This is a genomic window from Amycolatopsis anabasis, assembly GCF_009765355.1.
GTDB classification, from domain to species: domain Bacteria; phylum Actinomycetota; class Actinomycetes; order Mycobacteriales; family Pseudonocardiaceae; genus Amycolatopsis; species Amycolatopsis anabasis.
The window spans coordinates 163,761-217,887 of record NZ_VTHK01000013.1 but is presented as its reverse complement, the minus strand read 5'-3'; the positions used below and the strand labels follow the sequence as shown (position 1 = coordinate 217,887).

General features: G+C 71.3%; 57 protein-coding genes (2 of these 57 only partly in view). 24 read left to right on the top strand and 33 right to left on the bottom strand.

Annotated features, from left to right (window positions below):
• Positions 1-3,139, top strand: the 3' portion of a protein-coding gene (locus tag FXO23_RS19560; RefSeq protein ID WP_343034494.1) for an AfsR/SARP family transcriptional regulator. 194 nt of this gene lie to the left of the window's left edge; 3,139 of the gene's 3,333 nt are visible here — the last part of the coding sequence; its start codon lies off the left edge, out of view; the stop codon is at positions 3,137-3,139.
• 30 nt (positions 3,140-3,169) lie between these two features.
• The gene (locus FXO23_RS19555; protein ID WP_158886775.1) at positions 3,170-4,393 is read left to right on the top strand and encodes a cytochrome P450 family protein; all 1,224 of its coding nucleotides are present in this window, start codon (positions 3,170-3,172) and stop codon (positions 4,391-4,393) included.
• Between the two features lie 42 nt (positions 4,394-4,435).
• Here the strand turns inward: FXO23_RS19555 and FXO23_RS19550 are convergent, their stop codons facing one another.
• From FXO23_RS19550 to FXO23_RS19480, 16 genes are read right to left on the bottom strand one after another with little or no spacing between them, the layout of a single operon-like run.
• Positions 4,436-5,410 (bottom strand): glutathione S-transferase family protein, encoded by a 975-nt coding sequence (locus FXO23_RS19550; RefSeq protein ID WP_158886774.1) that lies wholly within the window; start codon positions 5,408-5,410, stop codon positions 4,436-4,438.
• Positions 5,407-7,029 (bottom strand): dipeptide ABC transporter ATP-binding protein, encoded by a 1,623-nt coding sequence (locus FXO23_RS19545; protein WP_158886773.1) that lies wholly within the window; start codon positions 7,027-7,029, stop codon positions 5,407-5,409. The genes FXO23_RS19550 and FXO23_RS19545 overlap by 4 nt, the downstream gene beginning before the upstream one ends.
• The gene (locus FXO23_RS19540) at positions 7,026-7,898 is read right to left on the bottom strand and encodes an ABC transporter permease (RefSeq protein WP_218952093.1); all 873 of its coding nucleotides are present in this window, start codon (positions 7,896-7,898) and stop codon (positions 7,026-7,028) included. The genes FXO23_RS19545 and FXO23_RS19540 overlap by 4 nt, the downstream gene beginning before the upstream one ends.
• Positions 7,899-8,858: an ABC transporter permease gene (locus FXO23_RS19535; RefSeq protein ID WP_246257554.1), complete on the bottom strand. Its 960-nt coding sequence runs from the start codon at positions 8,856-8,858 to the stop codon at positions 7,899-7,901.
• Positions 8,859-8,860: 2 nt separating this feature from the next.
• Positions 8,861-10,444, bottom strand: coding sequence for an ABC transporter substrate-binding protein (locus tag FXO23_RS19530; RefSeq protein WP_158886772.1), 1,584 nt, complete (start codon positions 10,442-10,444; stop codon positions 8,861-8,863).
• Positions 10,437-11,873, bottom strand: a complete 1,437-nt coding sequence (locus tag FXO23_RS19525; protein ID WP_158886771.1) for an NAD(P)/FAD-dependent oxidoreductase — start codon at positions 11,871-11,873, stop codon at positions 10,437-10,439. The genes FXO23_RS19530 and FXO23_RS19525 overlap by 8 nt, the downstream gene beginning before the upstream one ends.
• Positions 11,858-12,553 carry a transmembrane-type terpene cyclase gene (locus FXO23_RS19520; RefSeq protein WP_158886770.1) on the bottom strand — a complete coding sequence of 232 codons (696 nt, stop codon included), beginning with the start codon at positions 12,551-12,553 and terminating at the stop codon, positions 11,858-11,860. Before FXO23_RS19520 ends, FXO23_RS19525 begins: the two co-directional genes overlap by 16 nt.
• The gene (locus FXO23_RS19515; RefSeq protein ID WP_158886769.1) at positions 12,550-13,578 is read right to left on the bottom strand and encodes a prenyltransferase; all 1,029 of its coding nucleotides are present in this window, start codon (positions 13,576-13,578) and stop codon (positions 12,550-12,552) included. The genes FXO23_RS19520 and FXO23_RS19515 overlap by 4 nt, the downstream gene beginning before the upstream one ends.
• A gap of 8 nt (positions 13,579-13,586) precedes the next feature.
• Positions 13,587-14,129, bottom strand: coding sequence for a VOC family protein (locus tag FXO23_RS19510; RefSeq protein ID WP_158886768.1), 543 nt, complete (start codon positions 14,127-14,129; stop codon positions 13,587-13,589).
• Positions 14,126-14,905, bottom strand: a complete 780-nt coding sequence (locus FXO23_RS19505; RefSeq protein WP_158886767.1) for an SDR family oxidoreductase — start codon at positions 14,903-14,905, stop codon at positions 14,126-14,128. Before FXO23_RS19505 ends, FXO23_RS19510 begins: the two co-directional genes overlap by 4 nt.
• Positions 14,902-15,552 carry a cupin domain-containing protein gene (locus tag FXO23_RS19500; RefSeq protein WP_158886766.1) on the bottom strand — a complete coding sequence of 217 codons (651 nt, stop codon included), beginning with the start codon at positions 15,550-15,552 and terminating at the stop codon, positions 14,902-14,904. The genes FXO23_RS19505 and FXO23_RS19500 overlap by 4 nt, the downstream gene beginning before the upstream one ends.
• Positions 15,549-16,583: a zinc-dependent alcohol dehydrogenase gene (locus FXO23_RS19495; protein WP_218952092.1), complete on the bottom strand. Its 1,035-nt coding sequence runs from the start codon at positions 16,581-16,583 to the stop codon at positions 15,549-15,551. The genes FXO23_RS19500 and FXO23_RS19495 overlap by 4 nt, the downstream gene beginning before the upstream one ends.
• Complete coding sequence (locus FXO23_RS19490) at positions 16,580-16,945, bottom strand: cupin domain-containing protein (RefSeq protein ID WP_158886765.1); 366 nt, start codon at positions 16,943-16,945, stop codon at positions 16,580-16,582. Before FXO23_RS19490 ends, FXO23_RS19495 begins: the two co-directional genes overlap by 4 nt.
• On the bottom strand, positions 16,942-17,247 hold the full coding sequence (locus FXO23_RS51065) for a hypothetical protein (protein ID WP_218952091.1): 306 nt from the start codon (positions 17,245-17,247) through the stop codon (positions 16,942-16,944). The genes FXO23_RS19490 and FXO23_RS51065 overlap by 4 nt, the downstream gene beginning before the upstream one ends.
• Complete coding sequence (locus FXO23_RS51060) at positions 17,244-17,636, bottom strand: cupin domain-containing protein (protein ID WP_218952090.1); 393 nt, start codon at positions 17,634-17,636, stop codon at positions 17,244-17,246. The genes FXO23_RS51065 and FXO23_RS51060 overlap by 4 nt, the downstream gene beginning before the upstream one ends.
• Positions 17,611-18,963 carry a sedoheptulose 7-phosphate cyclase gene (locus tag FXO23_RS19480; protein ID WP_158886804.1) on the bottom strand — a complete coding sequence of 451 codons (1,353 nt, stop codon included), beginning with the start codon at positions 18,961-18,963 and terminating at the stop codon, positions 17,611-17,613. Before FXO23_RS19480 ends, FXO23_RS51060 begins: the two co-directional genes overlap by 26 nt.
• A 153-nt stretch (positions 18,964-19,116) precedes the next feature.
• On the opposite strand from FXO23_RS19480, the gene FXO23_RS19475 reads away from it, so the two are divergent.
• From FXO23_RS19475 to FXO23_RS19460, 4 genes are all read left to right on the top strand, one after another.
• On the top strand, positions 19,117-19,863 hold the full coding sequence (locus tag FXO23_RS19475) for a GGDEF domain-containing protein (RefSeq protein WP_158886764.1): 747 nt from the start codon (positions 19,117-19,119) through the stop codon (positions 19,861-19,863).
• Positions 19,864-20,087: 224 nt separating this feature from the next.
• Positions 20,088-21,182 (top strand): aminotransferase class V-fold PLP-dependent enzyme, encoded by a 1,095-nt coding sequence (locus tag FXO23_RS19470; protein WP_246257547.1) that lies wholly within the window; start codon positions 20,088-20,090, stop codon positions 21,180-21,182.
• Positions 21,183-21,303: 121 nt separating this feature from the next.
• A complete protein-coding gene (locus tag FXO23_RS19465; RefSeq protein WP_158886763.1) occupies positions 21,304-22,485 on the top strand; it encodes an AAA family ATPase in 1,182 nt (393 codons plus the stop codon).
• 15 nt (positions 22,486-22,500) lie between these two features.
• Positions 22,501-23,082 (top strand): D-alanyl-D-alanine carboxypeptidase family protein, encoded by a 582-nt coding sequence (locus FXO23_RS19460; RefSeq protein ID WP_158886762.1) that lies wholly within the window; start codon positions 22,501-22,503, stop codon positions 23,080-23,082.
• A 94-nt stretch (positions 23,083-23,176) separates the two neighbouring features.
• Here FXO23_RS19460 and FXO23_RS19455 read toward each other — a convergent pair whose 3' ends face one another.
• On the bottom strand, positions 23,177-24,037 hold the full coding sequence (locus tag FXO23_RS19455; protein ID WP_158886761.1) for an esterase/lipase family protein: 861 nt from the start codon (positions 24,035-24,037) through the stop codon (positions 23,177-23,179).
• Positions 24,038-24,262: 225 nt separating this feature from the next.
• Here FXO23_RS19455 and FXO23_RS19450 point away from each other — a divergent pair, with 225 nt between their 5' ends.
• Positions 24,263-24,898, top strand: a complete 636-nt coding sequence (locus tag FXO23_RS19450; protein ID WP_158886760.1) for a TetR/AcrR family transcriptional regulator — start codon at positions 24,263-24,265, stop codon at positions 24,896-24,898.
• Here FXO23_RS19450 and FXO23_RS19445 read toward each other — a convergent pair.
• Both FXO23_RS19445 and FXO23_RS19440 read right to left on the bottom strand, forming a co-directional pair.
• A complete protein-coding gene (locus tag FXO23_RS19445) occupies positions 24,895-25,404 on the bottom strand; it encodes an STAS domain-containing protein (protein ID WP_158886759.1) in 510 nt (169 codons plus the stop codon). The two genes, FXO23_RS19450 and FXO23_RS19445, sit on opposite strands and share 4 nt — an antisense overlap.
• 74 nt (positions 25,405-25,478) lie before the next feature.
• Entirely contained in the window at positions 25,479-26,288 is an 810-nt protein-coding gene (locus FXO23_RS19440; RefSeq protein ID WP_158886758.1) for an SDR family NAD(P)-dependent oxidoreductase, read from the bottom strand.
• A gap of 74 nt (positions 26,289-26,362) precedes the next feature.
• Here FXO23_RS19440 and FXO23_RS19435 point away from each other — a divergent pair, with 74 nt between their 5' ends.
• Genes FXO23_RS19435 through FXO23_RS19420 form a run of 3 tightly spaced genes read left to right on the top strand, consistent with a single transcriptional unit; the run spans position 26,363 to position 29,808 of the window.
• Positions 26,363-26,953, top strand: coding sequence for a TetR/AcrR family transcriptional regulator (locus tag FXO23_RS19435; RefSeq protein ID WP_158886757.1), 591 nt, complete (start codon positions 26,363-26,365; stop codon positions 26,951-26,953).
• Entirely contained in the window at positions 26,950-28,539 is a 1,590-nt protein-coding gene (locus FXO23_RS19430; RefSeq protein WP_158886756.1) for an AMP-binding protein, read from the top strand. Before FXO23_RS19435 ends, FXO23_RS19430 begins: the two co-directional genes overlap by 4 nt.
• Positions 28,540-28,599: 60 nt before the next feature.
• Entirely contained in the window at positions 28,600-29,808 is a 1,209-nt protein-coding gene (locus tag FXO23_RS19420) for a YDG/SRA domain-containing protein (protein WP_218952089.1), read from the top strand.
• Here the strand turns inward: FXO23_RS19420 and FXO23_RS19415 are convergent.
• From FXO23_RS19415 to FXO23_RS19405, 3 genes are read right to left on the bottom strand one after another with little or no spacing between them, the layout of a single operon-like run.
• Entirely contained in the window at positions 29,798-30,967 is a 1,170-nt protein-coding gene (locus FXO23_RS19415; RefSeq protein WP_158886755.1) for an FAD-dependent oxidoreductase, read from the bottom strand. The genes FXO23_RS19420 and FXO23_RS19415 overlap by 11 nt on opposite strands.
• Positions 30,964-32,094, bottom strand: a complete 1,131-nt coding sequence (locus FXO23_RS19410; RefSeq protein WP_158886754.1) for an MAB_1171c family putative transporter — start codon at positions 32,092-32,094, stop codon at positions 30,964-30,966. The genes FXO23_RS19415 and FXO23_RS19410 overlap by 4 nt, the downstream gene beginning before the upstream one ends.
• Positions 32,091-32,603, bottom strand: a complete 513-nt coding sequence (locus tag FXO23_RS19405; protein ID WP_158886753.1) for a hypothetical protein — start codon at positions 32,601-32,603, stop codon at positions 32,091-32,093. The genes FXO23_RS19410 and FXO23_RS19405 overlap by 4 nt, the downstream gene beginning before the upstream one ends.
• Positions 32,604-32,888: 285 nt before the next feature.
• Between FXO23_RS19405 and FXO23_RS19400 the strand changes: the two genes are divergently transcribed.
• Positions 32,889-33,479: a GGDEF domain-containing protein gene (locus FXO23_RS19400; RefSeq protein ID WP_158886752.1), complete on the top strand. Its 591-nt coding sequence runs from the start codon at positions 32,889-32,891 to the stop codon at positions 33,477-33,479.
• 1 nt (position 33,480) lies between these two features.
• Here the strand turns inward: FXO23_RS19400 and FXO23_RS19395 are convergent, their stop codons facing one another.
• The gene (locus tag FXO23_RS19395) at positions 33,481-34,185 is read right to left on the bottom strand and encodes a GntR family transcriptional regulator (protein WP_246257543.1); all 705 of its coding nucleotides are present in this window, start codon (positions 34,183-34,185) and stop codon (positions 33,481-33,483) included.
• Between the two features lie 138 nt (positions 34,186-34,323).
• Here FXO23_RS19395 and FXO23_RS19390 point away from each other — a divergent pair, with 138 nt between their 5' ends.
• From FXO23_RS19390 to FXO23_RS19370, 5 genes are all read left to right on the top strand, one after another.
• Complete coding sequence (locus FXO23_RS19390; RefSeq protein ID WP_158886751.1) at positions 34,324-35,580, top strand: MFS transporter; 1,257 nt, start codon at positions 34,324-34,326, stop codon at positions 35,578-35,580.
• 12 nt (positions 35,581-35,592) lie between these two features.
• Complete coding sequence (locus FXO23_RS19385) at positions 35,593-36,390, top strand: putative hydro-lyase (RefSeq protein ID WP_158886750.1); 798 nt, start codon at positions 35,593-35,595, stop codon at positions 36,388-36,390.
• Positions 36,390-36,998, top strand: coding sequence for a 5-oxoprolinase subunit PxpB (gene pxpB / locus FXO23_RS19380; protein WP_158886749.1), 609 nt, complete (start codon positions 36,390-36,392; stop codon positions 36,996-36,998). Before FXO23_RS19385 ends, pxpB begins: the two co-directional genes overlap by 1 nt.
• The gene (locus tag FXO23_RS19375; RefSeq protein WP_158886748.1) at positions 36,995-37,849 is read left to right on the top strand and encodes a 5-oxoprolinase subunit C family protein; all 855 of its coding nucleotides are present in this window, start codon (positions 36,995-36,997) and stop codon (positions 37,847-37,849) included. Before pxpB ends, FXO23_RS19375 begins: the two co-directional genes overlap by 4 nt.
• A gap of 61 nt (positions 37,850-37,910) precedes the next feature.
• The gene (locus FXO23_RS19370) at positions 37,911-39,266 is read left to right on the top strand and encodes an esterase-like activity of phytase family protein (protein ID WP_158886747.1); all 1,356 of its coding nucleotides are present in this window, start codon (positions 37,911-37,913) and stop codon (positions 39,264-39,266) included.
• Between the two features lie 6 nt (positions 39,267-39,272).
• On the opposite strand, the gene FXO23_RS19365 is transcribed toward FXO23_RS19370, so the two are convergent.
• Positions 39,273-40,298 carry a Fe(II)-2OG oxygenase family protein gene (locus FXO23_RS19365; RefSeq protein WP_246257542.1) on the bottom strand — a complete coding sequence of 342 codons (1,026 nt, stop codon included), beginning with the start codon at positions 40,296-40,298 and terminating at the stop codon, positions 39,273-39,275.
• A 509-nt stretch (positions 40,299-40,807) separates the two neighbouring features.
• Here FXO23_RS19365 and FXO23_RS19360 point away from each other — a divergent pair.
• Positions 40,808-41,221, top strand: coding sequence for a BON domain-containing protein (locus FXO23_RS19360; RefSeq protein ID WP_158886746.1), 414 nt, complete (start codon positions 40,808-40,810; stop codon positions 41,219-41,221).
• Between the two features lie 108 nt (positions 41,222-41,329).
• Positions 41,330-42,253 (top strand): nitroreductase family protein, encoded by a 924-nt coding sequence (locus FXO23_RS19355; RefSeq protein WP_158886745.1) that lies wholly within the window; start codon positions 41,330-41,332, stop codon positions 42,251-42,253.
• Here FXO23_RS19355 and FXO23_RS19350 read toward each other — a convergent pair.
• Together FXO23_RS19350 and FXO23_RS19345 are read right to left on the bottom strand one after the other, a co-directional pair.
• The gene (locus FXO23_RS19350; RefSeq protein ID WP_158886744.1) at positions 42,250-42,834 is read right to left on the bottom strand and encodes a TetR/AcrR family transcriptional regulator; all 585 of its coding nucleotides are present in this window, start codon (positions 42,832-42,834) and stop codon (positions 42,250-42,252) included. The genes FXO23_RS19355 and FXO23_RS19350 overlap by 4 nt on opposite strands.
• A gap of 48 nt (positions 42,835-42,882) precedes the next feature.
• Positions 42,883-43,314, bottom strand: a complete 432-nt coding sequence (locus FXO23_RS19345) for a type II toxin-antitoxin system Rv0910 family toxin (RefSeq protein WP_158886743.1) — start codon at positions 43,312-43,314, stop codon at positions 42,883-42,885.
• Positions 43,315-43,482: 168 nt separating this feature from the next.
• Between FXO23_RS19345 and FXO23_RS19340 the strand changes: the two genes are divergently transcribed.
• The 3 genes from FXO23_RS19340 to FXO23_RS19330 all read left to right on the top strand — a co-directional run bounded on the left by FXO23_RS19340 (position 43,483) and on the right by FXO23_RS19330 (position 46,241).
• Positions 43,483-43,863, top strand: a complete 381-nt coding sequence (locus FXO23_RS19340) for a hypothetical protein (protein ID WP_158886742.1) — start codon at positions 43,483-43,485, stop codon at positions 43,861-43,863.
• A 75-nt stretch (positions 43,864-43,938) separates the two neighbouring features.
• Positions 43,939-45,003 carry a PLP-dependent cysteine synthase family protein gene (locus FXO23_RS19335; RefSeq protein ID WP_158886741.1) on the top strand — a complete coding sequence of 355 codons (1,065 nt, stop codon included), beginning with the start codon at positions 43,939-43,941 and terminating at the stop codon, positions 45,001-45,003.
• On the top strand, positions 45,000-46,241 hold the full coding sequence (locus FXO23_RS19330) for an MFS transporter (RefSeq protein WP_158886740.1): 1,242 nt from the start codon (positions 45,000-45,002) through the stop codon (positions 46,239-46,241). The genes FXO23_RS19335 and FXO23_RS19330 overlap by 4 nt, the downstream gene beginning before the upstream one ends.
• Positions 46,242-46,328: 87 nt before the next feature.
• On the opposite strand, the gene FXO23_RS19325 is transcribed toward FXO23_RS19330, so the two are convergent.
• Positions 46,329-47,279, bottom strand: coding sequence for a helix-turn-helix transcriptional regulator (locus FXO23_RS19325; RefSeq protein WP_158886739.1), 951 nt, complete (start codon positions 47,277-47,279; stop codon positions 46,329-46,331).
• A gap of 62 nt (positions 47,280-47,341) precedes the next feature.
• On the opposite strand from FXO23_RS19325, the gene FXO23_RS19320 reads away from it, so the two are divergent.
• Positions 47,342-48,073, top strand: coding sequence for an SDR family oxidoreductase (locus FXO23_RS19320; RefSeq protein WP_158886738.1), 732 nt, complete (start codon positions 47,342-47,344; stop codon positions 48,071-48,073).
• Positions 48,074-48,497: 424 nt separating this feature from the next.
• On the opposite strand, the gene FXO23_RS19315 is transcribed toward FXO23_RS19320, so the two are convergent.
• Positions 48,498-48,842 carry a hypothetical protein gene (locus tag FXO23_RS19315; protein ID WP_158886737.1) on the bottom strand — a complete coding sequence of 115 codons (345 nt, stop codon included), beginning with the start codon at positions 48,840-48,842 and terminating at the stop codon, positions 48,498-48,500.
• Between the two features lie 76 nt (positions 48,843-48,918).
• Here FXO23_RS19315 and FXO23_RS19310 point away from each other — a divergent pair, with 76 nt between their 5' ends.
• The gene (locus tag FXO23_RS19310; RefSeq protein ID WP_158886736.1) at positions 48,919-50,010 is read left to right on the top strand and encodes an MBL fold metallo-hydrolase; all 1,092 of its coding nucleotides are present in this window, start codon (positions 48,919-48,921) and stop codon (positions 50,008-50,010) included.
• 11 nt (positions 50,011-50,021) lie between these two features.
• Complete coding sequence (locus tag FXO23_RS19305) at positions 50,022-51,098, top strand: ADP-ribosylglycohydrolase family protein (RefSeq protein WP_158886735.1); 1,077 nt, start codon at positions 50,022-50,024, stop codon at positions 51,096-51,098.
• On the opposite strand, the gene FXO23_RS19300 is transcribed toward FXO23_RS19305, so the two are convergent.
• The 5 genes in view from FXO23_RS19300 to FXO23_RS19280 are tightly spaced (at most 35 nt apart) and all read right to left on the bottom strand, a layout consistent with a single transcriptional unit that may run on beyond the window.
• On the bottom strand, positions 51,095-51,352 hold the full coding sequence (locus FXO23_RS19300) for a DoxX family protein (protein ID WP_158886734.1): 258 nt from the start codon (positions 51,350-51,352) through the stop codon (positions 51,095-51,097). The genes FXO23_RS19305 and FXO23_RS19300 overlap by 4 nt on opposite strands.
• A 35-nt stretch (positions 51,353-51,387) precedes the next feature.
• Complete coding sequence (locus tag FXO23_RS19295; protein WP_158886733.1) at positions 51,388-52,140, bottom strand: class I SAM-dependent methyltransferase; 753 nt, start codon at positions 52,138-52,140, stop codon at positions 51,388-51,390.
• A gap of 9 nt (positions 52,141-52,149) precedes the next feature.
• Positions 52,150-52,845: a hypothetical protein gene (locus tag FXO23_RS19290; protein ID WP_158886732.1), complete on the bottom strand. Its 696-nt coding sequence runs from the start codon at positions 52,843-52,845 to the stop codon at positions 52,150-52,152.
• Entirely contained in the window at positions 52,845-54,050 is a 1,206-nt protein-coding gene (locus FXO23_RS19285; protein ID WP_158886731.1) for an MlaD family protein, read from the bottom strand. The genes FXO23_RS19290 and FXO23_RS19285 overlap by 1 nt, the downstream gene beginning before the upstream one ends.
• A protein-coding gene (locus tag FXO23_RS19280) for an MCE family protein (protein ID WP_158886730.1) crosses the window boundary here: on the bottom strand, positions 54,047-54,127 show its end. The gene runs 993 nt beyond the window's last position; the window shows 81 of its 1,074 coding nt (coding positions 994-1,074); its start codon lies beyond the right edge, outside the window; it ends in the stop codon at positions 54,047-54,049. Before FXO23_RS19280 ends, FXO23_RS19285 begins: the two co-directional genes overlap by 4 nt.

The window sequence follows — 54,127 nt, the reverse complement described above, 5'->3', positions numbered from 1 at the left end:
CCAGGCCGGGCCCGCCACGATCCACACCTACGTGTCGCGGATCCGCCGCGCCCTGAACGAGGTCGAACCCGGGGGTGGCGAGCGGATCGTCACCCGGCCCACCGGCTACCTGCTCCGCATCGAGCCCGGTGAACTGGACCTCGAAGTGTTCCGCGCGCACGTCGAGCGCGGGCGCCGGGACGCCGCGGCCGGGCGCTGGGAGCAGGCGTCCGAGGAGTACGAGAAGGGCCTCAAGCTGTGGCGGGACTCCGCCCTGGTCGACGTCTCGTCGGTGTCGCTGCACCGCAACGAGGTCCCCCGGCTCACCGAGGAACGCCTGACCGCGGTCGAGCGGCGGATCGGCGTCGACCTCGAGCTCGGCCGCCACGAGGACCTGATCGGCGAGCTGCGCGTGCTCACCGCGGACAACCCCTTCCGGGAGCAGTACTGGGCGCAGCTCATGCTCGCGCTCTACCGCAGCGGGCGCGCGGCCGAGGCGCTGGACGTCTACCAGCAAGTGCGCACCCTGCGCGTCGACGAGCTCGGAATCGATCCAGGTCCGGAACTGCAGCGCCTGCACCAGGCGATCCTGGCCAACGACCCCGCGCTCGACGCGCCCGCGGCGGCGACCCCGGCCGCCGCGCCGGTGACCGCGCCCCCCGTGCAGCCGCTGCCCGCACCGGCCCAGCTCCCGCCGGACCTCGTCGGTTTCGTCGGCCGGGAAAGCATCATCGACCGGGTCACCGAACTGCTCTCCGCCGAACCGCGCGAGGCGCCGCCAGTGGTCGTGTTCGCCGGGCTCCCGGGCATCGGCAAGACCACGCTCGCCCAGCGGGTGGCGCACAAACTCCGCGACCGGTTCCCGGACGGCCAGTTGTACGTCAACCTGCGCGGCTACTCGCGCGCCGCCCCGGTCACCCCGACCGAGGTGCTCACCCGGTTCCTCCGGGCGCTCGGCGTCTCCTCCGACTTCATCCCGCTCGACCTGGACGAGCAGGCCGCGTTGTACCGGTCGATCCTCGCGGACAAGCGGATGCTGGTCGTGCTGGACAACGCCAACTCCGCCGACCACGTCCGCCCGCTGATCCCCGCGGGCGCCCACTGCGCGGTGCTGGTCACCAGCCGGGACGATCTGCGCGGGCTCACCGCGTTGCAGGGTGCCAGCCGGATCAACCTCGACGTCCTCGAGCCCGACGCTGCCGTTTCGCTGCTGGCCACGGTGGTCGGCGACGAACGCGTCCCGGCCGATCCCGAGGCCGCCGCCGAACTCGCCCGGCTGTGCGGCCACCTGCCGCTGGCCCTGCGGATCGCCGCGGCGAACCTGTCCAGCCGCCCGTACCTGGAAATCCGGGCCTACGTGGCCGAGTTGCGCGACGCCAACCACCGGCTCGCCAAACTCGCCATCCAGGGCGACGAGCAGGCCGCCGTCCGGGTCGCGTTCGACCTCTCCTACGCGGCGCTCAAACCGGACGAGGCCACCCTGTTCCGCTACCTGGGGCTCGTCCCCGGCCCCGATTTCACCGTGTACACTGCGGCCGCGCTGTTCGACACGTCCGTCGAGTTCGTCCAGCCGCTGCTCGGGCACCTCCGGGTCGCCAACCTGGTGCAGGACTGCGGGCCCGGCCGGTTCCAGTTCCACGACCTGTTGCGGCACTACGCCATCCAGCAGGGCGAGGCGATGGACAGCGAGGAGATCCGCGAGGCCGCGATACGGCGGCTGTACTCCCTCTACCTCGGCGCGGCGGTCACCGCGACGAAGCTCATCGAACCCAACCGCGACCAGCCCGAACCGCCGCCGGACATGGTCCAGGTCGAGCTGCCCGAACTCGCCAACGCGGCCGATTCCAAGGCCTGGGTCGACGCCGAGTACGTCGACCTGAAGGCGGCCCTCACACACGCCGCCGAGCACGGGCCGTACGGCTACGGCTGGCGCATGGCCTACGCAATGGCCGCCCCGCTCGTGGTCAGCACCCGGTTCACCGAATGGGTGCTGACCACCCAGATCGGGCTCAAGGCCGCGCTGCGCTCGGACGAACCGCAAGCCGAACCGGTCATGCACACCGCGCTCGGGTTCGCGTACCTCACCTCGGGCCGCCAGGGACTGGCCATCGAACAGCTCAACCAGGCGCTGCGCGGCGGCGCGGAGTTCGGGAACCCGGAGTACGAAGAAGGCTGCCGCTACACGCTCGGCCTGGCCAACCTGTGGACCGGCCGGTTGACCGAGGCCGCGGAAAGCCTGAACGCGGCGCTGGAGCTCTGCCGCCGCCACGGGCTCGAAGACCAGGAGGCGGACGCCATCCACGGGGTCGGGATCACGCACCGCTACCTCGGCGAGCTCGACACCGCGCTGCGGTGGCTGAGCGAATCCGTCGAGGTCGGGCGCGATCGCGGCGGCCCGTACACCCAGGGGGTGCGCCTGTTCGGGCTCGGTATGGCGTACCGGGACCTCGGCCGGTTTTCCGACGCGCTCGACACGCTGACCGAGACCTCGCGGATCTTCCAGCGGCTCGGCAACGCCTTCGGCGAAAGCCGCGGCCTCAACGGACTGTCCAGTGTGTACCGCGAACTCGGCCGCCTGGAGACCGCGCACGACACCGCGCGGCGGGCGCTGGCGCTGTCCCGGGAGATCAAGCACCAGCGAACCGAGACCGACGCGTTGAACGCGCTCGCGGCGGTGCTCGAACGCCTCGACCGGCTCGAGGAATCGCTGGACTGCTACCGGCAGGCGTTCGCCGTCGCCGAGGACATGGGGCCCTACGCGTACGGGATGTTGGAAGCCCGGATCGGGCTGTCGAACGTGCTGCGCCGCCTCGGCCAGGCGGACGAGGCGCGCGAACACGCCGAGGCCGCGGTGAAGTCCATCCGCACCAGCCGGTTCCGGCTGCACGAGGGATCGGCGTGGCTGGCCCTGGCCCGGCTCGAACTGGAGCTGGGTGATTCCGCCACCGCGGCCAAGCGCGCCCGGGCCGCGCTCGCCGCTTACCAGGAAACCGGGCAGCGGCTCGGCGAGGCGCGGGCCCGGCAGTTGCTCGCCCGCATCGACTCCGGCGCCGACGCCGCGGCGGAGCACCTCCGGCGGGCGCGGTCGTTGCTCGCCGACCTCGGCGTGCCCGAGGACGACGAACTCCGCACCGCACTCGGCGGTTCGGCCGCGCAGTGAGACTTCGCATCCCGACAGCAGAGGAAGAAGATGGCTGACGCCTCGCCCGTGGTTCTCGGGGAAGACTTCATCCAGGACCGGCACGCCCTGTACCGGCGGTTGCGGCGGGAAACCCCGGTGCGCCAGGCGCTCATGCCGGACGGGCTGCGGGTGTGGCTGGTCACGCGGTACGAGGACGCCCGGACGGCGCTGGCCAGCCCGGCGCTGAGCAAGGATTCGCGCCGGGCCGCCCCGATCCACGAACAGCGGCGGGAAGAAGAGGGCGGCGGAACGCCGTCCTTCCTGAGCAAAGTGCTCGAATCGCACATGCTGAACCGGGATCCGCCGGATCACACGCGGCTGCGCAAGCTCGTCGCCAAGGCCTTCACGCTGCGCCGGATCGAGCAGTTGCGGCCGCGGATCGAGCAGCTCGCGCGGAGCCTGCTCGACGGCCTGGCGGGGCGGGACGAGGTCAACCTGCTCGTGGACTACGCGCACCCGTTGTCGGTCGGCGTCGCCGGTGAGCTGTTCGGGGTGCCCGAGCAGGAGCGCGCCCACTTCCGGAAGATCATGAACCAGATCGCGTTCGGGACGTTCGAGGAGCGGGGCGCGGGGGCGGCCGCGATGGCCGACTACCTGCGGGAGCTGGTGGCCCGCAAGCGCGAGGAGCCGGCCGACGACCTGGTCACCGGGCTGGTGCAGGCGCGCGACGAGGACGACCGGCTCGACGAGCTCGAGCTCGTGGCGATGGTGTTCCTGATCCTGTCCGCCGGGTTCGAGTCGACCGGGAACCAGATCGGCAACAGCGTGTTCGCGCTGCTCACCAATCCCGATCAGCTCGCCGCCCTGCGGGCCGAACCCGAACTGGTGGGCGGGGCGGTCGAGGAACTCCTCCGCTACGACGGCGCCACCGGCACGACCACGCTGCGGTTCACCACCGAACCGCTCAAGCTGGGGGACGTGGAGATCCCCGCGGGCGAGTTCGTGGTGATCCCGATCGGCGCGCCGAACCGCGACGAGGCGCGCTTCCCGGAACCCGACCGGCTGGACATCCGCCGGGACGCCAGCGGGCATCTGGCGTTCGGGCACGGGGTACACCACTGCCTCGGCGCACCCCTGGCCCGGCTGGAAACCCGCATCGCGCTCGAGTCGCTGCTGGCGCGGTTCCCCGAGTTGTCGCTCGCGGTCCCGGCGGCGGAGATCCGTTACCGCGACGACATTCTGTTCCGCAGCCTGGAACGGCTTCCGCTGAAGCTGGGGCCGGAGCGCGGGTGACGAACTCGCGTGCCCGGGTGCGGAACCCGGGCACGCGAGCGGTCACTTGGTTTCGCGTCCGTGCGGGGCTTCCCAGTCGAGGTCGGGGCCCACGGGGACGATCCGCGACGGGTTGATCCAGGTGTGGGTGCCGAAGTAGTGGCGCTTGATGTGGTCGAAGTTCGTGGTGTCGCGGAACGCGTCGATCTGGTAGAGGTCGCGGGCGTACGGCCAGAGGTTCGGGTAGTCGGCGATGCGCCGCAGGTTCGCCTTGAAATGGGTGACGTAGACCGCGTCGAAGCGGACCAGGGTCACCCAGAGCCGGATGTCGGACAAGGTGATCCGGTCGCCGAACAGGTAGCGGCGATCGGCCAGGCGGGCGTCCAGTTCGTCCAGGGCGGCGAACAGCGAACGGACCTCGGTGTCGTAGAACTCCTGGGTCGGCGCGAAACCGCATTTGTAGGGTCCGTTGTGGACTTTCTCGTAGAGGAACTCGTTGAGTTCGTCGATCTCGCCGCGCAGGTTCTCCGGGTAGAGGTCGATCTCGCGGGTGGCCCATGCGTCGAACGCGGTGGCCACGTCGGTGTCGAGGTGCTGGAAGTCGTTGCTGGCGATGCGGTTCGCCGTGCGGTCCCAGAACACCGGGGTCGAGTAGTGGCCCTCGAAGCCCGAAGCCCGGTACGCCTCGCTCAGGAACGCGAAACCGTTCACCTCGTCCAGGCCGTGCCCCTCGCCTTCGCGCAGCGCCCAGCCGCGGCTGTCCCGCATCGGGTCCAAAATGGACACCGAGAGCACTTCTTCGAGCCCCTTCAGCGCGCGGACGATCATCACGCGCTGGGAGAACGGGCACGGGTGGCCCGCGTAGAGGTGGTAGCGGCCCGGTTCCGCCGGGTACTCCGAAGTGCCGATCCGGTTGGGAAAGGCCGGCCCCGGCCGGGTCTGCTTCCGGGCTTCCGCGGGCGGTTTGCTCGGCGGCCGGCCGTACGGCCCGTACTTGTCGATGTCCACCGGTTCGGCGGCCCGCGGGGTGATGCTCATCTGCTTTCCTCCCGTGATCGAATGCGAGGCACTGCGGACATGAGTTCCCGGGTGCAGGGATCGGCCGGGGCGACGAGCACCTCGTCCGCCGGCCCCAGCTCGACGATACGTCCGGCGCGCAGCACGGCCACCCGGTCGGCGATCTGGCGCACCACCGCGAGGTCGTGCGCGATGAAGACGTAGCTCAACCCCAGTTCCGCCTGCAGGCGCACGAGCAGCCGCAGCAGCTGCGCCTGCACCGAAACGTCCAAAGAGGACGCTGGTTCGTCGCACACCAGCAGGTCCGGGCGCACCGCGATGGCTCGCGCGATGGCGACCCGCTGGCACTGGCCGCCGGAGAGCTCGCCGGGCCGGCGGCCGAGCAGCGCCGGGGACAGCGCGACCTGTTCGGCGACCTCGCGCACGCGCGCACGCCGGGTGGCCCGGTCGCCGAGACCGAAGCCGCGCAACGGTTCGTCGAGCAGTTCGGCGACGGTGAACCGCGGGTCCAGGCAGGCGAACGGGTCCTGGAAGACCAGTTGCACCCGCCGATGGAACCGGCGCAGGCCCGCGCCCCGCAACGCGGTGACCTCGGCGCCGTCGAAGGTGATCCGCCCGGCGGTGGGTTCCTCCAGCCGCACCAGCAGCCGGGCCACGGTCGATTTGCCCGCCCCGGATTCGCCCACCAGGGCCAGGGTTTCGCCGCGGTCCACGGTGAAGTCGACACCGTCCACGGCGGTCGTGCGGTGGCGGTGCGCCCGCCAGCCGGACCCGGGGAACGTCTTGGTCAGGCCGTGGACCGCCAGCAGCGGTTGCCCCGGCGTGGCGACCGGTGGCACGTCGGCCGTCAGCCGAGCCGAGTTCAGGCTCGGCGCGGCTTCGACCAGCAGGCGGGTGTGCGAATGCCGCGGGTGCGCCAGCAGGCGCTCGGCCGAACCGGATTCCACGGTCCGGCCCCGGTACATCACCACCACGTGTTCGGCGCGTTCGGCCGCGATGCCGAGGTCGTGCGTGATCAGCACGACCGCGGTGCCCGCTTCCGCGGCGAGTTCGCCGAGGTGGTCCAGGATCTGCGCTTGCACGGTGACGTCCAGCGCGCTGGTCGGCTCGTCGGCCACGATCACCTTCGGCCGCCCGGCCAGCGCGATCGCGATCAGCACGCGCTGGCGCATCCCGCCGGACAGTTCGTGCGGGTAGCTCTTCGCCCGCGCGGCGGGCAGGCCCGCGGTGGTCAGCAGTTCGGCCGCGGCCGCACGCGCGCCGGCGCGGTCGGCGAGCCCGTGGATGCGCAGCGTTTCGGCCACCTGCACACCGATCGGGACCACCGGGTTCAGCGAAACCCCGGGGTCCTGCGGGATGAACGCGATCTCCCGGCCGCGGATCGCGCGCATCGCCTGATCACCGAGGACGAGCAGGTCCCGGCCCTTGAGCCGGATCTCGCCGCCGAGCGTGCGCGCCGCCGGGGGCAGCAGACCGAGCAGGGAAAGCGCGAGGGTGCTCTTCCCGGAGCCGGACTCGCCGACGATCGCCACCGTCTGCCCACTGTGGACGGTCAGCTCGGCGCCGTCGAGCGCGGCCACCGGCGCGGCCGGGCCGTAGTAGGAAACCCGCAGATCGCGGACCGACAGCAGCGGTGTCACCGGCCTTCCCCTTGCTGCTGCTGGAAAACCCGGCCGAACGTGGTCGCCGCGAGCACGGTCGCGACCACCACCAGGCTGGGGAACGTGGTCAGCCACCACGCCGAGCCGAGGTAGTCCCGCCCGGCCGCGGCCAGCGTTCCCCAGTCGGTTTCCGGTGGCCTGGGGCCGAAGCCGAGGAAACTGAGCGACGAGGACGCGAGCATCGCCACGCCGAGCCCGAGCAGGCCGAGCAGCACCACCGGGCCCGCCGCGTTCGGGATCACGTGCCGCAGCACCACCAGCGGCGCCCGCACCCCGGACAGCCTCGCCGCGGCCACGTACGGCCGGGTCCGGACGTGCAGCACCTGCGCGCGCACCACCCGGGAGAACGTGGCCAGGTTGGACACCCCGACCGCGATCGCCACGTTCACCGCCGAACTGCCCAGCACCGCCACCACGGCCAGCGCCAGCAGCAACGCGGGGAACGCGAGCAGGACGTCGACCACCCGCATCAGCACCGCGTCCACCCAGCCGCCGAGGAACCCGGCGAGCAGGCCGATCAGCGAACCGGCGAGCACCGCGAACCCGGTCGCGGCGAGCGCGACCAGCAGCGCGGGCCGCGCGCTGTGCACCACCCGGCTGAACAGGTCCCGGCCGAGCTGATCGGTGCCGAACAGGTGCTCCCAGCTCGGCGGCCGCAGCAGGCTCGCCGGGCTGACCGCCTCCGGGTCCTGGCCCGCCACCAGATCCGGGACCAGCATGAACGCCAGCATCACCAGCAGGGTGAGCGTCGCGACGATCGCCGCCGGGCTGCGCGCGAGGCGCCGCAGCGCGTGCCGGGTCCGGGTGGACGGGGGCGGTGCGAGCTGTTCGGACGTCTCGAAGACCATCTACGCCCTCCGCCCGGCGGTCACCCGCGGATCGACGTACGCGTACAGCACGTCCACCACGAGGTTGACCACGACGTAGAGCACCCCGAGCAGTGCCACCATGCCCTGCAGCACCGGAAAGTCGTGGGTGGTGATCGCGGTGACCGTCAGCCGCCCGAGCCCTTGCCGCCCGAAGACCGTCTCGGACACCACCGCGGCCGCGAGCAGGTTCCCGACCGTCGTGCCGACCACGGTGATCGTCGGCAGGCTCGCGTTGCGCAGGGTGTGCCGGAACTGCACGCGCCACGGCCCCGCGCCCTTCGCCCGCGCGGTGAGCACGTAGGCTTCCGCGCCCGCCGCCCGCAATCCGGTGCCGAGCACCTGCGCGATCACCCCGGCCGCGGGCAGCGCCATGGTGGCCGCGGGCAGCACCAGCGAGGCGAACCCGTCCTGCCCGGTCGCCGGGAACCAGCCCAGCTGGAACGAGAAGATCTGGATCATCAGGATCGCCACCCAGTAGGCGGGCATCGACATCCCCAGCACCGGCAGCGCGTTCAGCACTGTCCGAAGTGGACGCCAGCGGGTGATCCCGGCGAGCATCGCGCCGCCCGCGCCGAGCAGCAGGCCCAGCGCGAGCGCGGTGACCGCGAGCGCGGTGCTGCCCGGCGCGGCCTCGCCGATCAGGTCCGCGACCGGCGCGCCGGTGTTGACCGAGCGGCCGAAGTCGCCGCGCACCGCGTCCGCGAGGAAACCGAAGTACTGGGTCAGGATCGGCTGGTCCAGGCCGAGTTCGTGGCGCAGCGCCCGTTCCTGCTCCGGCGTCGGCGGCCCGCCCGCGCTCAGCATGGTCTGGACCGGATCGCCGGGCACCAGGTGGAGCATGAGGAACGACAGCGTGAGCGCCGCCAGCAGCACCGGGAGGACGGCGACGAGCCGCCGCAGGATGAACCCGCCCAGCTCGCCGCGCCCCCGTCCGGTCACCGTCAGCGAGCCACCCACGCGTCGTAGAAGGCAGGCAGCCCTTGCGGGTCGAACGCCAGATCGTGCGCGGCCTTGCCCGCGCCGAGCAGGTAGGTCGGGTTGTACACCGGGATCGCGGTGGCCTGGTCGACGATCCGGCGCTGCGCCTGCTCGTAGGTCGCCGCGCGCCGGGCGGGATCGGTCGTGGTGGTCGCGGTGGCCAGCAGGCCGGGCATCTCCGGATCGGCGGACGCGGTGACGCCGCCCTGCGTCGAGTACAACGTGGTGCGCAGCACGTCGCCGTCCGCGCGGATGAAGCTGATGTCGCTGAGCTCGTTCTCGCCCTTCGCCTGCCTGCCGACGACGTCCCCGATCGGCAGCGGGTTCAGCCTGACTCCGACGCCGACCTCCTTGAGCTGCTGCTGCACGAGCTGGGCGAGCACGTCCCGCTGCTCGCGCGCGGGCGAGATGTAGGTCCACTCCACGGTCAGCGGTTTGCCGTCCTTGACCCGCACCCCGTCCGGGCCCTTCACCCAGCCCGCCTGCTCGAACAACCGCTCCGCCGCCGCGCGGTCGGCCTGGCTCTTCCCCAGGATGTCGACGAACCCGGGCGTCGACGGGGTGAGCACGCTGTGCGCCCGGGGGTACTTGCCCTGGTACACCGTGGAAACGATCTGCTCGGTGTCGACCGACTTCGCGAACGCCTGCCGCATCGGCGCCTCGGTCCACGGCGCCTTGCGGGCGTTGAGCACCAGCAGGTACGCGAGTCCGGGCTGTTCCTTGGTGAGCAACTGGAAATCGCCGGTGAGCGAATCCGCCTCCCGCGGCGGGACGTTCGCCACCGCGTCGACCTGGCCGGTGCGCAGGCTGCCCAGCCGCACGCCGTTCTCCGGGACGACCGTGATGGCCACCTTGTCCAGGTAGGCGGCGCCGGAGTGCTTGTGCGTCGCGGGGGCCCAGGCGTAGTCCGGGCGTTTGGCCAGTTCGATCTTCTGCTGGCGCACGTACTCGCCGACCGTGAACGGCCCGCTGCCCACCACCTTCTGGCACAGCGCCTGCTGGCCCGAGACGAAGGTCGCGGGCGACTCCATGCCCAGGAACGCGGTGCTCGCCGCCTGCAGGAACGCGGCGTTCGGCTGCTTGAACGCGACTGTCACCGTGCGCGGATCCACCACGGTCGTGCCCGCGTAACCGGTGAGGAAACTGGCCGCCAGCAAGGATTTCGTCGCCGGGTCGACGATCCGGTCGAAGTTCGCCCTGACCGCCGCCGCGTCGAACTTGGCGCCGTCGCTGAAGGTCACGCCGTCGCGGAGCCGGAAGGTGAAGCTGGTGGCGTCCGGGGAGACCGTCCACGACTCGGCCAGCCACGGTTTGATCTCCAGCGACTTCGGGTCCTGTGCGACCAGTGAGTCCACCACGCCCCGGGTGATCAGCTGCGAGGCCGCGGTCGGCGACTGGTGCGGGTCGATGCAGGACGGATCGGCGTCGGTGGCGAACGTGAGCACCCCGCCCGGCCGCGGCTGGTCGCCGCCGCCCGAGGTCGTGCCCCCGCCGCAGGCCGTGGCGACCAGTGCGAGGGCCAGCAGACCGCCGATCGCTCTACGCATCGGGCTTCCTCCCAGGGTCGGCGCCGCGGGCCCGCGGTGAAGCCAGCCGCAGCGAAGCCACCTCCGGCCGGGTGAGCGGAGGCGTGCTGTCCGGCCGGCGCCGCGGGCGGAGCATGACGGCGAACGCGGTCTTCGGCCGGAGCAGGCTCGACAGTGGCGCGTTCAGGGTGTAGGCGTCAAGTAGCGCGGCGGTCACCGCGGGCCGGACCGCGGCCGCCTTGCCGACCTGTTCGGCGTACCGGGAGTTGATCTTGTCCAGCAGGCTCGGTTTGGGGCCGGTGGTCTGCTCGAAGCGGCTGTCCTGCCCGGAAGCCAGGGTCCACGCGTCCTCGACCGCGCGGGCCGCCGCGCGTTGGACCTTGCGGGCGAGTCCGGCGCGGAAGCCGTGCGCGCGCAGGGTGTCCCGCAGCGCGAGCGCCTGCAGGGCGGCGATCGACATTCCGTGCCCGTAGAGCGGGTTGAACGTGCAGACCGCGTCGCCGAGCACGACGAACCCCTCGGGCCAGTGGTGCGGCCGTTCGAAATGCCGGCGGCGGTTCGGCGGGGTGCGGAAACCGCGCACGCCGCCCAGCGGTTCGGCCGACGCGATGAGCTCGCCGATCAGCGGATGCCGGAGTTTTCCGGCGAATTCCACGTAACCGGCCTCGTCGGTCGGTGGATGCCCGCCCCGCATACCGGCGATGCTGACGATCCACCGGTCGCCCTCGATCGGCAGCAGCACCCCGGCGCGCCCGTCGCCGTCCGGGTCCGGCTGGATGCAGATCGCGGGAAAGTCCCGCCGCAGCGACGGATGCGGTCGGTAGAGCCGGGTGGCGTAACCGACTCCGCCGTCCACGACGTCCTCGTCGACGCTCGCCAGGCCGAGCCCGGCCAGCCACCGCGGCGCGTTCGAACTCGCGCCGGTCGCGTCCACCACGAACTCCGCCTCGAGCACCGCGGAATCCCCGGTCGCCCGGTCGCGCACGAGCGCGCCGCGGACCTGGGACGCCTCGCCGGCCAGCCCGGTGGCGTCGACGCCGCCGACCAGCGTGATCCGCTCGTCGCGCAGCACCCGTTCGCGCAGGGTGCTCTCCAGGAACGGCCGGCTGCAGCCGATCAGGAACTGGACCTGCGCGAACCGCGGCATCCAGCCCTGCGGGGTCAAGGTGAGGATCTGCTCGGGCATGCCGATGTTGTGCGCGCCGCCGGTGGTCAGCGTGTCAAGTGTGCCCGGCAGCAGTTCCTCGACCGCCCGCGCGCCGCTGCCGAGCAGCAGGTGCGCATGCCGCGCCTGCGGGGTTCCCTTGCGGGGCGCGGAATCCTCGTCGAACCGGTCGCGCTCGACGAGGGTCACCGGGCCGAGGTTCTCGGCGAGCACCGCGGCGGCGAGCAGGCCCGCGATCCCCGCGCCGAGGACGACCGCGCGTCCGCGCTTCAGATCTTCCGCCATGGCGACCTGCCTTCCGCCTTGAACGTCCGGTACAGCGCGACGAGGTAGACCGCGTCCAGGATCAGTTCGGCGGCGATCATCTGGTGCAGCAGCCACCGGTCCGGGTGCCACGCGATCAGCGCGACCGCGCCCGAGGTGTCGACCACCGTCTTGCCCAGCGCGATGTACATCGTCTGGCCCTCGGTGTTCCGGCGGACCCACAGGGTCACCAGGAACAGCGATTCCATCAGCACCACGACGAAGACCGTGGTGTACACCCCGGCGCGGTCGTCGAACTCGCGGGTCGCGGCGATCATGAAGGTGAAGGCGAACAGGAAGAACCCCGCCACCATCCAGCCGTACAGCGGCGCGGACATCCGGCCGAAGTCCTTGCGGCCGTAGCGCACCCCCTGGAACAGCAGCACCAGGTTCAGCGGGATCCAGAAGTACAGGATGGTCCGCATCATCGGCTCGGTCGGGTAGATGAACGCGTAGGTCACTTCCCAGGACACGTTCGCGCAGACGGCGAACACCGGCAGCGGCGCGCGTTTGTCCAGGAACCCGCGCCGGATCGCGGCGAGGTAGACGGCGAACGTGCAGATCCCGACGATCCCGAACGCCACCTTGGGCAGCGCGTCCGGGACCGCGCGCTGCGGGGTCACCACCGGCGGAGCCGACAGGAACGCGTCCAACAGCGTCACGAGACCACCGCGTTCCGGTTCTGGCCGTTCAACTGGACCGCGGTGAACAGCAGCGCGTAGACGGCGAAGATGCCCACGCACACCAGCACCGAGGAGCTCCAGCCGTCGTCGGACCACCAGATCGTGGCCAGCAGCATCCCGATGATCGCGGTGAACCCGGTGGCCGCCGCGTGCGTGGTGGCCAGCCGGGCGACCGCCGCGGCGCCGGCCGGGTCCTCTTCGGACGGTGGGTCGCGCAGCAGGCGGCGGCAGAGCGGGTAGGCGAGCGGCGCGGTGAGCAGCAGGCCGATCCCGGCGGGCGGGGGCAGGATCCCCGCCAGGGTCACCCCGGCGACCAGGCCGTAGGCCGCGATCTGCAGGGCGGTGAACAGCCAGGCCGCGCGGCGCGGGCCCAGGGTGTTGGGCAGCGTGTGCTTACCGGCCAGCAGATCGGAGTCCCGGTCGCAGAAGTTCATCACCATCATCCGGGCCGCCATCACCAGGAACAGCGGGCCGGACAGCGCGAACAGCACCGGCGGGACGGTCTTCATCTGCGCGTACACCGCGAGCAGCGGGCACAGGATGGTCAGCACGCCGGACGTCGTGATCTCGCCCAGCGCGTGGTAGTTCAACCGGATCGGCGGCGCGGTGTAGAACCAGGCGAGCGTGACCATGGCCAGGCCGAGCAGCCGTTCGACCGGCGAGGGCAGGAAGACCACGAGCGCCAGCACCCCGAACAGCAGGGTGAAGGACGCGGCCAGGCTCACCACCGGTTTCAGCTCGCCGGACACCAGCACCCGGCTGCCGCCGGTCCAGCTGTTCGGCCCGGTGTGCGCGCTGTCCGCCTCCAGATCGAAGTACTCGTTGCAGTACTGGGTCATCAGGTGCGTTCCGCTGACGACCGCCTGCGCCATCAGCCACGCGCCGAACTGGAACGACTGTCCGGAGTAGACGGACACGGTGAGGCCGAGGGTGACCGTGAGGAAGCTTTCCAGCAGGAACTTCGGCTGTCCCAGCCGGATGAAAGCGTCGATCTGCTTGCGCATCGGGTCGCCTATCCGGAGTTCCGCCACGGCCCGGCCGGGGTGTACACCCGCGCGGCGGTCTCGCGCTCGTACGGCACGCCGAGCGGCAGGTTGATCAGTTCCATGCTCATCCCCCACGGCGTGGTGAAGTAGACCCACCGGTCGCCCGCGATCGGACCGTCCACAATGGTCTCCGGCTCGTCGAGGACGGTCACGCCGGGCTGTTCGCGCAGGTACTCGACGGCCTTGTCCACGTCGTCGACGTGAATCGCGAGGTGGTGCCCGCCCCAGTCGCTGTTGCGCGGCAACGACCGGTTCTGGTCCGGCGCGGCGTACTCGAACAGCTCCACGTTCGTCACCGGGCCCAGGCGCACCATCGCGATGTGCGCGGAGGCGTCGGCCGCGACCCCGAGTTTGCGGGTCATCCAGTCGCCGCCGGGGTCCTCGACCGGCCCCAGCCGGTACACCAGTTCCCCGCCGAGCACGTTCACGAAGAACTCGACCGCCTGGTCGAGGTCCGGGACGGTGTAGGCGACGTGGTGCACCGCCCGGGCCCCGGGAATGCCGGTCATTGCAAACCGCCTCCGTCCTTCTGGTTGGGGATGGCGCCCATCAGCATCAGGCCGCCGTCGATGGTCAGCGACTGGCCGGTGAGGTAGGCCGCGTCCGGTTCGAGCAGGTAGGCGATCAGCGCCGCGACCTCCCGGGCCCGGGCGGGCCGCCCGACCGGGATCGACGGCCGGGGCAGGTCGCCCGCGTCGGTGCCGACCGGCACGCCGTTCATCGGGGTCGCCGTCTCGCCCGGGCTCACCGCGTTCACGGTGATCCCGTGCCGCGCGAGTTCCAGGGCCATCACCTTGGTGAGCATGGTGAACCCGCCCTTGGCGGCGCAATACGCGGAGCCGCCCCAGATCGGGATCTCGTCGTGCACCGAGCTGACGTTGACGATCCGCCCGCCGCGGCCCCGGGCGACCATGCGCCGCGCGGCGGCCTGCGCGCAGGCGAACGGGCCGGTCAGGTCCACGTCCAGCATGCGCCGCCAGTCGTCGAGGGTTTCGTCCAGGAATTCCGCGCGGTGGTTGATGCCCGCGTTGTTCACGAACGCGTCCACCCCGCCCAGGTTCTCGGCGGCCTCGTCCACCGCGGCCGCGGCCGCGGCCGGATCGGCGTGGTCGAGCCGGAACAGCACGGCCCGCCGCCCGGCGGCTTCGACCTCGGCCGCCACCCGTTTCGCGCCGTCGGCGTCCGAGCGGTAGCCCAGCCCCAGGTCGAATCCGCGCCGCGCGAGCAGGAGCGCGGTTGCTTCGCCGATGCCCGAACTGGCACCGGTCACCAGGGCCGCTTTCACCCGGTCACCCCTTCCGTCCGGAGTTCGTAACCCGCCTCGGCGAGGCTGCCCGCGCCGAGGTAGCCGTAGATCGCGCGGGTGCGGACGCCCGGGTCGGTCCGGTAACCGTGCCAGCGCCCGGCGGGGATGTACACCAGATCGCCGGGGGCCATCCGGATTTCCCCGTCCGGGTCGAGGTGCGTGCCGCCGCCCTCGGCGACCAGGAAGAACTCGGCCGCGTGCGGATGCCGGTGCGGTTCGTGGTGCCCGCCCGGGGTGAACGTGGACGTGGCCACCACCAGCGCGGCGCTGCCCGCGGTTTCGGTGGTGATCAGCCAGCGGACGTTCATGTCGGTGATCCCGCCGAGCCCGGCGAGCGTTCCGGCCCCGGCCGGGGTGTACCGCCAGCGGGCGGCCGCGGCGTCGTGGTTCGGCTTATCGCCGTGGATCAGCAGGAGCCCGGCCGCGTCCGGCAGGTCACCGCCGTCCGGGGAGTACACGCCGTCCCCGGGGCCCAGGGTTTCCCCGCGCCAGCGCGGCGATCCGGCGAGCACGACGGCCGCGGACTCCACGCCCGGCGCCGCTGCGGGGCGGCCCGCCGCCAGCTCGCCCTCGACCAGCCAGCGGTGTTCGCCGATCCGGTCCGCGCCGGGGAAGAACCGGATCATGCGCCACCCATTTCGAGGATCACCTTGGGCCGCCCGGAACGACCGTGTTCGAGGAGTTTGAACGCCTGCTCGGCGTCGGCCGCGGGCACGATCTCGGCGACCAGGGCGGCGCCGTCGAGCACCCGGGAGGCGAACAGGCCGACCGTCCGTTCGTAGTGGTCCAGACCATGGCGGATACCGTAGACGTCGAAGCCGCCGAGCACGAAGTTTCCCGGGACCAGTCCGCCCACCGGTTCGCCCGCGACCCCGACCACCGCGACCCGGCCGCCGGTTTCCACCAGGTCCAGCGAGCGCAGGAACGCGGCCGACGCCCCGGAGGCCTCCACCACGAGCGAGTACGCCCGCTCGGGCGCGTCCTCGGGCCGGTACGCGGCGGTGGCGCCGAACTTGGTGGCCAGCTCCAGCCCGGCCGGATCGATGCCGATCGCCTCGACCTCGGCGCCGCGGTGGCGGGCGAGCTGGACGGTGAGCAGGCCGATGGTGCCGGTGCCCAGCACCGCGACCCGGTCGAACGGCCCGCAGCCGGTTCGCTCCAGCGACTCCACCACGGTGACCGCCGGTTCGACGAGCACGGCCCACGGTTCCCGGGTGCCCGCGGGCAGCCGGGTCAGCGCGTGCGCGGGCAGGCGGATGAACTCGGCCGCCGCGCCCTGCTGCCCGTACAGCCCGGTCTCGATCAGGTTCCGGCACACCGCCCGGCGGCCGCGCTGGCAGTTCGGGCAGAGCCCGCACGAGATCATGGTGTGGCCGACCACGGCTTCCCCGGGCGCGAAACCGCCGTCGGCGGTGACCACCCGGCCCCACCACTCGTGCCCGAACACGTGCGGGTAGCCGGATCGGCCGTCGTTCAGGTACGCGGCGGTGCCGTGCAGCAGTTCGAGATCGGTGCCGCACAGGCCGACGTGGGCCGGGCGGACCAGGACCGTGCCGGGTTCGGGGGCGGGGATCGGCAGACTGGTCTGGACCACTCGCCCGGGGCCCTCGAGGGCCAGCGCTCGCATGGCGCCGGTCGGCCAATCCCCGGAAGTCATGAGACCGCCGGTTTCCGGGCCGGGAGCGCGCGGGTCACCGCCTCCGGCAGGACCGCGAGCCAGAGCAGTTCCAGCCCTTCGTCGCCCGCTACGAGCGTGACCGAGGCGTCGGCCGGCGCGAGCACCAGATCCCCGGGGCGCAGTTCCCGGCTCGAGGCCCCGCGTGCGGTCCCGGCGCCGCCGAGCACGAACCAGGCGGACTCGATTCCCTCGCGCCCGCGCGGCCCGAGTTCGCCGCCCGGTGGCAGGCGCAGGTGGTCGAACGCCTCGCATTCGCTGTAGAGCATGCCGCGGCGCGCCAGGCACCGCGTCCGCGTGCCGGTCTGCGAACGGGACGGGTCCGCGATGCTCGTGACGATCATGGGCGGACCGTCAGCTCGGCGAGGAAGTACTCCAGGCCCGCGTCCCCGGCGGCCAGCCGAAGTTCGGAGTGCAGCGGTGCGGTCACCGAAACACCGTGGCGCAGTTCGATCCCGGCCGTGCCCGGATTTCCGGTTCCGCCGCCGGACAGCACGAACAGGGTGAACTCGACGCCGTCCGCGGTGAGCGTCTCCTCCTCGCCCGGGCCCAGCCGCACCCGGCGGATGCTGCGCAGCGGGCCGGTGAGCAGGGTCGTCGGATCGATCTCGCCGGGCTCGCGCAGCTGGTGGATGGCGGCGTTCACGAGGTCGCCCCGCGCAGGACGGCGGCCGTGGCCGGGCTGTTGATCTCGATCACCAGCCAGTGCAGGTCGCCGGTGCCGATGTTGCGCAGGCCGTGCTTGGTGCCGAGACCGGTGAGGATCACGTCCCCGGCGCGCACGTCGTGCGTCTGGTCGTCGAGCAGCATCTCGCCGTGACCGGAAATGATGAAGTACAGCTCCTCGGTTCGGGTGTGGACGTGTTCGCCGCTCAGCCCGCCGGGCGGCAGGCTGGCCCATTCGACCGCCTCCCAGTCCCCGGCGAGCCCGGTCCGGCGGGTGAAGCACTTCCAGCCGGAAACGCCGGTCGTGCCGTGGACGCCGTGCACGACGGAGGCCGACGCGGTGTCACCGACGATCAGCCGACCATCCATCGTCACCCTCCAGCTCTCGTAGTTCCTTGGCGGCGACCACCAGTTCGTCTTCGGAGATGTCGTTCACAAAACAAGCGGAGCCTATTTCGCGGGGCATCGGAAGTCGAGGCATTCCACCCCGGTGCCGAGTGGTGTCCGCGAGTGCGCGGCGCAGCACCGACACTTCGAGCAACGGATGGCTGATCGGCAGGCCGAGCTTTTGGATAAGCCGCAGCATGCGGTCCCTATTGGTCACCCCGACCAGGCCGCGGTGACAGGAGACCTCGACGAACAGCGCCATGTCGAGGGCGACCGCTTCGCCGTGGAGAAGCTCCGGCAGCGCCCGCATTTCGATCAGGGGACTGATCGAGTGGCCGAAATCAACCAGACGTTGTAAATCGGTTTCCCACAGATTTCCGGCCAGTTCCTCGAGCATTCCGGAAATCGCTCGTTCGAGTACTTCGCGGGCGACCCGATCGCCGGTCTCGGTCACGCCCCGCAGTCGCTCGTCGAGGAGCAGATCGGCGTGCGCCTCGAGCAGGTCGAAGAGCCGCCGGTCGGCGACGATCGCCATCTTCAGGACCTCGGCCAGGCCGTTGCTCAGCTGCCGGCGGTCCAGGGTGCCCAGGAAGGCGCGGTCGAGCAGCACGGAACCGGGCGGGTGGTAGCTGCCGAGCCGGTTCTTGTGCTCGCCGTGGTTCACCCCGGTCTTGGCGCCGATCCCGGCGTCGACCAGTCCGATCAGGGTGGTCGGCACTCTGACATAGGGTGTCCCGCGGCGGTACAGGCTCGCGGCCAGGCCGGCGATGTCCAGCAGCACCCCGCCGCCGACCGCGATGATCGGATCGTGGCGTTCGGTCCCGAATTCGTCGAGCGCGTCGACGATCCGCGTCACGTATTCCAGCGTCTTGCGCTGCTCGGACACTTCGAGGGGGAGGAATTCGCACGCTATGCCGTGGTGCGCGAAGTATGCGCGCATCGCGGCACCGTACAACCGATCCACGTTTCCGTCGAGCACGACGAATCGCCGGATTTCCCCCGACCGCCCCGCGGCCGCCGCACCGGCCAGCGCGGGATTGACCGGATCCAGAATCCGGTCGGTGAGAACGACGTCGTAGCCGACTCGCCTTTCCGCGGAAAGCGTCCAACTCCGGCTGTCTCGCCGAGTGACATATCCGGATGAAATGCCACAGTTGAATTCTCGGGCGGTTGCCTCGGGTATCTCCGATCTTGCGTCTCGTGGTCGCAGGACCACGCCGACCCCCTTGCTCCCGGCAGAGGTGTAGCCGGGCACAGGATAGGCGGACCTCAGCGGCTGAGGATCCTCCGTATGAGTGACGACGAACATACATGTTACGTGGAGTAGCAAGCGGGCAGGTGCGATCTGGGCCACACGCTGCGCGAACACCGCCTGTCATATCAGCGAAAGCCGCATGACAGGCGGTGCCCACACACTTACTCCTGGGCGCCTCGTAGCTCCGACACAACAGGGGAGACTCGCATGGCCATCCTGCCCACCAGGACCGAGGACCGGGTCCGGCCGGCAACCCGGCAACCGAACCGCCCGTACGCCCACGCCGGCGTGCGGGTCGAAATCCTGCCCGTCGACGATCTCGACGGCGACTCCGGCGGCTTCCATCGGATCGGCCGGCACGAGCGGTGCGCTTCGTGCGGCCAGCCGCTGGGCAACCGGACCACCGACCGGCTCACCGGGGTGCTGGACCGCTGGGGCTGGGACGATCAGGCGCCGGAGGTCTTCGCCGGCGCGCTGCGGCGCGGCCTGCCGGTCGCGCTGCTGATCGTCGACCTCGACGGGTTCAAGCAGATCAACGACGAGTTCGGGCATCCGGCCGGGGACGCCGTGCTGCGCTCGGCCGCCGAAGTCCTGCGCGCGGCCACCCGGGACACCGATCTGGTGGGCCGGTACGGCGGGGACGAGTTCCTGGTGCTGCTGCCCTCGGCCACGTCGTCCGGCGCCCTCGAGGTGGCGCGCCGGATCCGGGCGGGGTTCGCCGCGATGAAGGTCCGCTCCCGGATCGAACGCGAGGTGACCGTGCTGATCAGCGGCCAGACGGCGTCCATCGGCCTGGCCACCTACCACGCCGAACTCCGGGACAACCTCGACGACCTGCTCCTCGACGCCGACACGGCGCTGCGGGAGGCCAAACGCAAGGGGCGGGACCGGATCGGCATGGCGAACAGTTCGCTGTGCGGCCGGATGCTGCCCGGTTACGCGCTCGAACGCTGAAGGTTCACCTGGGGGGTGTCCTTGTCCGACCACGCGCGCGAGCGCGACCGAGATTCGGACCGCGATGGCGCGGGCCGAGGGGGAATGGGAAATGAGAGGCGAAAGCCATGGTGGTCCCGCAGAAGACTCCGGGGGCGATGCCGAACAACCGGCCGCGCCCGGCGGTGACCCTGCCCGGCCGACCGCCACGCGGACCGCGAACGTACACGTGGCCGGGTGAGGAAGTGCGAGAAGTGACGCTCCGGCCCGCGCGGTTCCGCGCGCACTTTCCGGTCCTGACCGACACCGTGCACCTGGCCAGCTGCAGCCTGGGCCCGCGGTCGACGGCGCTGGACGCGGCGATGCACCGGATGCTGGACCTGATGCACGCCGATCCGATGCCGTGGGAGCTGTGGGCACGCGAGGTCGAACAGGCCCGGCAGCGGTTCGCCGCCTTGATCGGGGCCGGCTCCGACGAGGTGGCGGTGGTGTCCGGCGCGACCGTGGCCGCGTACCAGATCGCCTCCACCACCGACTGGGCGAAACGGCCGGCCGTGGTCACGACCGACGCGGAGTACCCGTCGGTCGCGCAGGTCTGGGCCGCCCAGCGGCCGCGTGGCGCCGAGGTGGTCCACGCCAAGGAGACCGCGTGCGCGGACGCCGTCGACGAGCGGGCCGCGCTGGTCTCGGTGCCGCTGGTGTCCTACCGCAGCGGCCAGCGGATGCCGGTCGCCGAGGTGACCGCGCGGGCGCGCGCCGCCGGGGCCCGGGTGTTCGTCGACGCGTACCAGGCCGCCGGGGTGCTCGACATCGACGTCACCGAACTGGACTGCGACTACCTGGTCAGCGGGTCGATGAAGTACCTGCTCGGCCTGCCCGGCATCGCGTTCCTGTATGTCCGGCGGGGTTTGCTCGGCGACCTGCCCCCGCAGCTCACCGGCTGCTTCGGCGAACCGGATCCGGCGGGCTTCGATCCGCTGACCGCGCCCGACGCCCGGCGGTTCGAGGTCACCATGCCGCCGTTGCCGGTGGTGCTCGCCGCCAACGCGGGGCTGTCCCTGGTCGAACAGCTCGACCTCGCCGCGGTGGAGTCGCATGTGGACAGACTGGCCCGACGGGCCGCGGAACGGCTCAACGAGACGGGGACCGAGGTCGTCCCGGGTCCGCAGGTGCTGGTCCCGGATCCCGACCCCGCGGGGCTGTCCCGCTGGCTGGCCGCCCGCCGGATCTTCCTCGCCCGCGGCGCCGACGCCCGGCTCTCGTTCCACTACTTCAACACCGACAGCGACGTGGACACCGCCTGCGCCGCGATCGCCGAATGGAAACGTGCCCGTCGCTGACGGGCGCACTGGGGGAAAACCCTGAACGGCGCGTTCGAGCCTCCCCCCGAACGCGCCGTTCAGGCCCCGGCGGGTTTGTGCTCTGGGTCACCTGAGTGGCGGTACCGGTAGGTTCGGATATGTGCTGTCCACGCTCGCCGTCCAGAACTACCGATCCCTGCGCAGGCTGGTGTTGCCGCTCGGCCCGCTCACGGTGGTGACGGGGGCGAACGGCAGCGGCAAGTCCAGCCTGTACCGGGCCCTGCGCCTGCTCGCCGACGCATCCCGCAACGGCACGATCGCCGCGCTCGCCCGGGAAGGCGGCCTGCCCTCGACCCTGTGGGCGGGCCCGGAGCAGGTGGGCCGCGCGGTGCGCGAAGGCCGGTACCCGGTCCAGGGGACCACGCGTTCGGCGCCGGTGGCGTTGCGGCTGGGCTTCGCCGGGGACGACTTCGGGTACGCCCTCGACCTCGGGCTGCCCAGCGAAACCGGGACCGCGTTCGGCCTCGACCCGGAGATCAAGCGCGAATGCGTGTGGAGCGGCCCGGTGCTGCGCCCCGCGAACCTGCTCTGCGACCGCCGGCACAGCGGCCGGGTGCTGACCCGCGGCGAGGACGGCGCGTGGTCGGACTCGTCGTACCTGCTGCGGCCGTTCGACAGCGTGCTCAGCGAACTCGCCGACCCCCGCCGCACGCCCGAACTGCTGACCGTGCGCGAGCGGATGCGGTCCTGGCGGTTCTACGACCACTTCCGCACCGACGGCGACGCGCCCGCCCGGTCCGCGCGGATCGGCACCCGGACCCCGGTGCTCGGGCACGACGGCGGTGACCTGGCCGCCGCGTTGCAGACCATCCGCGAGATCGGCGACGCCGAAGCGCTCGACGCGGCCGTGGACGACGCGTTCCCCGGCAGCCGGGTCGAGGTCGCCGACCACTCCGGCCGCTTCGAGGTCACCCTGCGCCAGCACGGCCTGCTCCGCCCGCTGGGCGTGACCGAACTGTCCGACGGCACGCTGCGCTACCTGCTCTGGGTGGCCGCGCTGCTCACCCCGCGCCCGCCGGAACTGCTGGTCCTCAACGAACCCGAGACGAGCCTGCACCCGGACCTGCTGCCGCCGCTCGCCCGGCTCGTCGCCGCCGCCGCGACCCGGTCGCAGGTCATCGCCGTCTCGCACTCCCGCCCGCTGATCGCCGCGGTGGAAGCGGTCACCGCCGAGCAACGAATCGGCGTCCACACCGTCCAACTGATCAAGGAGTTCGGCGAGACCACGATCGTCGGCCAGGGACGGCTCGACGAACCGGCCTGGCACTGGCCGGACCGTTGACCACTGGGGGAGAAGATGCCACCACAACTCACCAAGCGCTCGATCGCCGGGATCGCCGCGGCGCTGGCGCTCGGCACGCTGGTCACCCTGGGCGCCACCGGCACCGTGGCACTCGGCTCGGAGGCCAGACCCGGGCAGCCGCTGCCGGTGTGGGAGGGGATTCCCGGACCGGACGGCGGCACGGTGTGCCCGCTGGACAAGCGGTATGCCGACGAGCCGCCGAACGGGTTGCGGCCGGACGTCGCCGAGGCGTTCACCCGCCTGCGGGCCGCGGCGGGCGCGCAGCAGATCACGTTGTGCGTGATGGACGGCAAGCGCAGCGAATACCAGCAGCAGAAGGAGTTCGACGACGCCGTGCGCCGGTTCGGCACTCCCGAACTCGCCGCGAAGTACGTGCTTCCGCCGGGAAAGTCCAATCACGTCAAGGGCATCGCGGTGGACATCCAGCCGATCGCCTCGGCCGCCTGGGTCGAGCGGAACGGCCGCGCGCTGGGCTGGTGCCGCCGGTACCAGAACGAGACGTGGCACTTCGAGTTCGACCCGGGCTACGCGGCCGCGGGCTGCCCGCCGCTGCTGCCGAGCGCCACGGGGTCCTAAGTGGACAGACAGCGGAGTGCGGGGCGCCGGACGGGCGTGGGTTTCGTCCGGTGCCCCGCACTCGTGACGCGCGCGACCTGCCTCACGCGCGGCTCTAGTTGCGCTGCAACGCCTTGTCGGTCAGCTTGAAGACGCCGGTGTCGAAGGCGAGCCCGATGTGCTCGCCGAACGAATCGGGGAAGTAGTCCTGCAGCACCAGGTTGTCCACGTTGTCGCCGGACAGGAAGCTGGTGGTGAACGGGGTGACCAGTTCCTCGTTCTTGCTGGCGATCACGGTGTAGTGGATGTCGCCCGGGGTCTCGTCACCGGCGTTGAGCCGGTCCAGGAAACCCTTGCCGTTGGTGAGTTCCGAGGTGACCGGCCAGAGCGGCAGGATGTTCTCGTCCAGGCCGGGGATCAGCTTCTGGCCCAGGGTGTAGAGGCCGGACAGGGTGAGGCCGTGGTTCGGCGGCGCCCAGGAGATGTAGCTGTGCACCTTGGCCGTGCCGCCCAGGTTCTTGATGTAGTAGCGCGGCATGATGCCGCCCTCGGAGTGCCCGACGATGTCGACCTTGTCCACGCCGGTGGCGGCGCGGACCTTGTCCACGAACGCGCTGAACTGCTCGGCCGAGTACTCGATCGACTGGAACCCGCCGAGCAGGTTCACCAGCGGCACGTTCGGGATCGTGCCGTAGGTGCCGGTGAACACGCAGTAGCCCTGCGCCTTCAGGTACGGCGAGTAGACGCTGAAGTGCCCGGCGGCGGGCGCGCCGAACCCGTGCACCAGGATCACCGGCCGCGGGTGTTCCTTGCTGGGCTTGCACTTCCAGTCGTTCGCACCGAGCGGGGCCGGGTTCTCCTGGATCGGCGGCGGGGCCGGTGCGGCTTCGGCGGAAGCGGTGGCGGACGGGTCGGCGAAGGCGAGCGCGAGGGCGGCCGCCGCGGCCAGCACGAGGGAGCGGACGTGACTGCGCACAACTGTCTCCTTGGGGAGCGGACGGCCGGGGGTCGGCCGAACGTGGCTCGGACGCTACTCCCCAGTAAGAAGACTTTTCAAGAAGAACTTCCAGGAAATCTGTTCAATACTGGCAAGCCTTCTACCTGCGGTGACAGTCCTGCTGAGGTCTCTGCCGCCGGTGTCCGGGGTGGGGTGCCGCCACTGCCTGATCCGCCGCGCGCGGTGATCGCATACGGTGGTCCCATGCCGCGTTCCGTGAGTCGACGCACTCGCTCCAGACCCAGGCGGGAGGCATTGCTCAAGGCCGCGGTCGAGGTGGTGGCCGAGCAGGGCGTCGCCGGGGTCACCCACCGCGCGGTCACCGAGCGGGCCGGGGTCCCGCTGGCGACCGTGAGCTACTACTTCTCGTCGATCGGCGAGCTGATTTCCGAGGCGCTGCAAGCGTTCGCGCGCGAACGGGCGGAGGAGATGGCCGCGTTCCCCGCGGAACCCGGCGACCAGCCGCCGACCCCGGTCGAGGTCGCCGGCTGGTTCACCGACCGGTTCCTCGACGTGCCGGTGCTGCAACGCCTGGCGTTCTTCGAGATCCTGGTCAGCTCGGCGCGGTCACCGGAACTGGCCGGACCCGCGCACGAGGCGCTGCACGCCTACCAGCAGGCGGCGCGGGCCGCGCTGAGTTCGCTGGGCGCGGCCGAGGACGAGGGCCGGTCGCGCGCGTTCACCGCGCTCGGTCTCGGCTACGGCCTGCTGCGGCTGGCGGATCCGGAAGCCGAGGACTCGGTGCGGTTCTTCGCGGCCGTCCGGGACTTGTTCGTCGGGCAGGAGCTGTCCCGGGACGAACCGGACGAGGTCGCGCGGCGCATCGGCGACGAGGGCTAGAGAGTCGCGTCCAGCTCGGCGGCGTCCACCGCGGCCAGGGCCGCCGTGCGCTCGATGTGGGTGGAGAACACGTCGGACAGGCCGACGCAGTCCAGCGCGCGGCGGACCGCGTGGGTGTCCACCACCAGCTCGAGCGGAACCCCGACCTCGTTGGTGCGGGCCAGCAGATCGACCATGACCCGCAACCCGCTGATGGACAGGAACGACACCCGGGTGAGATCGAGCACGAACGCCCGGGTATCCATGCCCGGCTGAGCGGCGAAGGCGCGGTCCAGCTGGTCGATGGTCGTCGCGTCGATCGCGCCCTGCACCATCGCGAGGACGCAGCCGTTGCGGTTGCGCGCCACGGTCACCGAGAAAGGTTCGGCTTCCGATTGCGGCAGGCCCAGTTCGGTTCTGGTGTATTGCCCGGTCACGGTCGCTCCGTTTCCGGCCGCCCGGCTCTCGCCCCCAGCCGCCTTGCCGAGCCCGGCGGCCTTTGTGTCGAAGGCAGAGTTGCTGATCACCGCATTCCCGGCGATCTAAGCCCGTGTGCCTTCAACGCTACTCAGCACACTCACCCGGTCAAGTCGATCGTCACCTACCCGGCTTCGGTCAGGCCGCCGTCGACCACGAGCGTGTGCCCGGTGATGTAGGCCGAGGTGTGGGCGAGTAGGAAGACCGCCGCGTTGGCCACCTCCCACGCGGTGCCCTGGCGGCCCAGCGGGATCGGCGTCCCGGCGCGGGTGGCGTCGACCTGGTCGGCCAACCGGCCGAGGGCGGTGTCGATCAGTCCGGGCATCACGACGTTCACCCGGATCCCGGCCTGCGCGGCCTCCCGGGCGGCGAAGGCGGCCAGCCCGCCGAGGGCGGCCTTCGAGGTGGCGTAGGCCGGGATCGCGGTGACCGACGGTTTGCGCGCGGCGATCGACGAGGTCAACACGATCGAGCTACCCCGCGGCAGGACCGGGAGCGCGAACTTGATGGCGAGGAACTGGGCGCGCACGTTGATCGCCAGCACCTGGTCCCAGGTGTCGGCCGGGGTGTGCGCGAAGCCGAGGCCGCCGACGACACCGACGTTGAGCACCAGCCCGTCCAGCCCGCCGAGGGCCTCGGCGGCTTCGCGGACGCCGTGCTCGAGGCTGGTCTCGTCGGCGCAGTCGACGGTCAGCGCGACCGCGTCGCCGATCAGTCCGGCGGTCGCCTCGGCGGCTTCGCGGTGCAGATCGGCGACCGCCACCGCGGCGCCCTCGGCCGCGGCGAGCACGCTGATCGCGCGGCCGATCCCGGCCGGGGGATCGGGCTGGTCGTAGGTCCGCTGGCCGCCGCCGACGACCAGCACCTTCCGCCCGGTCAGCAGGCCGTGGCCGGGCGCGGTGCCCAGGCTCTCGGCGGTGAGCGTCTCGTCCATGGCGTGTCCCTCCGGAATCGATACCGTTCGTTACTCGATAACGATCGGTATCGAGTTGAGGTACGCTTCGCGCCATGGGCCGCCGTCCACCCCGCACCGAGACCCGGCAGCGGGTGCTGGACGCCGCGGCCCGGGTGTTCGCCGAACGCGGCATCGCCGGGGCTTCGCTGCGGGAGGTCGCCGAGGCCGCGGGGCTGACCACGGGCGCCCTGTACTCCAACTTCGCCGGCAAGGACGAACTCGTGCTGGCGCTGATGGCGGAACACGTCGGGATGCGGTTGCGCCGCGCGACCGAGGCCGTCGACGACCTCGACGACGCCGACGCGTTGCTGCGCGAGGTCGGGGCCCGGCTGATCGAGGCCGTGCAGACCGATTTCACCTGGCAGCGGTTGTTCCTGGAGTACTGGGGCGTGGCCATGCGCGACGAAGAAGTGCGCGCGGGGCTCGCCGCGCGGCGCCGGGAGGCCCGCGCCGCACTGACCCGCGCGATCACCCGCATCGCCGACGCGCGCGGCTTCGCGCTGCCGGTGCCCGCCGAGCAGGCGGCGGTGGTGGTGCTGGCGCTGTCCAACGGATTCGCGATCGAACGAGGCATCGACGCCGGCGCCGTCCCGGACGGCTTGTTCGGCCGGGTGCTGACCCTTCTCGCAGGAGACCACAGATGAGTTTTTCCCTGACCGAGTTCCGGGCGGTCCTGGTGTGCGCCCGCGCCGGGATGTTCCCGCTGACCACCCCGGCGAAGCTGCCCGCGATCGCCCGCGCCCTGCGGGCGTACGGCACCGCGGGCGCGGCGGTGGCGATGTCCGCGATCCGCTACGGCGACCGGACCGCGCTGGTCGACGAACGCGGTGAGCTGTCCTTCGCCGACCTCGACCGCCGCAGCAACGCGCTGGCGAACGCGTTGCGCGCCAAGGGAATCGGACCGGAGTCCTGCGTCGGAATCCTCTGCCGGAACCACCGCGGCCTGCTCGACGCGTTGTTCGCGACGGCCAAACTGGGTTGCCGGACGCTGCTGCTGAACACCGATTTCGCCGCGCCCCAGCTGCGCGATGTCTGCGCCCGCGAAGAGGTCGGCCTGCTCGTCCACGACGAGGAATTCGAACCGGTGGTGCGCGACTACTCCGCCCCGCGCGTCCTGGCGTGGACCGACCGCCCGGCCGACGAGACCCTCGAGGCGCTGATTTCCGCTGGTGATCCGGCCGCGCCCGCGGCCCCCGCCCGGCACCAGCGGCTCATCCTGCTCACCAGCGGCACCACCGGCACGCCGAAGGGAGCGCCGCGCGCCCTCAGCGGATCGTTGGCCATCCCGGGCGGATTCCTGTCCAAGATCCCCTACCGCGGCGGGCGTTCGGTGTATGTCGCCGCACCGATCTTCCACGGCTGGGGCCTGCTCACCGCCACCATCGCGATCGCGCTGGGCAACACGCTGATCGTCCGCCGCCGGTTCGACCCGGTCGCCACCCTGGACGCCCTGGAACGGCATCGGTGCGACGCGCTGGCCGTGGTCCCGATCATGCTCAGCCGCCTGCTCGACCTGGGCCCGGCGGAGATCGGTCGCCGCGACACGTCGTCGTTGCGGATCCTCTGCGTCGCCGGCGCCGCCCTGCCCGGCGAACTCGGCACGCGCGCGATGGACACCTTCGGGGACGTGGTCTACAACTTCTACGGTTCCACCGAGGTCGCCTACGCCAGCTTCGCGACGCCTGAGGACCTGCGCGCGGCCCCCGGCACCGTGGGCTACCCGCCCCTGGGCACCACTGTTCGCCTGCTGGACGACCAAGGCAACGAGGTCCCCCGCGGCGAAGTCGGCCGGATCTTCGTGGGCAACGGAATCCAGTTCGCGGGCTATACGGGCGGCGGCGGAAAGGAGGTCATCGACGGCCTGATGAGCACCGGCGACGTAGGCCACCAGGATTCGCAAGGCCGCCTCTTCGTCGACGGCCGCGACGACGACATGATCGTCTCCGGCGGCGAGAACGTCTTCCCCCGCGAAGTCGAAGACCTCCTCCTCACCCACCCCGCCGTCCTCGACGCCGCGGTGATCGGAGTCCCCGACCCCGACTACGGCCAACGCCTCGCCGCTTACCTGGTCCTCCGCCCCTCCGCCACCCTGGACGCCGATACCGCGCGAGAATTCGTCAAAGCCAACCTGGCCCGCTACAAGGTGCCGCGCGATGTCACCTTCCTCCCCACCCTCCCCCGAAACCCCTCCGGCAAGGTCATCCGCAAGAAACTGCCCGAAACGTCATGATCCTCGGTTAGGCCATTTGCAGGTACCAGCCTAGGCAGGGTGGACCTAACGTCACGTTCTGTGACCTTGGCGGAGGTAACCCGAGAAGCCGTGCTTGAGGCGATGGCCGAATACGACCGCCTGGGCCGGGAGCGTTTTCTCAAGACGAACGGCTTCGGCCGCGCGCGGCAGTACCTCGTGCTACATGCAGGACGCGAGTACGACTCGAAGGCACTCGTCGGCGTCGCGCACAAGTACGCCACGGGGAGCCTGTTGCGGGCTTCGGAGTTCAGCGGTGGCGAACGGACGGTCGTTGCGAAGCTCAACGAGTTGGGGTTCGAGTTCCGTGATTCCAAGGTGTCCGCAAAGGCAGACGAAAAGGTCTTCTTCGGTAAGATACCAGGCGTTCCCGAAGGTACTGCGTTCGCCAGCCGAAAGGAGGCTGCCGAGCGCAAGGTCCACCGAGCGCTCATCGCGGAAATCGTGGGCAATGGGCAGGACGGTGCCGAGTCCATCGTCGCTTCGAACAAGTACGAAGACGACGAAGACTACGGATCGGTCATCATCTACACGGGACATGGCGGCCGCGATGACTCGGGTAGACAGGTAAAAGATCAGACATTCGATAGTCCGGGCAATGCGGGACTGCGCACCAGCATGATCGATGGAAAGCCGGTACGGGTGGTTCGCGGGCACGATCCCAGGCGCCCGTCTCCTTACGCGCCGAAGGTTGGCTACCGGTACGACGGTTTGTTCCGAGTCGAAAAGACTTGGCTGGCTGACGGGTTGCGTGATTTCAAGGTTTGCCGGTTTCGCCTCGTCAAGATCGAGTCGGAGCTGGTCGCGCCGCCAGAACTCGAGGAACCAGCGGACAAGGATGGCTCGACTGAACCATCGGGAAATGAGAAGCCGGATCGTCGTGCTTCGACCGTGCAGCGGGTTGTTCGGTCGACCAAGGTGGCGGAATACGTGAAAGGTCTGCACCGGCACGTCTGCCAAGTATGTGGACACCGGTTGATCGTCGGAGATCGCGCCTACTCCGAAGGTGCGCACATCCGTGCGCTCGGTCGGCCGCATCTTGGGCCGGACAAGCCGACGAACGTCCTGTGTCTGTGCCCCAATTGCCATGTGCTTTTCGACTACGGTGCGTTGACCATTGACGACGACCTTTCCCTTAGGGTCAACGGAAAGCCCGCTGGGCAGTTGCGCACGCACCCGCATCACGTCGTGGGAACCGAGTACCTCGAATATCACCGCACGCGATATGGCAAGGCCAACCCTAGCTCGTGATCTTGGCGTCCCAGTCGATGTGGTGGTGGGTCAGCCAGGTGGCGGTGTTTCGGGGGCCCTTCTTGAGTTTTCGGGGGAGGATGGCGTCGCGGAGGAGGCGTTTGAGGGGGCTTGGGGTGGCCGTGTTGCCCATGCGAGCGCTGGTGGCGACGACGCGTTCGACTCGGGGGCGGCGGAGGTGGTCGTAGGTGGCGAAGGCCGCCGGGATGGTCGGGAGGTCGCGTAGGCATTGGGCGAGGGTCACGCCGTCTTCCATGGCCATGGAGGCGCCGTGGCCGGCGTTGGGGGCGGCGACGTGGGCGGCGTCGCCGATGATCACTTTGGTGTCGTCGTGCCAGGTGGGGGTGGTGGCCAGGTCATACGAGTTGCTGGCGACGACTTCGTCCCCGGTGGCGTCGACGATCGCCGCGGCGGGGGTTCGGTCGCGGGACAGCAGATCCCGGATGCGGCGTTTCCACTCGGCGGGGGTGGTGCCCGCGAGTTCCGCTTTGGACAGTTCGGGGCCCGGGAGGTTGGTGAACCACCAGGTTTCGCCGTCGGGGGCGGTCGTGTACGCGAAGAAAACCCGCTTGCCGTAGACCATCCGGTAGGCGCCCGGTTTCGGGTCGACCGGGGCGTTCGGTGCGTAACCGCAGACGACCCGGGCGCCTTTGAACTCCGGTTTCGGGTTGGCGGTGTCGATCAGGGGCCGGGTCGCCGAATGGATGCCGTCCGCGCCGATCACCAGGTCGCCTTCGGCCTGGCTGCCGTCTTCGAACCGGGCCACCTTGCCGGAGACGTCGACCAGGCGTTTCCCGTGCTCCACCGGGATGCCGCGGCGGGTGGCCTCGTCGTGCAGGACCCGGTACAGCGTGGCCCGTTTGATGGTGTGCGGGCCCGCGACCGAATCGCCGCCGATCGGGACATCGCCGAGGCGTTTTCCGGTGCCGCTGAAGAATTCCACGGTGTTCGCCGGGAACGCGGCGGCCACCACCGGTTCCCGCGCCTCGATCGCGTCGAGCGCGTCCAGGCCGTTGTTCATGATCGTCATGAACGCGCCGACGTCGTCGGCTCCGGTGGGGTAGGCCTCGTAGACCACCGAGGAGATTCCGGCCTTGTGCAACGCCATCGCGGTGACCGGACCGGCGATGCCGCCGCCGATGATCAGGGCGTGCGTCATGGGTTTCCTTTCAGCGCGAGGGAAAGCGCCACCAGTTCGTGCACGTCGGCATCGAGTCCCTCGCCGGTTGGGATCGCCACCGGGACGGCGTGCGCCGAAACGGGCTCGCCGGCGGCGTGCGCGCGCAGCGCGTGCCGGAGCCGGTCGGCCGTGGTCGCGTCATCCTCGGGCGGCTGCGCGAAATACGGGCTGATCCGGACCAGCCCGTCGCGGCATTCGATGACGCGGCGGTAGTAGCGCCGGTGCACCCCGCGCAGGCTCAGCAGGTCCCGCCACGGCGCCACCGGCACCCGGCTCAGCGCGTCCTCCGGGAACCGCTCGTGCAACGCGGTCCACAATGGACCAAGGTGGTGGTAGGCGCGCAGGTGCTGCCACCACACGCGTACGGCGGCGATGCGCATGACCGCCGCCGGATAGCTGATGCCGATCAGGAACACCACGATCCCCGGCAGCAACAGGAACATCGACGCGAGCGCGCCGATGTTCGTGCCCGCGGCGCCACCGGGTTTGGCCAGGGCCGGGGTGGCCGCCCCGCCGATCCAGCGCAGCACGATCAGCGGCACGAAAACGCAGTCGGCGAGCACGATCGCGGCCAGCCCGATCGACGCGATCCGCAGGCCCCGGGCGAGCCTGGCTTCGGCGCCCCGCGCGTACCGGCGGGTCCACACGAACGCGGCGGCGAACCCGAACGCCATGTAGAGATCCGCGGTGATGAAGAAAACCGCCACACTGGGCACCGAATGGTCGTTGGTGCGCACGCCATCGGGGGTGAGCACGGCGGCCACCGCGAGCACGATTTCCGCGACCACCAGCGGCAACGCGAACCACCACGCGCGGATCCGGGCCCGGTGGGCGTCCAGCGCCGAGAACAGGAAGAAGCAGACCAGGCAGTTCACCCCGACCAGCAGCAGCCCGTGCTGGAGCAACCGGGACATCATCGGCGGCAGGCCGAAGACGACCTTTCCCTTGTCCGCCACCACGCCGAACGGGAACGCGATCGCCCAGCACGCGATCAGCCCGGTGACCGCGCGCAGCGGAAGGTTGCGCGGCGTGCGCGCGAGGCGGAAACCCATCCACCCCAAGGCGGCGAACGCCGCCACGCCGTAGGCCACCAGCAGCGGGTTCACAGCCACCCCAGCCGGTCGGCGAGGGCTGCCTCCATTCGCTGCGCCGGGGCCTCGCCGGACGGCCGCGGGCTGATCCGGTCCAGCACCGACGCCCATTCCAGGATGATCGTGGCGACGGTTTCGGCTTCCCGTTCCTGCTCGGTGTCGTAGGCCGTGCGGCGCAGGGCCCGCCGCACGGCGTCCGGGCCGAAGTCCGGGCACAGCTGTTCGACGTCCGCGCCGGGCGAATCGCTCGGATGCCCGGCCAGGATGTGCCCGAGTTCGTGCAGGATGATGTGGTCCTGGTGGGATTTGCTGGTTTCCTGCTGGTACAGGATGTAGTCCGCGGCCCGGGTGCTGATCCAGGCGCCGAACGGCCCGGGCACCGGAATCGGCCGGGCCACCGGGTGGATGGGCTTGCCCCGCCGGCGACCGACCCGTTCGCACAGCACGCGAACGTCCAGCGGGGGAACGATGGCCAGCTCCCTCAGCAGCCGGCGGCACCGCCGGCGCAGCTCTCGGTCCCGCACCCGTCGCCCTCCATCTCCGGTCCGCACTCAGCCTCGCAGACGCTTCGGCATGTCGTCAGCGGCACGGGCCGCGCGTCACCCCTTTGCCGCCGGGCCGGTGCGACCCCATTCGGGTGGCCCGGATCTGGCGTCGGCACCTGATCGGGTGAGTAGCTACTCGCGAGTTTGATTACAGGTGTTCACCGAGCCTAGACTTCGGCGTGTCCCCTCTCAACTGCTGTACACCGATCCCCTTGCTAACGCGTGTACATCAGTACATCTCGCCGGTTCGGGGGAGGTTCATCGATGCACGCAGGCACCGTGCAGACCGTGGAAGAAGGCCTGTGCTGCGGTAGTTGCGGTCAGCCGCTGGGGTACTGGGCGACCGACAAGCTGACCGGGCTGCTCGATCGCTGGGGCTGGGACGAGCAGGCGTCGAAGGTCTTCGCGCATCTGGGCCACCGGCCGACGACGCTGATCATGCTCGATCTGGACCGATTCAAGGGCGTGAACGACACCCATGGCCACCTGGTCGGCGACGCGGTGCTGCGCGAGGTCGCCGCGGCGCTGAAGGGCGCGGTGCGCGACGGTGACGTGGTCGGCCGGTTCGGCGGCCACGGGGGAGACGAGTTCCTGGTGCTGCTGCCCGCCACCGGACGCCGCGGCGGGCTGCTGGTCGCGGATCGGGTCCGCGAGCGCATCCGGTCGGCAGTGGTCAGCGCGCTCTCGGTCGACGGGCAGACCGCGGTGATCACCGGGCTCACCGCGTCGATCGGCCTCGCGGTGCGGGCGCCGGGGGCGGGTGGTGACCTGATAGATCTGATCCGGGACGCGGATTCGGCGTTGCTGCGGGCGAAACGCGCGGGCGGTGACCGGATCGCGGGCGGCGACCGCTGACTCAGGCTTCCGCGGCGGTCCCCTTCGCGTACGCCTCGACGAGCTGGTGTTCCGCGTCGTCGAGGTAGGTGGCGAGCAGCTTCTCCGCGCCGGGGCCGTCGCCCACGTCGAGCCGTTCGGCGATCTCCTGGTTGCGCACCAGGTATCGCTCGTGGAAGCGCCGGGGATCGGCCATCACGTGGAACACCAGCCGTAGCTCGGCGAAGATCCCGCGCATCAACTCGTCCACGCGCGGGCTGCCGCTCAGCGCCGCCAACGCCTGGTGGAAGTGGATGTTCGCGGTGCCGAGGTCCTGCCACCGCTGCCGCCGCCGGGCCTGCGCCCCGTCTTCGACGGCCTGCGCCACCCGGCCGAATCCGGCCGGGCGCTCGGTGACCGCGCGCACCGCCGAGCATTCGACGATCTTGCGCACCCGGTAGAGGTCCACCACGTCTTCGATGGCGAGCATCCGGACGAACACGCCCCGGTTGAGCTCGTGGACGAGCAGGCGCTCGTGCGTGAGCAGCCGGAACGCCTCGCGCAGCGTGTTGCGCGAAACCCCCAGGGCATTGCCGATGTCGTGCTCGGACAGGCGTACCCCCGGCAGGAAGAACCCCTCGGTGATGCGCGTGCGCAGCACGTCCGCGACTCGTTCCGCGGTGCTCGTGCGGCCGAGCAGCCCGCGATCGACTTCCAGACCGGCCTGACCCTCGTCCGAGGTGATCACGCCGACGATCCTACTCGCACCTTGAAGAACGATACAAACAGACTCTTGTGGGATTGTTGAACAATCCTCTACGGTGTGGCCTATGCCACGATGAGCCAGCACCTCTTCTGAGGTCTGATGAGCGCAAGTGAGGTTCACATGAGCGCAACATCGACATCTCCGGCCACCGCGGACGACGCCCGCCCGTTCGCCTGGTTCCGCACCCTCGGGGCCCGTGGCCGCCGGGCCTTCATCGGCGCGTTCGGCGGTTACGGCCTGGACTCCTACGACTTCCAGGTGCTCCCGCTGGGAGTGGGCGCGATCATCGCCTACTTCCACATCTCGACCGGCGAGGCCGGGTTGCTGACCACGGTCACGCTGGTGGTGTCCGCCATCGGCGGCGCGGTCGCCGGGATCCTCGCCGACCGCATCGGCCGGGTCCGGACGCTGCAGCTCACCGTGGCCACCTACACCGTGTTCACCGTGCTCTGCGGGTTCGCCCCGAACTTCGAGACCCTGCTGGTCTTCCGGGCGTTGCAGGGGCTGGGTTTCGGCGGCGAATGGGCGGCGGGCGCGATCCTCGTCGCGGAGTACTCCAGTGCCCGCTACCGCGGCCGGACCGTCGCCTTCGTGCAGAGCGCGTGGGCGGTCGGCTGGGGGCTCTCGGTGATCGTCTACACGGTGGTCTTCAACGTGGCGAGCCCGGATCTCGCCTGGCGGATCCTGTTCTGGACCGGCGTGATCCCGGCCCTGCTGGTGCTCTGGGTCCGGCGCTACGTCACCGACGCCGACACCGCGACCGAGCGCCGGGAACGCAGCCACGACCGCGGTTCGTTCTTCGCGATCTTCCGCCGCGACCTGCTGGCGACCACGTTCTTCGCGTCGCTGCTCGCGACCGGCGTGCAGGGCGGCTACTACACGCTCGCCACCTGGCTGCCGAAGTTCCTCAAGGACACCCGCGGGCTGAGCGTCGTCGGCACCGGCGGTTACCTGGCTTTCCTGATCACCGGGGCGTTCGTCGGGTACGTGAGCGGCGGCTACCTCACCGATCTGCTGGGGCGCAAGAAGACCTTCATCCTGTTCTCCGTGCTCTCCGCCGGGCTGATCGTGGCCTACACGGGGATTCCGCACGGCGCCAACGGGCTCGTCCTGGTGCTCGGGTTCCCGCTCGGGTTCTCCATGTCGGCGATCTTCAGCGGATTCGGTTCGTTCCTCGCCGAGCTGTACCCGACCGCCGTGCGCGGCACGGGCCAGGGCTTCACCTACAACTTCGGCCGCGCGGTGGGGGCGGTGTTCCCCACGGTGGTCGGCCTGCTCGGCGCGGGCGGGGCCATGGTGTTCGGCGCCGCCGGGTACGGCATCGCGGTCTTGGCCCTGTTCGGACTGCCCGAGACTCGCGGGCGCGAACTTGCTTGAGGGGAGATGCAGATGACTACCTTTGAAAATCCGTCAACCGTCACGCCGTCGCAGGCTCGCGCGCTGTTCCGCGCGGGCACCGTGAACCCGACCGCGGGCTGGGCCGCCGGGTTCACCCAGACCAACCTGATCGCCGTGCCCTGGGAATGGGCCGGTGACGTGCGGGCGTTCTGCGAGCGCAATCCCAAGCCCTGCCCGGTGCTGGACGTCAGCGCGCCCGGTGACCCGTCGACGAAACTCGCGCCCGGCGCGGATCTGCGCACGGATCTGCCCCGCTACCGGATCTGGCGGGACGGCGAGCTGGCCGCCGAGGTCAGCGACGCCGCCGAATACTGGCGCCCGGACCTGGTCGCCTTCTCGATCGGCTGCAGCTTCACCTTCGAGACCGGGCTCGCCGCCGAGGGAATCCCGCTGCGGCACGTCGAACAGGGCCGCAACGTCTCGATGTACGTGACCAACAAGCAGTGCGTCCCGGCGGGCCGGTTGCACGGGCCGCTCGTCGTGTCGATGCGGTACATCCCCGCCGGGCTGGTCGACCACGCGGTGCGGATCAGCGGCGCGATGCCGGCCGTGCACGGCGCCCCGGTGCACTTCGGCAATCCGAAGGCGCTGGGCATCGCGGATCTCGGCCGCCCCGATTTCGGTGACGCGGTCGAGCCCGAACCCGGTGACGTGCCGGTGTTCTGGGCGTGCGGGGTCACCCCGCAGGCGGCGCTGATGGCCTCGCGGCCGCCGTTCGCGATCACGCACGCGCCCGGCCACATGTTCGTCTCGGACAAACGCGACGCCGAGTACCGGGTGATCCGGTGATGCGCGTGCGGCGCTACGGCTCCCGTGCGGCGCTGGTCGATCTGGACCGGCCGGAGCAGGTGCTGGGCCTGCACGCGGCGCTGGCGGAACGGCCGCCCGCGGGGGCCGTCGAACTGGTCCCGGCCGCGCGCACCCTGCTGGTGCGGTTCGACCGGCGGCAGACCAGTTTCGAACGGCTCACCGGTGAGCTGATGCGGCACTCGATCGCGGCCGCACCGGAGCGGGCGCGGCCCGTGGTCGAGGTGCCGGTGCGCTACGACGGCGAAGACCTCGCCGACGTGGCCGCCGCGACCGGTCTGTCCACAAGCGACATCGCCGAACGGCACGCGGGCCGCGAATACACGGTGGCCTTCTGCGGGTTCGCCCCCGGATTCGCCTACCTCACCGGCCTCGACCCGGTGCTGCACCTGCCCCGCCGCGCGACCCCGCGGGTGCGCGTCCCGGCCGGCGCGGTCGCCGTCGCCGGGGAGTACACCGCGGTCTACCCGCACGCCTCGCCCGGCGGCTGGCAGCTGATCGGCCACACCGAGCTGGCCGTCTGGGACGTCGACCGGGACCCGCCGCACCTGCTCGGCCCGGGGACGCGGGTCCGGTTCGTCCCGAGATGACCGGCAAGCTCGAAGTGCTCCGCCCCGGCCCGTTCGCCACGATCCAGGATCTCGGCCGTCCCGGGCTCGCCGCCCTCGGCGTCGGGCGGTCCGGGGCGGCCGATCGGGGCAGCCTGCGCCTGGCGAACCGGCTGGTCGGCAACCCGGAGGACAACGCCGTCGTGGAGGCGACGCTGGGCGGGCTCGCCGTCCGGTTCACCGGGCACGCCGTGGTCGCGGTCACCGGCGCCGCCTGCGCGATCCGGGTGGCCGGGCGCGCGGGGTGGCCGGACGCGCCGATTCCCGTGCGCCCGGGCGACGAGGTCGAACTCGCCGCGCCGGAGCGGGGTTTGCGCAGCTATCTCGCGGTGCGCGGCGGGATCGACGTCCCGCCGGTGCTCCGGGCCCGCGCCACCGACACGCTGGCGAACCTCGGCCCGCCCGCGTTGTCCCCCGGTACGACCCTGCCCATCGGCGACCGCACACGCGCGTATCCGGGCGTCGACCTCGCGCCGCGACCGTCCATTCCGGACGAACCGGTCCTGCGCGTGACCCCGGGCCCGCGGCGGGACTGGTTCACCGGCGACGCCCTCGCCACCCTGGTGTCCGCACCGCACGAGGTCACCGCGGAGAGCAACCGGGTCGGCATCCGGCTCGACGGCCCGCGGCTGCGGCGGCGGCGCACGGGCGAGCTGCCGCCCGAGGCGTGCGTGCCCGGCGCGTTGCAGGTGCCGCCCGCCGGTCAGCCGATCCTGTTCCTCGCCGACCATCCGGTCACCGGCGGATACCCGGTGGTGGCGGTGGTCGAGGAGGACGATCTCGATCTGGCGGCGCAGGTCCGCCCGGGTCAGCGCGTCCGGTTCGCGGTGTGAGTTCACCGGCGCGTCGCCTGGCGGATCGCGCTCGTCCACCTTCGCTGGTGAGACTGCGCGCATGAAGCGGATGCGGACGGCCATGGCCGGTGCGGTGGTGCTTTCCCTGCTGGCGGGCGGAATCGCGGACGCGCGGAAGGACGAACCCGCGCGGGTGTTCCCGACCGAACTCCCGCCGCTGGCCACGGTCGGCGGGGTGCGGATCACCGGCGGGGGCTACGGTTCCGCGCTCGCCCCGGTGCCCGGATCCCGGGACGAGTTCTACGGGCTCACCGACCGCGGCCCGAACGTCGACGGGCCGGAGCCGGACCAGAAGGTGGAGCCGTTGCCCGGGTTCACCCCGTCGATCGGGCGGTTCCGGCTCACCGGCGGGAAGGCCGTGCTCCAGCGCACGATCCCGCTGCGCGCCGCGGACGGGACGCCGTACTCCGGGCGGCTGAACAGCCAGGCCACGACCGGCGAGCACATCGTCGACCTCGACGGCCACGCCTTGGCGCCGGATCCGAACGGGTACGACCCCGAGGGCCTGGTCGCCCTGCGCGACGGCACGTTCTGGGTTTCCGACGAATACGGCCCGTTCATCACGCGTTTCGGCGCCGACGGCCGGGCGATCGAGCGGCTCTCGCCGTTCGACGGATCGCTTCCGGCGGAACTGAAGAACCGGGCGCCGAACAAGGGCATGGAGGGCCTCACCGTCACGCCGGACGGGAACACCCTGGTCGGCATCATGCAGTCGGCGTTGAAACAGCCGGATCTGGACAAGAAACCCGGTCACGTGGCCCCGATCCGGATCGTCACCTACGACCTGCGCACCCGCGCGACCCGGGAGTTCGTGTACCTGCTGGACGATCCGAAGGACAACGACACGGCGGTCAGCGAGATCACCGCGCTGTCCGCGACGACCTTCCTGGTCGACGAACGAGACGGCGACCCGCAACCGGGCGCCTACAAGAAACTCTTCAAGATCAACCTCGCGGGTGCGACCGACGTCGGCCCGGGGTCGAAGCTGCCCGGCTACGACGCGGGCAAGGGCGGCCTGCTCGTCGGCGAGGACGACGAGACGATCGAGGCGTACGCGGGCGCGCACGACACCGCGACCGCCCGGGACGATCTCGCCGAGGCCGGGATCACGCCGGTGCGCAAGGAGCTCTCGCTCGACCTCGGTGGCCTGCTGACGAAACTCGACGCGCGGGGCCGGATCTTCGGGCACGACAAGATCGAGGGGGTGGCCACCCCGGACGGCGGCCGGACCCTGGTGATCAGCAACGACAGCGACTTCGGCATCGACGGGGTCACCACCGGCGCGCCGCCGTTCGGCCTGCGCGCCAAAACGCGACCGGACGGCCGCCAGGACGACGGCGAGTTCCTGGTGATCGACACCGCGAAGCTCCGCCCAGGTTCGCACTTTGTCGGCTAAGTGCGGTCAGCGGGTGAGCACGTATCCGTCGCCGGGGCGGTGGTCGCGGGAGCGGCGGAGGTCGGCGGCCACCAGTGCCCGCTGGAGCCAGCGGTCCCGGCCGTCGTAGCGCGGGTGGAACGCGCTGCGGCCGAGCACGGTCACCCGGTTGTCCACAATGGCCAGATCGCCGGGGTTGAGGCGGACCGTGCGCGTGGTGGTGTCGAAGGCGTGGGCCAGCGCGACGAGCGCGGCCTTGCCCCGTGCGGTGGCCGACGTGGTGGTTTCCAGGTCGACCCGCAGGCCGGGATCGTCGGGCACCCCGCTGAGCACGGCGTGCGTGGCGCCCGCGCCGCCGAACCAGCTCGGCGGTTCGGTCCCGAAATCCGGGGTGAAGAGCGCTTCCTTGGTCTCGTCGTCGAGCAGCGGCAGCGTTTCCCGGGCACACGCGGTGCGCAGCGCGGCGACCCGTTCGTGGTCCGCGCGCAGGCAGAGCAGGAGCACGAAATCGGGCCGGTGCGGGTGGAAGGCGTGCTCGGTGTGGAACGACCGGAGCACCGAACCGCCGTCGTCCTGGGCCTCTTCCCGGCCGGCCACCGGCACCACGTTCCGCACCAGAGCGCCGGAATCGCCGCCGGAGAAGGCGATCGGATCGCCGAGCCCGCACGCGATCAGCAGCAGCCCGGCCGCGGCCACGCTGGCCGAGCGCTGCACCGAATCCCGCAGCGCGGGTGTCGGCGGCAGCGCGGGTTCGCCGATCGGGAGGCCGTGCAGCAGGAGCACCCCGCCGGAGCCCGAATTGCGCCGGAACTGCCGCACCGACCGGCGCAGCGACTCCGGAAGCGATTCCCAGGCGAACCGGGCGCGGGCGACCCAGGCCGGTTCGTCGACCCGGTCGCGGGGGTCCAGGCACAGCGCGCAAGCGATCCGCTCGAACGCGGCCGCCTCGTCCGGCCCCAGCACGACGTCCGGTGCGGCGGGCCGGGCGCTCACCGGCGCGGCCCGCCCCCCGAGCATTCCCCGCCCGGCGAACGGGTGGTGAAACCCCGTCATGCGGCTCCCCTGGCTTCGAAGGTTCGCGGGAGAATTCCCAGAACAGCGGATTGGGTTTTCGGCGAATGCGAAAAAACGCGTTGGTCATCCTCGTGTCGGCGAGAAGATTAGCAAGGCAGGCGCCGGTTGCCCATAAAGCAGTGGGATACCAGCCCCGAATGGGCCGAATATCGCAGCGGTATGGGACGAATGGCCTATCGGGAAACCGTGGGAGTGCGGCGCGGACCGTGCCGGGAAAGTGCGGCCCGGCCAGTTTACCCGCGATTATGAAAGTTTGGCCGTGTCATTTCCGTGATTCAGGCCGGTCGCGCGGGCGATGCGGCGTGTTCACCGGCATGCAGTAGTGGCGCGCGAGCAGCGTGGACGGTGCGTGACGGCCGCCACCTGATCGGCCCCGGGCCGAAATCCCGGGAACAAAGGGACTAATGGCTCCAGTGCGTTGTAAATTCGTCGCATAGCGTGGTAGGTGAGCAACTCGACTTCGGGGGGAGTGGGGAGCGAAACCGATCATGAGGACCGTCCTGGGGGCCGGTGCCATCGCGTTGCACCCGGTGCGTACACCGTTGCAACACCTCACCGCGCTGTTCACCCACCACAACGTCCGGGCGCCGGGCGCCGGGCGCCGGTGCGCGCCGGCTCGCGGAATGCGCGTCGGAACCCTTTCCCGGCACGATCCGCTCGCCGGGTTGTTGCGCCCGGACGAGGAGATCCGCCGGTTGGTCGAACGGGAGGTCTTCCTCCGGGCACTGGGCGCGAACCTCGCCGGAGTGCGGATCGGCGTCACCGGCGGCGTGGTGACGCTCACCGGGTGGCTGCCCTATCGCAGCGACGTGGTCATCGCCGAGGAACTCACCGGCCAGGTCATCGGAACATCGGGAGTTCGCAACCGATTGCGCTACGGCTGGGACGATTTGCGCCCCTGAAAACTCGTCCCCGCGGGGGGAAAATCCCAGGCAAAGGGCCAAAGGTCCCGGCCTGCCGGGACCGGCGACCCCAGCGCGCGGCCGCGTCCGCCCGAAATCCTGGAAAATATGCCTCGCCCCCTCCCCAGCCCGATCGACCAGGCGCTCGCGGCCGCCGTGCGCGCGCCGTCCCCGCACAACACCCAGCCGTGGCTGTTCGAAGTGGACAGTGACCGGATCGGTGTGCTGCTCGACCACCAGCGGGTGCTCGCCGTCGCCGATCCGGACGCGAAACAGGCCCGCCTCGCGTGCGCCGCCGCCGCGTTCAACCTGCGGATCGCCTTGCGGATGAACGGAAAGCTGGCCGTGGTGAACCTGCTGCCGGACACCACCCGGCCCGATCTGCTGGCCGCGGTCCAGCTCGGCGTCGACCAGGGGCCGACGATGGTGGAGCGGAAGCTGGGCAACGCGATCTTCCAGCGGCGGACGAACCGCCGACCGTTCCTGGAGCGGGAGGTGCCGCCGATCGCGCGGACGCCGCTGGTGAACGCGGCGCTCATGGACGACGTGCGGCTGGAGTTCGTGGGCGCGTCGACCCGGTACGACGAGCTCACGTCCCTGGTCCGCCGGGCCGAACAGGTGCAGGAGGCCGATACCCGCTACGCGGGCGAGTTGGAGCGGTTCGACGGTGACGCCCGGTCGTTGCGCGACTATCACCGGACCGAGCACCTGCCGGACCGGCCCGGCGCGCGGCACCCGCTGCTGGCCGCGCTGATCACCCGGGACCGCGGGCCGCGGTACGAACTGCGCGCGGGGCTGGCGATGCAGCGGGTGCTGCTCACCGCGACCTACATCGGGCTGTCCGTGTCGTTCGTGTCCCGGCCGTTCGAGGTGGCGACGACCCGCGCCGGGCTCGACGACCTGTTCCGCCGCGACGGCGAGATCCACGCGCTGCTGCGGATCGGCTACGGCTACCCGTCGCCGATGACCGCGCGGCGCCCGGTCGGCGAGGTCACCCGGAACGGCAACCCCGTGCGTTTCGGCGTCGGCTAGCGCAGCACGATTTCCGCCGCGTCGACCACGACCTCGGCGCCGATCCGCTCCGGGGTGAGCATCCGCTGCAGCAGCAGGCCGTCCTCCAGGGCGTGCACGATGAGCCCGAGGAATTCCGGATCCGCGGGCGGGACCGTGTTCCGGGCGGCGTAGGCGCGTTCGACCCCGGCGGTGTGGGCGGCGCGGGCGAACAGTTCGCGTTCGGCGAGCCGCGGCCGGATCTCCGGGTTGCGCACCGCGTAGAGCAGCAGTTCCAGGCGCAGCGCCAGCCAGCCCTCGAGGTGTTCGGCGCGGGCTTTGTTCCATTCCCGCAGCCCGTCCAGCGATTCGGTGTCCCGCCGCAGCTCGGCGACCTCCTCCAGTTCGCGGGCCGTCCGGCTTTCCAGCAGCGCCACGACCAGTTCGTGCTTGTCCTCGAAGTTCCCGTAGAACGCACCCCGGCTGTACCCGGCGCGCTCGGCGATCTGCTCGACGGACGATCCGTTCACCCCGCGCTCGGCGAACAGCTCAGCGGCCGCCTCGAGCAGGCGTTCCCGGGTCCGCGCCCGGCTTTCCTCGCGGGTGAGGCGTTTCCTGGCCATGGGATGAAGATATCGAACCGTATCGGGATACGGGTCCGTATCTCCGCGCTAGGCGAGCAGCGCCCGCAGGTTGGCCAGCGATTTGCGCAGTTCCCCCTTGACCGCGCGGCCGATCGTCATGGCGATCGGGCCGAACACCGGCTTCCCGGTGACCTCGGCGCGGATCTCGACGATCGACCCGCCGGCCTCGGGCTGGATGGACAGCACGAGGTCCACCTTGACCCCGCCCACCCCGTCACCGGTGATGGCCAGCGCGTGCGGTTCGTCGTAGGACACGATCCGCCAGGAGATCCGGTTGCGGAAACCGCGGACGTTCACCACCGAGGTGAGCGTGGTGCCTTCGGTGAATTCGGCGGGCAGTTGGCCGCGCCAGTCCTCGTGCAGCACCAGCCAGTCGGCGAACCGGGACAGGTCGGCCGCCGTCGCCCACGTTTTCTCCGGCGGGGTCGGCATGCGGCCGGCCGCGGTTACCTTGGCCATGGATCCCTCCTCGCATCCGGACAAGCAATGTACGCGTGGTGCCGCGGATCCGCCGCGTCCAACGCCGATGGCATGCGTTGCCGGAGGAAATGACACGTTGTCCCGCACTGTGAAAGTCGCGTCAACGGCACGTGCTCCGGGCGCGGTTCTTCGGTACCTTCGGTGACCGTGAGAGGTCGACCACGAGCGCAGCGTGCACGCCTGCTCCTGGTCGTCTTCGGTTTACTCGCCGTCTACCTGGCGTTTCACGCGCTGCCCTGCGGCGGCGAGCACGAAGCCCCGGCGCAGGCCGTGCACACCGCCTGCTTGCCGCACCTCCCGGCCGACGGCGGTGCGCCGCACGAATCGCTGCATCCGCAGTGCCTGGCTTTACCCCGCTCGATCGACGAACCGGGCCTGCTGCTCGCGGCCCTGCTGTGCCTGTTCCTGTGCGCCCCGGTGCTCGGCCTGGCCCCGGCCCGGCGGCCGCGACCGGTCCCGCCGGACCGATGTCTCCGGCCGCTTCGCGGCCAGGACGTGCTGACTTCCCTCTGCGTGCTGCGGCGCTGATCGGCGCCGCCGGGCCCCGCGCGCCCGGATTCCCGCGAAACCGATCACCCGCACCCACAGAAATGGGAATTCAGCATGCTTTCACCCGTTCTCGCGCGCCCGGCCACGGCCGGCGCCGTCGGCAACACCCCGGTCCTCTGGATCGACGCCCCGCATTCGGCCGACGGCCGGGGCTTCTGGGCGAAACTCGAAGGGCACAACCCGGGCGGGATGAAGGACCGCCCCGCGCTGCACATGGTCGCCCGCGCCCGCGAGCGCGGCGAGCTCAAGCCCGGCGGGCTGATCGTCGAATCCACCAGCGGCACCCTGGGCCTCGGGCTCGCGCTGGCCGGAATCGTCTACGGCCACCCGGTCGCGCTGGTCACCGATCCGGGAATGGAGCCGATCGTCTACCGGCTGCTGCGCGCCTACGGCGCCCGGGTGGACCTCGTCACCGAACCGCATCCGGTCGGCGGCTGGCAGGAGGCCCGGCGGCAGCGGGTCGCCGAACTGATCGCCGAGAACCCCGGTTCGTTCTGCCCGGACCAGTACCACAACCCGGACAACGTGGCCGCCTACCGGCCGGTGGCGACCGAGCTGATCGCGCAGCTCGGCCGGGTCGACGTGCTGGTGTGCTCGGTCGGCACCGGCGGCCATTCGGCGGGCGTTTCCCGTGCGCTGCGGGAGTTCTTCCCGGACCTGAAGCTGGTCGGGGTGGACACGGTCGGGTCGACGATCTTCGGCCAGCCCGCCCGGCCACGCCTGATGCGCGGCCTGGGTTCCAGCATCTACCCGCGCAACGTCGACTACCCGGCCTTCGACGAGGTGCACTGGGTGAGCCCGGCGGAATCGGTGGCCACCTGCCGCCGCCTGGCCACCTCGCACTACGCGTCCGGCGGCTGGAGCGTCGGCGCGGTCGCGCTCGTCGCCGGGTGGGTGGCCCGCACCAGCCCGGCGCACCTGCGGATCGCGGCGATCTTCCCGGACGGCCCGCAGCGGTACTTCGACACCGTCTACAACGACCAGTACTGCGCCGAGCACGGGCTCCTGGACGTCGAACCGCCCGGCGAACCGGACACGATCGCGCACCCGGGCGAGACCGAGGTCGAACGCTGGACCCGCTGCACCACCGTGTTCGACCCGGCGGGGGTGACCCGGTGAACGTGTTCCGGCAGTTCCGCTCGTTCGACCGCCCGACCCGGCTGCTCGCGGTCAACCAGTTCACCATCAACGTCGGCTTCTACATGCTGATGCCCTACCTCGCCGCGCACCTGTCGGTCGGGCTGGGCCTGGCGGGCTGGCTCGTCGGCTTCATCCTCGGCGTGCGCAACTTCTCCCAGCAGGGCATGTTCTTCCTCGGCGGCGCGCTCGCGGACCGGTTCGGCTACAAACCGATGATCGTGGCCGGGTGCGCCCTGCGCACCCTCGGTTTCGCGACCCTCGGGCTGGTCGATTCGGTGCCCGCGCTGGTGATCGCGTCGGCCGCGACGGGGTTCGCGGGCGCCCTGTTCAACCCGGCCGTGCGCGCCTACGTCGCCCAGGACGCGGGCGAGCGCCGGGTGGAAGCGTTCGCGCTGTTCAACGTCTTCTACCAGTCCGGGATCCTGCTGGGCCCGCTGATCGGGCTCGCCCTGACCGGGGTGGCGTTCCAGCTCACCTGCGTGGTGGCGGCGGTCGTCTTCGCCGCCCTCACCGTGCTGCAGGTGCGCTCGCTCCCGGCCGCCCGCGCGTCGGTCGTGACCGAGCGGACCGGCGGCTGGCGCGCGGTGCTGGCGAACCGCCGCTTCCTGGCGTTCTCGTTCGCCATGATCGGCTCGTACGTGCTTTCGTTCCAGGTCTACCTGGCCCTGCCGCTGGAAACCCGGCGGCTCGCGCCTTCGGAGGCCACGGGCACGATCTTCGTCGGGGCCTTGTTCGCGGTGTCCGGGGTGATCGCGATCGCGGGGCAGCTCCGGATCACCGCGTGGTTCCGGGACCGCTTCTCCCGCGGGCAGTGCCTCACCATCGGGCTGGCGTTCCTCGGGCTTGCGTTCGTCCCGCCGATCGCCACCGCGTCTTCGCCCGCGAGTGCTTTCGCGTTCGTCCCCGTGCTGCTCTCCGCCGCCCTGCTCAGCCTGGGCACGGTGATCGTGTTCCCGTTCGAAATGGACACGATCGTCGCGCTGGCCCGGGAAGAGCGGGTCGCCACGTATTACGGGCTGTACAACACGATCTGCGGGATCGGGATCGCGGTCGGCAACCTGGTGACCGGGGCGGTGCTCGACCTGGCGCGGCAGCACGGCGTGGCCTGGGTGCCGTGGCTCGCGCTGGTGCTGATCGGCGGCGCGTGCGCGTTCGGCGTGCACACGCTCGCCCGCTCCGGCCGCCTGGAACCGCGCCTCGCCCCTTCCCCCGCGTAGTTCCCCCAATGTGGCTTTCGGGACACTCAACGCCCCGAAAGCCGCATTGGGTACATCCAGTGCCCCCAATGCCACATTGGGGGAAGTTCAGCCCGCGGCGGCGGTGAGGCGGGTCGCCAGGGAGCGCAGGGCTTCGGCCAGTTCGGGGTGCTCGCTCGCGTCGAAGGCGAGGTCGAGCGCGCCCAGGTAGACGGCGAGCAGGCGCGGCGAATCGGCGCCCGCGTCCAGCAGGCACCGGTCGTCGCCGAGCGGCTCGAGCAGCCAGGTCGACGGGATCCGCCGCGCGACGACCGTGGCCGGGGCGTGCACGGTCACCCGTGCCCGGTACCGCCACAGCGCGGCGGCCACGCCCCGCGAGACGAACCCGGCGACATCGCCGCCGGGCAGCTCGCGGGGCGTGAACCGGGGCCCGTTCGGGGTTCGCGGCCGGATCCGGTCGACGCGGAAACTGCGCCAGGCGGACCGCTCGATGTCCCACGCCACCAGGTACCAGCGGCGGCCGGTGTACACCAGGCGATGCGGTTCGGCCGTGCGCAGGCCGGTGACGCCGTAGTGGTCGGCGTAGTCGAACCGGAGGAGTTCGGTGTCGCGGCAGGCGGCGGCGATGGTGGTGAGCGCGTTCGCGTCGACCGTCGGCCCGGCGGGCGGCGCCGGGACGGTGTAGCTCTGCAGGGTCGCGACCCGGCGCCGCAACCGGGACGGCAGCACTTGGTCCAGTTTGGACAGTGCGCGCAGGGCGGTCTCCTCGAGCCCGGCGACCGTTCCGGCGGCCGCGGTGCGCAGGGAGAGGGCGACCGCCACGGCCTCCTCGTCGTCGAGGAGCAGCGGCGGCAGCACCGCACCCGCGCCCAGGCGGTAACCCCCGGCCACGCCCGGGGTCGCGTGCACCGGGTAGCCGAGATCGCGCAGCCGCCCCATGTCCCGGCGGACCGTGCGCGGCGCGACTTCGAGGCGTTCGGCCAGATCGGCGGTCGCCCAGTCGCGCCGGGTCTGCAGGAGGGAGAGCAGGCGCAGCAGCCGGGCCGAGGTTTCCAGCATGTTTCCCAGTTTCGCAGTGATCGCGTCCCGAAGCTGGCCGCGATCGGTGAAAACGTGGCCGCATGAACGAGAAAGCACTCACCGGCAAGGCGGCGATCGTGACCGGCGGGTCGCGCGGCATCGGCCGGGCGATCGTACGAAGGCTGACCGCCGAGGGCGCGGACGTCGTGTTCGGGTACCGGGCAGATGCCGTCGCCGCGAAGGCGGTGGCGGCCGAGACCGGCGCGCACGCGGTCCGGGCCGACCTCGGCGAACCGGACGAGGTCGAACGGCTCTTCGCCGAGGCGGACGCGCGCCTCGGGCGGCTGGACATCCTGGTCAACAACGCCGGGATCATCGCGGACGCCCCGATCGGCGAGGTGACCGCGGAGTTGTACGACCGGGTGCTGGCGGTCAACGCGCGCGGCCCCTTCCTCGCCCTCCAGCAGGCCGCGCGCCGGATGGCCGACGGCGGTCGGATCGTCAACATCTCGACGATGACCACGGCGTGGCCCAGCGGCGGGGAGTCGGTGTACGCGGCGAGCAAGGCCGCGCTGGAACAGTTCGGGCGGGTCGCTTCGCGGGAACTCGGCGCGCGGGGCATCACGGTGAACACGGTGTCGCCGGGCCCGACCGACACCGATCTGCTGCGCGGCGGGACGACCGAGGAGGCCCGGCAGGGCGTGGTGTACCTGACCCCGCTGGGGCGGCTCGGGCGGCCGGAGGACGTGGCGGACGTGGTGGCGTTCCTGGCCGGGCCGGACGCCCGGTGGCTCACCGGCCAGAACCTCCGCGCGGATGGTGGCCTGGTCTGACCTGCGCGAACGTGCTCGCCCGACCTGCCGGAACACTCACGACCCTCAGGCTTGGTTCCCTTACAAGAGACGGTGACCGGTCTGGGCGTGCGGGCGCCGCCTGGCTGCCACCCCGATGCTCGTCGCACGTTGTCGGCTAAGAGGGACCGCAACGAGGCCGTGCTCGTTGGGGTGCCCCGGGGGTACCTGCCGAAATGGGGAACTCGGCCTACCGAAACGAGGGACTCGCACGTCCGAAACGGGGGACACGCGCCAGCGGGTTCCCCGCCCGCGGCGAGTCCCTCGTCCTGGCCGCGTGTGTTCCCCGTTCCGGTACCCGGAGGACACCAATGCGGCTTTCGGGGCGTTGCAGGTACCGAACGCCGCATTGGGTACCTCCGAACACCACCACCCGCGCGGTGTCGCACTTTGCCGGTCTGAACACTCACGACCCGGTGCGGGCCCTGCCGCAGCAGACTTCGTCGTCGCAGGGGTCGCCGGCCTCGCTGCCGTAGACCGCGAGGTCCCGGAGGGGCGCCAGGGCCTCTTGCGCGAGGTGGGGCTCCAGCGGCGGAACCGACGGATCGAGCGGTCGCCCCCAGGCCGGCGGGAGGCCGGTGGTGTCGAAACGCACCTCGGGACCGTTGACGAACAGGGTCCACAGCGGATGATCGGGAAAGCCGTTGAGCCGCAGGACCCACCACTGGCCGTCGACCACGGCGGCGGCCGGGAAGCACGCGGCGCCGGTCCTTCGCCACTCGGGCCGGGCCCGGAGCACACGATCCAGCATGCCCCCCAGTGTCCTCGCGACCACCACCGGCCGCTAAGCGGAATGAACACTCAGGATCGCCGGGTACCGTGGAGGCATGGGCAAGAAGTTGAGGTGGCTCGTCCCGGCGGCGCTCGCCGGGGCGGCGGCGTGGGTGGTGCGGGACATCCCGGCGGCGATGGGGGCCAAACCCGATCCCGCGCTGCTCGCGCGCTCGCCGCAGTTCCGCGACGGCCGGTTCCGCAACACCGCGCCCCGCCGCGACCAGGAGCCGGGCGTCCTGCGCGACGCCGCGCGGGAGATGCTCTTCGGCGACAAGGTGCCGCGCCGCCCCGCCGGTCCGATCCCGCTGGTGTCCACACGGGACGGTGACCCGGCGGACGGGCTGCACATCACCTGGTACGGCCACTCCTCGACGCTGGTCGAACTGGACGGCGCCCGGGTGCTGCTCGATCCGGTGTGGGGCGAGCGGGTGTCCCCATCCCGGCTCGTCGGCCCGCGCCGCCTGCACGCCCCGCCGGTCCCGCTCGACCGGCTGCCGCGACTGGACGCGATCGTCATCTCGCACGACCACTACGACCACCTCGACCTGCCCTCGGTGCGCATCCTGCTGCGCACCCAGACCGCGCCGTTCGTGGTGCCGCTGGGCGTCGGCGCCCACCTGCGGCGGTGGCGGGTGCCGGAATCCCGGATCATCGAACTCGACTGGACCGAGAGCGCCGAACTCGGCGAGCTGAAGCTGACCGCCACCGCCGCCCAGCACTTCTCCGGCCGCGGTTTCGCCGGCGACGGAACGCTGTGGGCCTCCTGGGTGGTCGCCGGTCCGCGGCACCGGGTCTTCTACACCGGCGACTCCGGCTACTTCCCCGGGTACGCCGAGATCGGCCGCGAGCACGGGCCGTTCGACGCCTCGCTCATCCAGATCGGCGCCTACGCCCCGGGCTGGCCGGACATCCACATGACCCCGGAGGAGGGCGTCGCCACCCATCTCGACGTCCGCGGCGGGCTGCTGATCCCGGTGCACTGGGCGACTTTCACCCTGTCCATGCATCCGTGGAGCGAACCGGCCGACCGGGTGTGGCGCGAGGCGAAGGCGCACGACGTCCCGCTCGCCGTGCCCCGTCCGGGCCAGCGCGTCGACGTCGGCGCCCCGCCCCCGGTCGACGGCTGGTGGCAGACCCTCGCCTAGGGTCTGCCGGTATGGGCTGGTCGGATCGTTTTCTGGGGTCGATGCTGGCCGGGGCCGTCGGGGACGCGCTGGGCGAGGGCATCGAGTTCGAATCGCTGGCGAAGATCCGCGCTCGGCACGGCGCCCGGGGCTTGCGCGGGTATGACGATCCGCGCCAGGGCCGGATCACCGACGACACCCAGATGACCCTGTTCACCCTGGAAGGCCTGATCCGCGCGCACGCCGCGGCCCGGCGCGGGGCGCCGGTCGCGGTGGAATCCGCGCTGCAGCACGCCTACCAGCGGTGGCTGCACACCCAGGGCATTCCGTGGGAACGCGCGGCCGGGCGGTTCGCGGACGTGGCCCCGGCGCCGGACGGCTGGCTGATCGGTGAGCGCGACCTGTTCCACCAGCGCGCCCCGGGGATGACCTGCCTGTCCGCGCTGCGCGCGTTCGGCGGCGGCGGGGCGCCCGGTTCGTTCACGCACGCGCTCAACGACTCGAAGGGCTGCGGCGGGGTCATGCGCGCCGCGCCCGCCGCGCTCTGGTCCGCCGATCCGCACGAGGTGTTCCGAGTCGGCGCGCTCAGCGCGGCCCTGACGCACAGCCACCCGAGCGGTTACCTGTCCGCGGGCGCGTTCGCGGTGATCGTGCGCGCGCTGCTCGACGGAACCGACCTCCCGGCCGCGATCTCCTTGGCGTGCCGGGAACTCCGGCGCTGGAACGGGCACGAGGAGCAACTGCGCGCGCTGGACAAGGCGGTCGCGCTCGCCGCGCGGGGGCGGCCCGAACCGGAAGAACTCGAGGCCGTACTCGGCGGCGGCTGGGTCGGCGAGGAAGCCCTGGCCCTCGCGGTGTGCGCCGCCTTGGCCGCCGACGACCTGGCCGACGGCCTGCTGTTCGCGGTCAACCACTCCGGCGACAGCGATTCCACCGGGGCGATCTGCGGCAACCTGCTGGGCGCGGTGCACGGCCCCGGGGCGATTCCCGGCGACTGGCTGGCCACCCTGGAACTGCGCGAAACCGTCGAACGCCTCACCCGCGACGCGCTCGCCGAATTCGGGCCCGAGCCGCCGCGGGACTGGGCGGCCCGGTACCCGAGTTCCTAGCGTTTCGCGGTGACGGCCCGGCTGCCCAGCCAGAGCACGTAACCGGCCAGCCCGGCGGCGCCGAGTTTGCGGGTCCGCTTGCTGGTCAGCGCAAGCCCCAGCGCCACCTCGGTGGCCCCGTTGCGGTAGACCCACGACTGGGTGTCGGTCGGGAACGCGACCTTGGACATCGGCTCGAACAGCGCGGGCGCCGCGAAATGGGCGGCGCCGGTACCGGCGAGCAGCAGGCCGAACAGACGTGCTCGTTGTGCCATCAGGGTTTTCCTTCCTCGGGGAACCAGGGACCTCGTTACGGCTTCCGCGCGCTGACGAACTGGGCGGCCCCGCTGATCCGCTGCCGGACCTCGGTCAGCCCGTGCCGGGTGAACACCCCGGTGATCTCGGTGCGGGCGAACATCTTCTGCCCGGTGAGCCGGGCGACCAGCAGTTCCGCCTGCCGCACGCCCGGCCATTCGGTGAGGTAACTGGTGAGCACCGCGATCCGCCCGCCGGGGGCGAGCACCCGGACCAGTTCGTCGAGGACCCGGAACGGTTCGGGCACCAGGTACAGCGCCGCGAAGCAGCTCACCGCGTCGAACGTCTTGTCCGGGAACGGCAGTTCCCGCGCGTCCGCGCGGACGTAGGCCACCCGCTCCCCGGTGTTGTCCCGCACCGCCCGCGCGAGCATCGGCGGCGACACGTCCAGTCCGACCGCCACCCCGTCGTCGCCGAGCGTCTCGCCGAAGTGCCGGGTGAAGTTCCCCGGTCCGCAGCACACGTCGAGCACGGTCCGCGCGCGGTCGAGCTCCAGCGATTCGCGGGCGAGCTTGCGCTCGTCGGTCATGCTCGGCCCGTTCGGCCCCAGCAGCACCCGGGAGAACGCCGGGCGCCACCAGCGCTCGTAGACCGAGGCGACCAGCGGGCTGTGCATCGCGTTCTGCGCGCCGGTCCGCGGGCGCTGGGCGTCCGGAGGCAGCAGGTCGAGGTAGCCCGCGGAATCGTCGCCCGGCCCGGGAACGCGGTCGGGATCCAGCAACTCGCGGACCCGGTCTACTGCTGCCATCCGACCTCCCTAGACCAACTGCAGGCTGCTGACCAGCCAGCGGTCGTCGTGCCGCTCCAGCTTCATCAGCACCCGGTTGCGGTCGACCCGGGGCTGCTGCGTCGCCGCGTTGGTCACCGACTGGTCGACGAACAACGTGACCTCGGCCTGGTCGGCGCTCGCCGACTTCACGGCCGCGTCGATCACATTACCCTTGGCGGTGGCCTTCGCCTGCTGGATCAGCTGGCGCAGGGTGCCGCTCGCGCCGGTGTACTGGTCCTTGAACTCGCCGGTCGCGCCGTCCAGCACGTCGGCGAAGTTCTTGTCCAGGTTCTGGTAGTCGTATGTGGTGACGGTCACGGCGTAGCTGCGCGCGGTGCTCAGGGCCGCGTCCTTCGCCGAGTCGACATCGGACTTGTCCTTGTACAGCAGGAAGAACGTCACCCCGGCCGCGATCCCCGCGACGAACAGCACGGCCAGCGCGGCGGCCACCGGCAGCGACAGGGAGAGCGGGAACCGCTTCTCGCGCGGGGGTTTCCCCCGTTCTTCGGAATCGTCCGGATCATCCACTTCGGGCGCTTCGCTGTCCGCTGTGGACTCCGCGGACTCCGCGGTCTCGGTGGTCTCCTCGGTTGTGCCGGGGATCTCGGCGACCTGGACGGTCTCCTCGGCCCCTTCCGTGCTCGCCGCTGCCTCGGCCTGCTCGTTCTCCTCTTCCTTCGCCATCAGTTGCTCCCTTCCGCGTTCCGCAGCGCTGCGAGGTAGTCGTTCATCCAGGTGGACCCCGGGGCCGGGGTGGCCGCGCGCTCGTCGCCGGTCGCACCGGGCGGCGGGCCCGCGGTGGTGTCGCCCGGCGGGCGGGGCGCGTTGTAGGCCCCGCGCTGCTGCAGCAACGGGCCGCGATCGGTGCAGTAGCGGTTGATCCGCGGCGGCGGGCTGCCCCCGACCGTCGGCGGGCGGCGCGGGGTGTCGTAGTCGCAGGCCGGGCGCGGGTAGATGTCGGCCAGCGTCTTCAACGCGCCGTCACGCACCACCCCGGCCAGCCCGTTGCCGAGGTTGGTCAGCTCGGGCAGGAACGCGCCGATCGCCGCGGTGCGCACCGAGACGATCTCGCTCACCGTGCTCAGATCGCCGAGCAATGCGGCCATGGTCGGCTTGTTGTCCCGGATCAGCCCGTCCACCAGGTCGAACGCCCCGGGGCTCTGGTCCAGCAGTTCCCGGATCTCCGGATCCGAGGCGCGCAGCTGGTCGCCCAGGGTGTCCCCGGAGTTCGCGATCCGGCTCAGCTGGTCCCGCATGCCCGCGACGGTGTCCAGGGTGATCCGGCCGTTGTTCAGGATCCGGACCGTCTCGGGCAGCACCTCTTCCAAACCGGACAGCAGGAAGTCCCCGCCGGACAACAGCTTCTGGACCTTCGGCCCGGTTCCGGAGCCGAACGCCCTGGCCAGTTCGGTGACCACCACGTCCAGCTTGCCGGGATCGACCTGTTTGGACACGTCGCCCAGGTGCACCATCAGCTGGGCGAACGGGGTCGGCGTGCTGGTGTCGCGTTCGTGGACCACCGCGCCCTCGCCGAGGAACGGCCCGGCGTCGCGGCGCGGGCGGAAGTCCAGGTACTGCTCGCCCGCGGCGGACAGGTTCGCCACCACCGCGTCGGTGTCCGCCGGGATCTCGGTGCCCTCGTCGATCCGCAGGTCCACCGCGACCCCGTTCGGCCGCAACCGGATCTGGCTGACCTGGCCGACGTGGCTGCCGCGGAAGGTGACCTCCGAGGTGTCCAGCAGCCCGCCCGAGGTCGCGAGGTGCACCGTCACCGTGAACGACTTCGCGGTCGGATCGATCCGCACCACCGACAGCAGAAGGTAACTCAGCCCGACCGCGAGGATGGTCAGCAGGCCGAGGTTCGACAGCAGGATCCGGGTCCTGATCATCGGTTGCCCCCGAGTCGCTTCAGCAGGTCGCCGAGGTTGTCGGTGACCGTCCCGAGGAACCCGTTGAGATCCTCGAA

What these genes read in the sequence shown, in the direction of transcription:
- FXO23_RS19390 (WP_158886751.1), top strand. Translation starts at nt 34,324, where the DNA reads ATGAGCGCAACATCGACATCTCCGGCCACCGCGGACGACGCCCGCCCG.
- FXO23_RS19530 (WP_158886772.1), bottom strand. Translation starts at nt 10,444, where the DNA reads ATGCGTAGAGCGATCGGCGGTCTGCTGGCCCTCGCACTGGTCGCCACG.
- FXO23_RS19310 (WP_158886736.1), top strand. Translation starts at nt 48,919, where the DNA reads ATGGGCAAGAAGTTGAGGTGGCTCGTCCCGGCGGCGCTCGCCGGGGCG.
- FXO23_RS19295 (WP_158886733.1), bottom strand. Translation starts at nt 52,140, where the DNA reads ATGGCAGCAGTAGACCGGGTCCGCGAGTTGCTGGATCCCGACCGCGTT.
- FXO23_RS19345 (WP_158886743.1), bottom strand. Translation starts at nt 43,314, where the DNA reads ATGGCCAAGGTAACCGCGGCCGGCCGCATGCCGACCCCGCCGGAGAAA.
- FXO23_RS19325 (WP_158886739.1), bottom strand. Translation starts at nt 47,279, where the DNA reads ATGCTGGAAACCTCGGCCCGGCTGCTGCGCCTGCTCTCCCTCCTGCAG.
- FXO23_RS19525 (WP_158886771.1), bottom strand. Translation starts at nt 11,873, where the DNA reads ATGGCGGAAGATCTGAAGCGCGGACGCGCGGTCGTCCTCGGCGCGGGG.
- FXO23_RS19555 (WP_158886775.1), top strand. Translation starts at nt 3,170, where the DNA reads ATGGCTGACGCCTCGCCCGTGGTTCTCGGGGAAGACTTCATCCAGGAC.
- FXO23_RS19375 (WP_158886748.1), top strand. Translation starts at nt 36,995, where the DNA reads ATGACCGGCAAGCTCGAAGTGCTCCGCCCCGGCCCGTTCGCCACGATC.
- FXO23_RS19305 (WP_158886735.1), top strand. Translation starts at nt 50,022, where the DNA reads ATGGGCTGGTCGGATCGTTTTCTGGGGTCGATGCTGGCCGGGGCCGTC.
- FXO23_RS19550 (WP_158886774.1), bottom strand. Translation starts at nt 5,410, where the DNA reads ATGAGCATCACCCCGCGGGCCGCCGAACCGGTGGACATCGACAAGTAC.
- FXO23_RS19475 (WP_158886764.1), top strand. Translation starts at nt 19,117, where the DNA reads ATGGCCATCCTGCCCACCAGGACCGAGGACCGGGTCCGGCCGGCAACC.
- pxpB (WP_158886749.1), top strand. Translation starts at nt 36,390, where the DNA reads ATGCGCGTGCGGCGCTACGGCTCCCGTGCGGCGCTGGTCGATCTGGAC.
- FXO23_RS19360 (WP_158886746.1), top strand. Translation starts at nt 40,808, where the DNA reads ATGAGGACCGTCCTGGGGGCCGGTGCCATCGCGTTGCACCCGGTGCGT.
- FXO23_RS19430 (WP_158886756.1), top strand. Translation starts at nt 26,950, where the DNA reads ATGAGTTTTTCCCTGACCGAGTTCCGGGCGGTCCTGGTGTGCGCCCGC.
- FXO23_RS19335 (WP_158886741.1), top strand. Translation starts at nt 43,939, where the DNA reads ATGCTTTCACCCGTTCTCGCGCGCCCGGCCACGGCCGGCGCCGTCGGC.
- FXO23_RS19515 (WP_158886769.1), bottom strand. Translation starts at nt 13,578, where the DNA reads ATGCGCAAGCAGATCGACGCTTTCATCCGGCTGGGACAGCCGAAGTTC.
- FXO23_RS19510 (WP_158886768.1), bottom strand. Translation starts at nt 14,129, where the DNA reads ATGACCGGCATTCCCGGGGCCCGGGCGGTGCACCACGTCGCCTACACC.
- FXO23_RS19315 (WP_158886737.1), bottom strand. Translation starts at nt 48,842, where the DNA reads ATGCTGGATCGTGTGCTCCGGGCCCGGCCCGAGTGGCGAAGGACCGGC.
- FXO23_RS19400 (WP_158886752.1), top strand. Translation starts at nt 32,889, where the DNA reads ATGCACGCAGGCACCGTGCAGACCGTGGAAGAAGGCCTGTGCTGCGGT.
- FXO23_RS19350 (WP_158886744.1), bottom strand. Translation starts at nt 42,834, where the DNA reads ATGGCCAGGAAACGCCTCACCCGCGAGGAAAGCCGGGCGCGGACCCGG.
- FXO23_RS19500 (WP_158886766.1), bottom strand. Translation starts at nt 15,552, where the DNA reads ATGATCCGGTTCTTCCCCGGCGCGGACCGGATCGGCGAACACCGCTGG.
- FXO23_RS19435 (WP_158886757.1), top strand. Translation starts at nt 26,363, where the DNA reads ATGGGCCGCCGTCCACCCCGCACCGAGACCCGGCAGCGGGTGCTGGAC.
- FXO23_RS19290 (WP_158886732.1), bottom strand. Translation starts at nt 52,845, where the DNA reads ATGGCGAAGGAAGAGGAGAACGAGCAGGCCGAGGCAGCGGCGAGCACG.
- FXO23_RS19355 (WP_158886745.1), top strand. Translation starts at nt 41,330, where the DNA reads ATGCCTCGCCCCCTCCCCAGCCCGATCGACCAGGCGCTCGCGGCCGCC.
- FXO23_RS19480 (WP_158886804.1), bottom strand. Translation starts at nt 18,963, where the DNA reads ATGTTCGTCGTCACTCATACGGAGGATCCTCAGCCGCTGAGGTCCGCC.
- FXO23_RS19365 (WP_246257542.1), bottom strand. Translation starts at nt 40,298, where the DNA reads ATGACGGGGTTTCACCACCCGTTCGCCGGGCGGGGAATGCTCGGGGGG.
- FXO23_RS19460 (WP_158886762.1), top strand. Translation starts at nt 22,501, where the DNA reads ATGCCACCACAACTCACCAAGCGCTCGATCGCCGGGATCGCCGCGGCG.
- FXO23_RS19495 (WP_218952092.1), bottom strand. Translation starts at nt 16,583, where the DNA reads ATGACTTCCGGGGATTGGCCGACCGGCGCCATGCGAGCGCTGGCCCTC.
- FXO23_RS19490 (WP_158886765.1), bottom strand. Translation starts at nt 16,945, where the DNA reads ATGATCGTCACGAGCATCGCGGACCCGTCCCGTTCGCAGACCGGCACG.
- FXO23_RS19385 (WP_158886750.1), top strand. Translation starts at nt 35,593, where the DNA reads ATGACTACCTTTGAAAATCCGTCAACCGTCACGCCGTCGCAGGCTCGC.
- FXO23_RS51060 (WP_218952090.1), bottom strand. Translation starts at nt 17,636, where the DNA reads ATGGATGGTCGGCTGATCGTCGGTGACACCGCGTCGGCCTCCGTCGTG.
- FXO23_RS19320 (WP_158886738.1), top strand. Translation starts at nt 47,342, where the DNA reads ATGAACGAGAAAGCACTCACCGGCAAGGCGGCGATCGTGACCGGCGGG.
- FXO23_RS19450 (WP_158886760.1), top strand. Translation starts at nt 24,263, where the DNA reads ATGCCGCGTTCCGTGAGTCGACGCACTCGCTCCAGACCCAGGCGGGAG.
- FXO23_RS19300 (WP_158886734.1), bottom strand. Translation starts at nt 51,352, where the DNA reads ATGGCACAACGAGCACGTCTGTTCGGCCTGCTGCTCGCCGGTACCGGC.
- FXO23_RS19285 (WP_158886731.1), bottom strand. Translation starts at nt 54,050, where the DNA reads ATGATCAGGACCCGGATCCTGCTGTCGAACCTCGGCCTGCTGACCATC.
- FXO23_RS19540 (WP_218952093.1), bottom strand. Translation starts at nt 7,898, where the DNA reads ATGGTCTTCGAGACGTCCGAACAGCTCGCACCGCCCCCGTCCACCCGG.
- FXO23_RS19440 (WP_158886758.1), bottom strand. Translation starts at nt 26,288, where the DNA reads ATGGACGAGACGCTCACCGCCGAGAGCCTGGGCACCGCGCCCGGCCAC.
- FXO23_RS19370 (WP_158886747.1), top strand. Translation starts at nt 37,911, where the DNA reads ATGAAGCGGATGCGGACGGCCATGGCCGGTGCGGTGGTGCTTTCCCTG.
- FXO23_RS19415 (WP_158886755.1), bottom strand. Translation starts at nt 30,967, where the DNA reads ATGACGCACGCCCTGATCATCGGCGGCGGCATCGCCGGTCCGGTCACC.